Source organism: Pararhizobium sp. DWP1-1-3 (assembly GCF_049896125.1).
GTDB lineage: Bacteria > Pseudomonadota > Alphaproteobacteria > Rhizobiales > Rhizobiaceae > Pararhizobium.
On sequence record NZ_JAFCTR010000001.1, the window covers coordinates 113337 to 168825 of the forward strand.

The following is a 55489-nucleotide window of genomic DNA, read 5'->3' on the forward strand; positions in this document are numbered from 1 at the left end:
GAGAAAAAGCGCTCCTCGTCCGCATAGGTGCAAAGGTCGAGATTTTCGGCCGTGACGCCTGCATCGGTCAGCCGCCTGGTGGTCAGTCCCGGCAGGTCGAACATGGCGTGACCCTCGCGCGGCGAGGGCGTGAAGAAGGCCGCGTAGCCGGGGTCCTTCTCCACAAACCGCTCGACGAATTCGGTGCCGACCTCGTAATTCCGGCGGCTGATCGATGGGCCAAGGCTTGCGGCGATATGTTCGCGGCGGGCACCCAGAGAGATCATCGCCACGATCGTGCTTTCGAGCACACCAGTCAGCGCGCCTTTCCAGCCGGCATGCGCGGCGCCGATCACGCCGGCCTCGGCATCGGCAAACAGGACGGGGCCGCAATCGGCCGACAGCACGCCGATGACGAGGCCGGGCGTCGCGGTCACCAGAGCGTCGGCCTCAGTGCGCCTGCCGTCATAACTGGCATCGACGATGATGGTGTCGGGCGAATGGACCTGATGCACCGTTGCCAATTTTTGTGGCGCAGCACCGAACCAAGCGCTGACCCGGGCGCGGTTTTCTTCGACGTGGGCGCGGTCGTCGCTCGATCCGAGCCCGACATTGAGGCCCTGATAGATGCCGCCCGAGACGCCACCTTCACGGGTGAAATAGCCATGCCTGATGGCATTTCCTGCCCTTGCGGAGAGAAGCGGGCTTTGCACAGGGGAGAGCAAGGCATCATCCTTCATCGGTTGCTTTGCCTTTTCGATATGCTGCAATGCGGTGGGTTTTCCGGGCGTGGCGGCTGCGTCAGCCCAGGTGATTTGGCCGGATGTTGGCCTTAAGGGGCGGCCTCTGTCAATCCACCGAAACGACAGCGGACGTCGCCGGCGCTTCCTGGCAGCGGCTATTTTTGGAAGGGCACCAGCGCCACATTCGGGCTGCTGACAACCAGAACCTTGAACAATTCGCCCATTTTCCCTTCGCCGGCGCCGGCCAGCCGTTCAGCGTCAGCACGGATGTTTTCCTGTGTTTCGGCACTCTTGTCGCGGCCAAGGGCTGCGGCCCGTTCGGCAAGGCCAAGTGCGATCAGAAAATCGCCCTGGTAGCTCAACCCGTTGATCTGCAAACCCTCGGTCACCGCTCTGCGGGCAAGCTGTTCGAAATCGACATGGCTGGTAATGTCGGCCAGCCCCGGATGGGCAAGCGGCGGATCGAACTGATGATCGCGCACCGCCTGCAGCGTGTCGCCGAGACCGGTTGCCAAATGGCCGTAATCGATGATCACGGCCGTTCCGCCATGGGTGCGGATACGCTCGCTAAGCGCTGCCATCACCGCATCGCGGGCAGGGGCGCTTTCGAACACTGTCGCGGAGGGAGCGGCCGGTGCGGATGCGGGAAGCAGGTCCGGATCGATGCCGGCCACGCCCGCCGCAAACGCCAGTTCGCCGTCCGCATCAAGGCCGACGAGCCGCTCTTTGAACCCTTGCGCCGTCTTGACGAACTGCCGGATGGGGATGGCGTCGAACAGTTCGTTGGCCACCAGAAGTAGAAAGCCGTCCGGCAAAGTGTCGAAGCCGTCATGCCAGGAAATCTTGAACTTATGGGCGACCAGCGTCTGCTGCTGAACCTTCTGCAGCCGCTCGCTGGTTTCGACCAGATGGACATTGGCCGCTTCATAGAGACGGGGGGACAGTTTGGCGACGACGCGCAGGATGTCGGCCATCATCGTGCCACGGCCAGGACCGATCTCGACAATATTGACCGGTACAGGTTCACCGTGCCGCTGCCATGCCTGGACGAGGAAGATGCCGAGCATTTCCCCAAACAGCTGGCTGATCTCCGGCGCCGTGATGAAATCGCCGGATTGGCCGAAGGGTTCCCGCGTCCTGTAGTAGCCATGTTCCGGATCGGCCAGGCAAAGCGAAAAATAGTCGGTCACGCTGATCGGGCCGTTGGCAAGAATGATGGCCTTGATCTTTTCCGCAAGCGGCGTGGTCATGTCGGCCCCTTCACGCGGTCGCGGTGGCGCGGCGGGCCCGCAGGATGGCCCACAGACCGATCATCACCATCGGCACCGACAGCAGCATGCCCATTGTCAGCCAGCCGCCCAGAAGATAGCCCAGCTGCGCGTCCGGCTCGCGGAAGAACTCCACGAAGATGCGTGCCAGACCATAGCCGGTCACGAAGATGCCGCAGACCAGCCCCGGGGTTTTCAGTGCGTGGCGGTAATAGATCATCACGGCAAGGACCGTCAGCAGCACGAGGCCTTCGAGCGCAGCCTCGTACAGCTGGCTCGGGTGACGGGCGAAAGGGCCACCTGTCGGAAAGACGACGGCCCAAGGCGCAGACGATAACCGGCCCCACAATTCGGCATTGATGAAATTGGCGACACGGCCGAAGAACAGGCCGATCGGCACGACGGCGGCGACGATATCGAACAGGCTCCAGACGGCGATCCTGTTGCGCTTGGCAAACAGGATCATGGCAATCATCGTGCCGATCAGGCCGCCATGGAAGGACATGCCGCCATTCCAGATTTCCAAGGCCCGGATCGGGTTGGCAATCACGCTTTGCAGGTCGTAGAACAGGATGTAACCGATGCGCCCGCCGCCGACGATACCGGCTGCAACCCAGAGCAGGAAGTCATCGAGCTGCGCTTCGGTGACGGCCGGCGACCCGTTACGCCACAATGCGGTGTTGCGCGCCAGTCTGCGGGCATATTGCCAGCCGATCAGGATGCCTGCCACGTAAGCCAGGCCATACCAGTGGATCTGCAGCGGGCCAATGGAAACGAGCACCGGATCGATTTCCGGAAAGGGCATGATCGAGAAGAGTGTCGCTATTGTTTCCAAGGTCTTGCTTCATTTCCACTGGTTGTTTGCCGGAACATGGCCTTGCGGCAAGGCAGGGTCAAGGCGAGCCGCGTTCACGAAAGGCTGACATCACCGGTATTTTTCCTTGCATCGGTCCGCATGTGCTCCTACCTCCTCTTCAAGCCCGCATGGTGGGCGATGGACGCCAAACACCGGAGACCGAGACGATGAGCACAGGCGCAAACCGCATTCTGGATGATTTTGCCAAGCTGATGACGGACGCTGCGGGTGCGGCCAAGGGCGTGCGCAAGGAAATGGAAACCGTTTTTCGTGCCCAGGGCGAACGGCTGCTGAATTCCATGGATATCGTCAAGCGCGAGGAGTTCGAAGCCGTGCGCGAAATGGTTCTGAAGGCGCGCGACGAAAACGACGCGCTTCTGGCCCGCATCGCAGCCCTTGAGGCGCGGCTCGCCGATACCGGCAAGTAAGCATAATCAACGCGGTGGCCCCCACTGGGCCACCGCGGCCGATCGATATTTGGGGCAGGTGTCCCGGGACGGTACAAGGGGGCTCTTTTTCAGGGGCGCCCGGGCGGCATTTTTCATAAATCTTTCACCCTGTGGACACTGCCGAAAAACGCTTATGGCAGAGTCGTTTAAGAACGGGTGCTGAATCAATTTAAGAGAGCCTATCCACAACCACCGGCGCTATTTTTCACCCGGGGGGCTTTCATGCGGACTCCGGCATTATACACTGATTTTAAATGATGATTCGAAACGGATCACGCAAGCTCCGGGCAGGGTATGTCAGCCAGGATGGTCGTGTTTCCGGTAATCATAAGTGTTTGTTTCTGGTGTTTGAGTTTGCAGCCTTGTGTGTGAACACGATGATGCATGTCTGCACCAGGACTTTTGGGGTGATGCATGAGCCTGATGGAACTGGAACTTGAGCGCCAATCGAACCCGGTCGATATGATCGAGTTCGTCGCGGCCAATAATGATTGGTCCTTCGAGCGCTCCGGCGAGGACGAAATCGCCATGACAGTGGAAGGGAAGTGGACCGATTACCACGTCTCCTTCTCCTGGATGGAAGAGTTCGAGGCGCTGCATCTTGCTTGCGCCTTCGACATCAAGGTTCCCGAAAGCCGCGTCAACGAAGTGATCCGGCTGCTCTCCCATATCAACGGTCAGGTGCTGATGGGTCATTTCGATCTCTGGCGCCAGGAAGACGTGGTGATCTTCCGTCAGTCGCTGCTGCTTGCAGGCGGTGCCGAGCCGACCAACCAGCAGGTCGAAGTTCTGCTGTCCAGCGCGCTTGAAGCGTGCGAATCCTATTTCCAGGCCTTCCAGTTCGTCGTCTGGTCGGGGGTCGATGCACAGACCGCCGTCGAGGCCGTGATGTTCGAAACCGTCGGAGAGGCATGACGATGGCTGTGCGTGCGTCGGGTCCGATCGTTCTCATCGGTGCAGGCAATATGGGCGGCGCGATGCTCGCCGGCTGGCTGAAGAGCGGCATCTCCGGTGCCGATCTGCTGGTGATCGATCCCGGTCCGCCGCCTGCCATGGCCAAGCTGATCTCTGATAACGGTGCACGCCACGCAACTTCCGCGCCTGCGGACCTCAAGGCCGGCGTTCTGTTCCTCGCGGTCAAACCGCAGATGATGGGCACCGTGCTGCCGCCGCTGAAAGGGCTTGTTGGCCCTGAAACGGTAGTGGTTTCCGTTGCCGCCGGTACGACGCTGTCCTTCATGCAATCGCATCTCGGCGATGCCGCCATGGTGCGGGCGATGCCGAATACGCCGGCGATGATCGGCCGTGGTGTTACCGGCGCCTTTGCCAACGGTGCAGTATCAGCGGCTCAGCGGGACCTCGTTCACAACCTGTTGAAAGTGTCGGGCCCGGTCGAATGGGTCGAAACCGAAGCCGATATCGATGCCGTTACCGCCGTCTCGGGCAGCGGCCCGGCCTATGTATTCTATCTCGTCGAGTGCATGGCGGAGGCTGGCCGCAAGGCCGGTCTTCAGGCGGACCTTGCCATGCGGCTCGCACGGGAAACCGTCGCGGGGGCTGGTGAGCTTTTGCATCAGTCCCCCGACGACGCCTCAAAACTTCGCCAGAACGTGACGTCTCCGGGCGGCACCACGGCGGCGGCGCTCAACATTCTCATGGCCGATGACGGCATGCAGCCTCTGTTCGACAGAGCGATTGCCGCAGCCCGCAAGCGGGCGGAAGAACTGGCCGGTTAATTCAGGACTTTTTCCATGACCGAGACCATCGCTTATGCCGATTTCGAGCGTGTCGATATTCGCACCGGCACGATCGTCGAGGCATCGCCTTTTCCGGAAGCGCGCAAGCCGGCCATCAAGATCGTCATCGATTTCGGCCCGGAGATCGGCCTCAAGAAATCGTCGGCGCAGATCACCGCCCACTACACGCCGGAAAGCCTCGTCGGCCGCCAGGTGCTCGGCGTCGTCAATTTTCCGCCGCGCCAGATCGGCCCGTTCCGCTCGGAAGTCCTGACATTGGGTTTCGAGGACGAGGCCGGCGCGATCGTGCTTGCCGCCACCGACAAGCCGGTTCCGAACGGCAAGCGGCTGCTGTAGAGAATTTCTTCCAGGGATATTGCTGATGAACCTCAGTGCCGTTCGAGACTTCGTCCGTGTCACCTGCCTGCGCGATGCGGCCCTGGTCGCGGGCGACTGGTCGGCCTCGCATGTCGTTTCGCTGCTCGATCCGGAACTGGCCGAAGAGCACGTTCCGCGCATTACCAATGCGAAGCATCATGTGGTGCGGCTGCGCGATCAGGAAAACGCGCTGGCGACTGGCCATTTTCCGGATGCGGTCACGGCCTTCTTCGATGCCGTTCTTCCTGCCATCGAACGGGAGGACAGCCGCATCCTGGTGCATTGCCATGCGGGCGTCAGCCGCTCCACTGCATTTGCCTACGGAATCCTTGCTCACCGCTTTGGCGCTGGCCGCGAGGAGGAGGCTTTTGCGGCGCTGCTGTCGATCGTCAACAAGCCATGGCCGAACCGCCGCATCATCGAGATTTTCGACGCGCACTGGCAAAGGGAAGGGCGGCTTCTCGCCCCGCTCGACGTCATGCGGGCAAAGCACCCGAAACGTATTGACGCCTGGCACCGGTTCAACGAACGGCGCGGGATGACCGGAACCTATTCGCGGTGAGGAGATCCGTTAACGGAGCGCTTATTTTCCGTTGCCTTCGAAATGTGCGGAATAGTGTTCTGCACGTCGCAATAGCGGTTTCGGTGCAAGGCTGCGTCCCCTATCCAGTTTATAAAACTGTTCAGCGTGGACAGAGCTTCTTGGTTCAAAATGAGCACGGTAAGCCGATGGCGGGTGCTTTGGTGACCTACATCTCCAACTTCCAACCTCATGGTTCAGAACTTCGCTTTACCCGTCAAACTGACGAACAGGGACGTGCGGGATTCCCGACAGTTCGCGAATGGCAGACCGAGTCGTTTCTGATGATGCACGGCATCAGGGCGTATTCTTGGTCTTGGTGCATCACTGCCTCAGGTTACGAAACGGGGTATTCCTCCGAAAACGGCGGCCAAAAGGGCGAAAAAGGCGAAGAAGTTGTTGTCGACCTTAAGCCTGGCCAGATGACTGCATGCAGATCGCTGGAATAACAACTGCGTCGGCAGATCAACCGTCTAGGTGATCATACGGGAACCCGGACCACGGCTCTCAATCCACCCATCGGGCTATCCGACAGCGTGACATTGCCGCCATGGCTTCTGGCGATGTCCAGCGCAATGGCAAGGCCGAGGCCCGTTCCTGAACTGTCGAGATTGCGGGCCTCGTCGAGCCGGAAGAATGGTTTGAAGACGTCTTCGCGTGATCGTTCGGGGATGCCGGGACCGTCGTCGTCGACGGTGATGGTCAGCCATTTGCTGCTGTGCTTGGCATCGATATGGACGGTGCTGGCGTAGCGGTAGGCGTTGGATGCCAGATTGGCAACCAGCCGGGTGAAGGCGTTGGGACGGACGCGAATATTGTCGTCGCCTTCCACCGAGGTCGTGACCGTCTTTTCATGCAGTTCGCCCTCGAGCGTCAGCCGGTTCATGAGGTCGCTGAGTTTCAATTGCCCGACATCCTCCTCCGCTTCGCCGCGCGCGAAAGCGAGGTAGCCTTCCAGCATGCTCTGCATATCCTCGACATCCTGGTTGAGGTTGTCGAGATCGGCGCTGTCGCCGGCAAGGGCCAGTTGCAGCTTGAAACGGGTGAGAATGGTTCTGAGGTCGTGGCTCACGCCGGTCAGCATTGCCGTGCGCTGCTCGATCTGCCGCTCGATACGCTCGCGCATCTGGATGAAGGCGAGGCCCGCCCGGCGGATTTCTTCGGCGCCGCGCGGAGAAAAGTCGTCGATCTTCTGGCCCTTGCCAAAACTCTCCGCCGCTTTGGCGAGCGCCAGGATCGGCCGGATCTGGCCGCGCAGGAACAGGATGGCAATGGTCAAAAGCACCAGCGAGGCGCCGACCATCCAGACGATGAAGATATGGGTGTTGGACGCATAGGCCTGGCTGCGGCGCGCATAGACACGCAGGATACGCTTGTCGTCGAGCTTGATACGGACTTCGACGAGGTCCGAATTGCCCACCGTATCGATCCAGAACGGCTTGCGGATCTGGTCGGAAATCTCCTCGCTGAGGATCTGATCGAGAATTTCGAAGAAGGGTTTTGGACGCGGCGCCGGCAATTCGCCATCCGGCTCGATCGAGATGCGCAGGTTGAGCCGGTCGCGGGCGATCTGGATGACATCGGCATAGTCGCTGGCCGGCATTTTATCGATCAGGTCGATGACGGCGGCGATATCGCCGGTCACCGCGGCAGACAGCCTTTGGGTCACCAACTGCCAATGCCGCTCCATGAAGACGAAGGCAACGACAGACTGCAGCAGAACCATCGGGATGATGACGATCAGCAGGGAGCGGGCATAGAGCCCTATCGGCAATCGCCGGCGCAGCCAGCGCATGGAGCGCTTCCAGGTGCTATCGCCGGTTTGCGCGCGGGAGCGCCGCAGGATGTCAAAGCTCGCCATGGATACCCAGCCGGATGCTCATAGGATTAGTCCACGCTCAGCCGGTAGCCGATGCCGCGGACCGTCTGCAGCCAGACGGGATTGGACGGGTCATCCTCGATCTTGCGGCGCAGGCGGTTGATCTGCACGTCAATAGTGCGTTCACCGACTTCCGACTCGTCGCTGACCAGCTCATGGCGCGGGATGGTCTCGCCGGCGCGCTGCGAAAACAGCATCATGATCTCCTGCTCGCGATCGGTCAGCCGGATATGGTCGGCGCCGCGCCGCAGTTCCTTGCGCACCACCGAGAAGGTGAAGGGGCCGAAGATGACCTGTTCGACCTTGGGCGCCTTGGCCGGTGCATTGCGCCGCAAAATATTGTTGATGCGCAGCACCAGTTCGCGCGGATCGAACGGTTTGGGCAGATAATCGTCGGCGCCGGCCTCCAGGCCCTCGATGCGCGCATTGGATTCGGCGAGCGCCGTCAGCATGATCACCGGCACGGTCTTGATCTTGCGCAGGCTCTGGGTCAGCGAAATCCCTGTCTCGCCGGGCATCATCACATCGACGATCAACAGGTCGTAGTCGATGCCTTCGAGCTTGCGGCGCGCCTGGTCGGCATCCGCGGCCGTGGTGACGCGAAATCCCTTCTCCATCAGATAGCGGTTGAGAAGATCACGGATCCGGCGGTCGTCATCCACGACCAGCAGATGGGCGGCATCGTCGTCGATCCTGATCGTCTTTGTCATCTGTCGTGGGCCCTGTCATCTGGTATAGGCCGGCTGTTGCTGCCGGGCGTCAATTTTCATCGGCATTTTTCATGCCGGCCAGGAAGCGTTTGACCAGTTCGCGTGCGCCGGGACCGGTTTTTTCCATGGCCTCGGCGATGCGCCGCGATTGTGGCTCGGCCAAGGCTCTTGCGAACGTCTTGCCTTCCTTCGTTGTATAGAGCTTGCGCTGCCTGCGATCCTCCGGCCCGGCGACTTGATGAATATACCCTGAATCGATGAGCTGTTTCAAAACACGGGCGAGGCTCTGCTTGGTGATCCGCAGCGTCTCGAGCAGGTCGGCAACCGTCATGCCAGGTTCGCGATCGACGAAGTGCAGGACACGGTGGTGCGCGCGCCCGAAGCCGCGCTTTTCGAGAATTACGTCGGGGTCGGAGGTGAAATCCCGATAGGCAAAGAAAAACAGCTCGATAATCTCAAAATCGACCGCTTCGATCGTGTCTGTCCCGGATGCGGACGTTTCGGTGTCGGTTTTCTGGTTCGGCTGTCCTGCCACGCAGTCGTTTCCTTTCAATTACAGTGCACTTTACGAAACATTCGGAAAAATACGTCAGTCATATTGACATATTTTTTCGTCATTGTTAAGCCTTTGACCGCAGAAGGGCGAACTCCCGGCGCTTGCTTGTCTGTGAAGATAGGCCGCGCCGCGCCGATCGCCAATCCAAATTCATCATAGCGGATTTCCCTGGCTGGCGTTTGCCGATAAATGGGAACAGGGAAGACAATCAACACAAGAATGGCGCGTGGACGCCAAGGGATGAGACGATGGCATCAGTTCCTTTTGATCAGTTGGACGGGCAAATCTGGTTCAACGGTGAATTCGTCGATTGGAAGGATGCCAAGATCCATGTGCTGACCCATGGGCTTCATTACGCCAGCGCCGTGTTCGAAGGCGAGCGCGCCTATGGTGGCCGCATCTTCAAGCTCACCGAGCACAACAAGCGCCTGCACAAGTCGGCTGAAATTCTCGGGTTCACGATACCCTATTCGGTCGAGGAACTGGATGTGGCGACCGTCGAGCTCCTGAAGCGCCAGGGCTTCTCCGAGGCCTATGCCCGTCCGATCGCCTGGCGTGGGTCGGAAATGATGGGCGTTTCGGCCCAGAGCAACCGCATCAACGTTGCCATCGCCATCTGGCAGTGGGGCAGCTATTTCAATCCGGCCGAAAAGCTGAAGGGCATCCGCCTCGACATCGCCGAATATCGCCGGCCTGATCCGAAGACCGCACCCTGCGCCTCCAAGGCCGCCGGCCTCTACATGATCTGCACGATTTCCAAGCATGCCGCGGAAGCCAAGGGCTACGCCGATGCGATGATGCTCGATTATCGCGGGCAAGTGGCAGAGGCGACCGGCGCCAACATCTTCTTCGTCAAGGACGGCGTCATTCATACGCCGGTTCCGGACTGCTTCCTCAACGGCATCACCCGCCAGACCGTCATCGAGCTTGCAAAGCGCCGTGGCTATCAGGTGGTCGAACGGGTGATCATGCCGGAAGAGCTTGCCGATTTCTCGGAATGCTTCCTCACCGGATCTGCAGCTGAAGTGACGCCGGTCTCCGAGATCGGCCCCTATACGTTCAAGCCGGCGACGATTTCCGAGACGTTGATGAACGACTACATGAAGGAAGTCTATCCGGTCGCTGCCGCTGCAGAATAATCGGCGGCTCCGATGCGCATTAAGAAAAGGCGGCCGATGAGCCGCCTTTTCTTGTTGCTGAGATTTGGTGCGTTGACGCGATCGGGTACGGATCGCAATCCGTGTGTCAGGCTCGGCTTTTGCCCATGACCAAGCCGGCAAGCCCGGTCAGGACACCACCGCCGACAAGTCCGCCGATGGCTTGGGTGATCAGCCCGGCGGCCGCAGCCTCGCCACCCAGCATCTGGACGAGAAACCCGCCGCCAAGGCCGCCGATCGCACCGACGATGGTCCGTACGACAACGCTGAGTGCCTGTTGCTTGAGAACGGCGCCGGCCGCGTTTCCACCCGCTGCGCCGGCAATCAATTGCGTAATGATAGGCAGTAATGCTTCCATTGCTTGCTGCTCCCGTGTCCGCCACCGGCGTCCGGCCCCCCGGACTCACCTGGCACGCCGTCGATCCGGCATGTGCAGGTTGAGGCGAAAATTCGCACGAGTCAATTTCGCAACTGCGAAAAGAGTTTTTTGCCGAGAGTCGCCTTCAGGTGGAGAGCCTGTGCATGCCGTTGTCCTGGGAATAGGATGGTGAGGCGGACGCGTGTTTTGCCCATTCACCGGCGACAGATTTCCCAGTTGCCGAATTTCCCGCGCGATCCGTTTTCAGTGAAGCAGGCGGGGTCTGTCGGACGAGGCTTTGTTCATTCCGCTGTCCCCATTGGAACTGCGCATATCTCCAAATTACAAAATACTGAAATCGTTCCGCTTTACCGGAACTTTTGGGAAATCCCGGTGTTTACACGCCACAAGAGAGGGTACGAACATGCAGCCGACCGTTTCCGAAGACCACTATTCGACCGCGCGCCAGCTGCGCCCGGTCGTCGTCACCGTCATTGCCGCCAAGCTCGCGGTTTTCGCGCTGTTGATGACGACGATCAATTTTCAGGCGCCGCTGCCGGTAGCCATCGAACTGGCGGACATACGCTAAGCGATTTCGCCCGCGTCAGCCGCGCCTGATTTCTCTCGCGATTACTCTGTGCTTGTGCACCTGTCTTTGCCGTTTTCATTGCTGCGCGTCCGTTCTATATGCTGTTCAACGAGTGAGACAGCGAGGCATAGCGGCATGTTACAGGCGGGCATTATCCCGGTTACCCATTTCCAACAGAATTGCACTGTTTTGTTCGATACCGAAACCAAGGAAGGCGTTGTCGTCGATCCGGGCGGCGATGTCGATCTGATCCTGCAGACCATCAAGGAAAACGGCATCACGGTGAAGGCGATCTGGCTGACCCACGGCCATATCGACCATGCCGGCGGTGCCAAGGAACTGAAGGACGCCCTGAACCTCGATATTATCGGCCCGCACAAGGACGATCTGCCCCTGCTCGAAAAGCTGGAGACACAGGCTGAAAAGTTCGGACTGGCGATGAAGGTCGAGAATGTGCTGCCGGACCGGTGGCTGGAGGATGGCGATACCGTGTCCTTCGGCGAGCATGTCTTCGAGGTTCTGCATTGCCCCGGCCATGCGCCTGGGCATGTCGTCTATTTTAACCGCGAACAGGGTTTTGCCCATGTCGGCGACGTGCTGTTTCGCGGCTCGATCGGCCGCACCGATCTGCCGGGCGGCAACCATCAGCAGCTTCTCGATTCCATCCGCGACAAGATCCTGCCGCTTGGCGATAGTGTCGGCTTCATCTGCGGTCACGGCCCCGGCGGTCAGATCGGCGAGGAGCGCCGGACCAATCCTTATCTGCGCGGCCTTTAAAGACCGGCATCGATCCTGTGCCGCAGGCCGGGACAACAAAAAAGGCACGTGCCGGTCAGCGCGTGCCTTTTCAGTGAAGTATTGCTTTTAGCCTCAGCCAGCCTGGCAGAAATAGTCCCGGCCGTCATAACCGCGGAACGTGCCGGACTGCGAATCGAACGAGCGGTAACGCTGCGAGCAATACCGGTACCAGCCGGGTGTCCAAGGCTCCAGTCCGCCGTAATTGCGAACGACCACCGGGCGTGGGCGGCGATAGACCGGACGGGGCTCATAATATTCGGGTTCCGGATCGATATAGACCCGTTCCTGATAGCGCGGCTGGCTGGCAATTGCGCCGCCGATGATCACGCCGGTAGCCAGGCCAAGTGCGCCGAGCGCAACAGCGTCGCCGTTATTGTGGCGGCGATAGTCCCGGTCGTAGCCACCATGACGATAGCCGCGGCGGCCCCAGTCCTCAGCCTGTGCGGACGATACTGTCGGGATGACCGTCGCTGCGGTGGCGAGGGCAAGAACGGCAGCTTTGATAACCTTGTTCATTGATTCGATCCTGTTTTCGGCCGGACACTTCAGTCCTTGATGATGAAGCCAGATTACTATGGCGAAACTGAACGCAGGCTGAATAAAAAAACCCGGCTACGAGGCCGGGCTTCAACGTCGATCTGTTGCACGAAACCCGGCTGTTTAGCCCGAAACCTGCAGGTTGACCGCCTTCGGGCCTTTGCCGCGGCGATCCGGTTCGGTGTCGAAGCTGACCTTCTGGTTCTCCGATAGTCCGTTCAGGCCCGAAGCCTGTACTGCGGAAATATGCACGAAGATGTCTGCCCCACCATTATCCGGCTTGATGAAACCAAAGCCCTTGTCGGTGTTGAAGAATTTAACAATGCCAGTCTCGGCCATACGTCAGGTCCTTTTTCCTCTGCCCGGATGCGGCGGGCAGCATTACAATGTTTTGCCCCGAAGGGCGCGCGGCAGGCAGTTCTCGACTATGAGGAAAGGGTCCTGTTATTGCAGCCAGTCATCGAAAAACTCCGTTTTTGCCCAACTGCCCGGAATATTGTGCGTGTCCGGCGCGCGTGAATATAAAGGTCTTCCCGTGTTCGCAAATTGCCCGAACACAGTAAGCTTGCTGTGTTTATTTTAAATTGGCAAGCAAAAGTTTTTTGAAACAAGTGTGCCGTTTTGGTTTGTTTAAAAAGCAATCAACTGCCGAAAAATGTGGTTCTCCTGATGATATACTGTAAATAACTGAAAATATTAGAATTTTTATGTAGATGCACGTTTTTGAGCCATTTGCGGCCGAGAGTGTCGCAGCCGGCCAAGGTAACGCAGGCTGCTCCATTGCGGATTTTGAATATTAACCGTTTGATAAAACTTGGTACGTGTCGGCATCCTAATGCAATACGCCCGAAGGCGAGAACGCTGTGCCCATACTACTGGCGCAGTATCAGGCGCCGGCGGCGATGCGCTTGGATTTCGTCAATTCGGGCACGATCTCGGCAATCAGCATGGCGGCAAAGATCGTCGCGCACCCGATATAGCCCACCATGGTAATGGTTTCGCCCAGAAGCAGAACGCCGAGCAGGGCTGCAAACAACGCTTCGCTCGACAGGAAGATCGCTGCCTGCGGCGCGGTCGTGTAGCGCTGGCCGACCACCTGGCAGATGAAGCCGATACCGCTGGAAAAGAGGCCGGCATAGAGGATTTCGGGTAGTGCGTTGGTGATCGCGGTCATATCGAGCGGTTCGAACGTCGCCCCGGCCAGGCAGCCGAGAACGGCACAGACGGCAAATTGCACCACGCAGAGCAGCATCGGCCGGCCGGTACTGCCGACGAAAATGCCGACCAGCATCACCTGAAGCGCCCAGAAGGCAGCGCAGATGATCGTCAGAAAATCGCCGTTGTTCAAACCGGAAAGTGTACCGCCGCTGAGAAGGAAAATGCCCAACAGCGCCAATCCGGCCGCCGGCCAGATGACCCAATGCGGCTTGCGGCGCAGGAACACGACCGTCAGGATCGGCACGAACACGACGTAGAGACCTGTCAGGAAGCCGGAATTGGTGACGCTGGTGGTCATGAGACCAAGCTGCTGCGTCATCGCGCCGGCAAACAGCGCAAGCCCTATCCAGAGAAAATTGCGGATGCTGGATTTGGGCATCGGCACTTCTGCCTTGCGATGCTCCCACAAAGCCAAGGGTGCCGCGACCGCTGTTGCAATGGTAAACCGAAGACCGATGAACCACATCGGACCGATCGAATCCATCGCCGTCGATTGGGCGACGAAACCGGCTCCCCAGATGGCGCCGGATAGAAGCAGGAAGAGATTGGCCTGGATGCGGGTCACGGTGCTGGTCCTGATGTCTTGGCACGAGGGCCACGCATCGGAACGATTTCAGGGCAGCAGTGCGGTGGATCCCATGTGCACCTGAGCTAACACTTGCATCGAGTTTCGGCAAGCGGAGACCTGCCGCAAAAAGGGTGGGCCATCAGCTCCGGTTGCCGGGAGCGGAAACCCGCAGCAGCGCCCCGCCGTCTCCATCGGTGAGCATCAGGATCGACCCGTCGGGTGCGACCTTGACGTCGCGGATCCGTCCGAACTCACCTTCAAACAGGCGCTCCTCCGCAACAACCGCGCCGCTTTCATCCCGCTCCAGCCGTGCCAGCAACTCCGATTTCAGCGCCGTGACCAACAGGTTTCCGTTCCATTGTGGAAACATCGCGCCGCGATAGACGTCGATGGCGCCGGGTGCGATCGACGGATCCCAATAGTGGAGGGGCTGCTCGTAGCCGTCAGCGGCCTGTCCGACGCCGATTTTCACGCCGGAGTAATCCTTGCCGAAGGTGATGACGGGCCAGCCATAGTTCTTGCTTGGTGCCGGCATGTTGATCTCGTCGCCGCCGCGCGCGCCGTGTTCGACGGTCAGCAGCTGGCCGTTGGCCGGATCGATGGTGATTCCCTGCGGGTTGCGGTGGCCTTTCGACCAGAGCTCGGCAAGCCCGGCCTTGCCATCCTTGTAGGGGTTATCTACCGGGATGCCGCCATCCGGCTTGATATGCAAAATGGCGCCGGCATGGTCGCGCATGTCCTGCGCCCGGTCGCGTTCGCCGCGATCGCCGATGCCGAAGAACAGGCTGCCATCGGCGGCAACCGCGATCCGCGATCCGAAGTGCTGGCCCTTGCCGGTGAACCTGTTCATCCGGAACAGTTCCTGCACCTGCGTCAGGCTTTTCCCGTCCTTGGAAAGCACCGCGCGAACGATCGCCGTTCCGTAGCCACTGCCGTCTGCGGCGGCCATGGAGAGAAACAGCGTGCGGTTGGTGGAAAATCCGGGATCGAGCGCAACATCCAAAAGCCCGCCCTGTCCCTGCCGGGCCACCTCCGGCACGCCGCTGATCGGCGCGGATGCCTTGCCGCCACTGATGATGCGAAGCGTGCCGCCAAGCTCGGTGACGATGTAAGCGCCGTCCGGCAGCACATCGACGGACCATGGATTGTCGAGACCGGATGAGATCGTGTCGATCTGAACGGCGGCCTTTTCGGTCGTGAACTGCTTTGCATCCCCGGCAAGGGCAGGAGCCGCAGTCAGAGCCGATACCAATCCGGCGGATTTCAACAGGCTTGCAAATGTCATGGTCATCTCATTCTCCCAACGCATCCTCGTTGAAGCTGGGTTTTGAGGCGGGCGTATCAAGGTCGAGAGCGTGCTTTTGCGATCAAAAGGATTTGACCGTGAGTTTACCGGGGCTACCTTGCGCGGCGAGCGTCGATGGGCCTGCATCTTCAACAAGTTCGGCATTGACGATATAGCGAAGGGGGCCTTGCTCTGTGGCATCGAACGGCCAGCAGGTGGCGAGCGCCAGATTGCGGCCGGGCGCATCGGCATTGATGCCGCTCTCGTCCCAGCGGGCGATGCGGCTGGTGCCGGCACGGAAGGTGAGGTTGGTTCCATCCTTGCGGGTAATGACCAGAAGGTCGCCCTGCTTGACGTCTTTCAGCCAGCGGAAATGCGTATCGCGATGGGCGGCGATGACTGATGTGCCAATTTCCCCCGGCGCCGGTGTGTTGGCCAGGCGGGCCGGGCCGAAGGCCAGAGCCTCGCCGCTGGCGCCGGAAAGCACGACCGCGGTTTTGCCGATACGAAGGGCGGTGATTTCCGCCTCGGTGGTAAAATCGGCCCAGGGCCAGGGCTTGGCATTGGTCTCGCCCTGTAGCTGCGCCTCGAAGCTGCGCTTCAGAAGAACCTGGGAAAACTCCGCCTTAGCCTTCATGTAAAAGCCTTTGCCGACCAGCATCAGGCCGGCGAGCGCGATCAGCAGTATACCAGCCAGAACCACCGTCTCCAGCGCGTTGAGGCGCGCCAGAAAACCGGCGCGCCCTTCCTTGTCTTGTCCTTGCTCCAGGATCGCATCGTCGCCAGGCTTATCGGACACGGTCACGCGCCTCCGAAACCAGGCCACGCAGCTGCCAGCGCCAGAGGCTGAAGGTTGTTGCTGCCATCAGGGCAAAAGCAAGCAGCATCAGGCCGATCAGGATATGCCGGTCGGCGAGCGTCGCCGTCTGCGGCAGGTCCACCTGCTTGCCGGCATCGGCAATCATGCTGGCGGCACGCGCCGTCGGGGCTGCTGCCATCCGGTCGGCAACCACCATTGCCTGCTGCTCGCTTTGTTCCAGCGATGCCTTGCGTTGCCCTTCCGGAATGGCCTCCTGTGGCTTTTCGCCAAACACCTTCTCGAAATCCCAGCCCTCGGGCAGGTTGAGCGGCAAGTCGGTGCTGACGACAGGCTCGTTGACAGGACGGGACGGGGTCACATCGACGGCCACCAGACTGGTGACGCGGGAGACGAGGTGGTTGGCCAGCGCCACCGTCTCGATTTGCTTGTCGAGGGCGGCGGCATCGTTCACCGCATAGGCGTTGGCTTCCAGATCGTCGATCTTGCGGCGCGCCCAGAGCTTGGCGATGCCCTTGCCTTCAGACGCCTTGGCAACATCCATTTCGATGCGCCAGGGCTGGTTGCCGGTCTTGCCAATGATCTGCAGCTTGCCGGCAGGTGTTGCGCCATCCAGTTCCGCCGTCAGCACCACCGGCTCGCCGCGATAGAGATCCGGCATCGGGTTCGGGGTGATATCCTGCGCATTGGCACCATCGAAGCTGACGGCGATATCGGTCATGACAGGATTTTCGAGCTTGGCGAACAGCTCACCCATGCGGGCTGCGACCTGGTCTTCCGAGCCGATCAGCGTGAAGGTGCCACGGCCGAGTTCTGCGGCCTTGGTCATGAAATGCGTGTTGGGCGCCGAGCCGATGCCGACGGTAAAGACGCGGGCATCGCCACGGTTCTTCGAAATCTCCTCGAACAGCTGCGCCTCGTTGCCGATCGCGCCATCGGTGAGGAACACCACCTGCCGCAGGGCGCCGGGCTCGACCGGACCCTGGGTGCGAAGCGCCGCTTCCAGCGCCGGCAGCATTTCGGTACCGCCATCGGCGGTCAGGCCGCGAACGAAGGCGATGGCATTCTCGCGCTTGTCCGGCGTTGCCTGGACGAGCGAGGGGAAATGCACCTCCATCGTGTCGTCGAAGCGGACGACGTTGAACTTGTCTTCCGGCCGCAGTTTCGAGATCGCCAGCGCCAGGCTGTCACGCGCCTGCTCGATCGATGGCCCGGCCATCGATCCGGAATTGTCGATGACGAAGACGACTTCACGTTTCGCTGGAGTTTCCGTTGCAGCGGATGCGGTGGGAGGCGTGACGAAACCGAGCAGATAGGTCTTGCCGTTCTGCGTTTCGCGGAACAGGCCCGCATTCGGCGTCTTGCCGGCGATGGCATTCCAGCTCAGTTCGAAATCCTTGTCGGCCGGTACGCTGCCGCCCTTCAGCGAAATCTTGCGGGCCATGTCATCGACCGTCTGCATCTCGGTCTGATGGAAAGGCGAGGTGACGGTGCCGAGCGGGAAGCCGGCATTGAGATTGACCGTCAATGTCACCGGATTGATCCTGGCATTTTCAGCGGGATCAAGCACAGGGGCCGTGATCTTGTCGCGGTCCGGAACGGGATCGTTGACGGCATAGCCGGACTTCGGATCGAGATCGACCGTCTGCACGATCGGATCGGGATTGTAGCGCGGCGCCACCACCATCGGGAACCTCAGCGAGAATTCGCCGCCCGACTGGTGGACGCTGCTCTGGTACTCGATCTGCACGACGATGGTTTCGCCGGGACCGATATTGGCCACCTGGTTGGTAAAGATGTTGGGGCGCTGTTGCTCAAGAAGGGCGGTCTTCTTGCCTTCCGCCTTGGCTTCCTCGTAGACCCTGCGGGCCTCTTCGCGGGCTTTGATCTCACCCTCGATGAAGCGCTCGCCGATCTGCATTTTCAGCGTATCGACGGCGGAATTTTCCGGCAGCGGAAAGACATAGGTGCCCTCGACCCAGCCCTTGCTCGGGTTCTCAAAGCGCTGGGTGACGCGGGTGCGGACGATCGGGCCGTTGACGTCGATGACGACGTCGGTCGCAAGCCTCGGCGCCTCGACAAAGGATCCGGGCTCCTTTGACGGGAAGAGCAGGGCGCCGGTGCCCATGTCGTTGGGGCGGACATAGCCGGCAAAACGCTGCGGCTTGCTTTCGTTCGTCTCGGCCATCGCATGCGAGAAGAAGCCCATGGCAAACAGCAGGGCGAGTGTGACGGCAACCAGCATCGCCACGATCAGATACTCGATTTGCCGCCCGCTGATGCGGCTCGGCGGCTTGGCTGTGTTTTCGGTGTTCAGAAGCATTGCAGGCCCCCTCGGCGCAGATGGATTCGTCTGCCTTCAGAAAAGGCTTCGAAATCGGCTGCACAAGGACGGAATTGCGGCAGGCCAAGGCATTTGTTGTGACCAAATCAAGGCTTTGCGGAAATCCGCCAAAGCGTTTGTTTTTGATGAATAAATCACGGTGGAAAAACGTTCTTGCCCTCATATCCCGGCTGATGGTGGAGGCTGGCATTTCTGTTTAGCCGGGTTCAAAAAGCAGAGTCGTTTCAGTCTTCTGCGCGGCAGAGCCGACAAACTGATTCATCTGAACCGGTGATGTCACCGATGAAACATTGTCATGGTTACGCATTTTGCAGGTTTTCTCGGCTCTTTGCGCTTGAAACCGGGGCGGTCTTTCGACATACACCTAACCGCTATGGAGCCCGGCAGAGCCGCTCCATTGGCCGCATGCTGTTTCAACCTGAACAGGACAAACATATCATGGCCTTTCTTGCCGACGCCCTTTCCCGTGTAAAGCCATCCGCCACCATCGCCGTTTCCCAAAAAGCCCGGGAACTGAAAGCCAAGGGCCGCGATGTGATTGGGCTTGGCGCCGGAGAGCCGGATTTCGATACGCCTGATAATATCAAGAAGGCTGCGATCGACGCCATCAACCGCGGCGAGACGAAGTACACGCCGGTTTCCGGCATCCCCGAACTGCGCGAGGCGATCGCCAAGAAGTTCAAGCGCGAAAACAACCTCGAATATTCGGCTGCCCAGACGATCGTCGGCACCGGCGGAAAGCAGATTCTTTTCAACGCCTTCATGGCGACGATGAATCCGGGCGATGAAGTCGTTATCCCGGCACCTTACTGGGTTTCCTATCCCGAGATGGTGTCGATCTGCGGCGGCACGCCGGTGTTCGTCGAAGCGACCCAGGCCAACAATTTCAAGCTGACCGCCGAAGACCTCGACAAGGCGATCACCGACAAGACCAAGTGGTTCATCTTCAACTCGCCGTCCAACCCGTCGGGCGCTGCCTATAGCCATGCCGAACTGAAGGCCCTGACCGACGTGCTCCTCAAGCACCCGCATGTCTGGGTCCTGACCGACGACATGTACGAGCACCTGACCTATGGCGACTTCAAGTTCGCCACTCCGGTCGAAGTCGAGCCGAAACTTTATGACCGCACGTTGACCATGAACGGCGTCTCCAAGGCCTATGCCATGACCGGCTGGCGCATCGGCTATGCGGCCGGGCCGCTGTCGCTGATCAAGGCGATGGACATGATCCAGGGCCAGCAGACCTCGGGCGCCTGCTCGATCGCCCAGTGGGCGGCCGTCGAGGCGCTGAACGGCACGCAGGATTTCATTCCGGAAAACAAGAAGATCTTCGAAGGCCGCCGCGATCTGGTCGTGTCGATGCTCAACCAGGCCAAGGGCATCGAGTGCCCGTCGCCGGAAGGTGCGTTCTACGTCTATCCGTCCTGCAAGGGCCTGATCGGCAAGACCGCGCCGTCAGGCAAGGTCATCAAGACCGACGAGGACTTCGTCTCCGAACTGCTCGAATCCGAAGGCGTCGCCGTCGTCCACGGATCGGCCTTCGGTCTCGGTCCCAACTTCCGCATCTCCTACGCGACCTCGGAAGAACTGCTTGAGGAAGCCTGCAAGCGCATCCAGCGCTTCTGCGGCGCCTGCAAGTAAGCACCGTCCCTGAACGACAACGAGCCCGCCGGTAACGGCGGGTTTTTTCGTTGGGTTTTCAGCGGTAGTCATGGCCGAACACCAAATTCCCTCATTACCGCCCTTGTTGTAAAGCCCGGTAATGAGGGGAGGATTAGGATGACCGGGTGAAAGGTGGCAGAGGCGGAGAGGCTGTGCGCCTGCGCGCAAGCTGTTACAAACCAAGCAGATATTGCGAAATATACCCACACTCAGGAAGCTTTGCCTCAATCAGGTTTAACCTCCACGACCAATGGCTTTGCCCAAGTAGCGACATCTAGCCACCGGCCGGAAAATCGGGACTTCTAACACACCAAGCGGCTTCCGCTCCCGCCCAAATCCCGGTACACAACGGCCTATCGAGGAGCCCAGCCATGACCATTGCGCCGCATCACAGGATCTATACCTGTTTCTTCCTGTTTGCCGTGTCGCTCGGCGCGCTTCTCGCCCGCATGCCGGATCTGCAGGTGGCGCTTGGGGTCAATAAATCCGAGCTCGGGCTGACGCTGATCGGCATGGCGATCGGGGCGCTGATCTCGCTGACATTCTCCTCGCCGCTGATCGCCCATCTTGGCGCACGGACGACGGCGTTCATCACCATTCTCGGCACGGCCGCCGCGTTTGCGATCGTTCCCTGGGTTGGTGCTGCGCCGCTGGTGTTCTGCGTGCTGTTTGTCGCCGGCCTGCTGGCCGGCGCGCTTGAGATCAATCTCAATGTGGAGATCGACCGGCTCGAAGCGCGGCTCGGGCGTGGCATCATGAACAGGGCGCACGGGTTTTGGAGCCTCGGGTTTTTCGTTACCGCGCTGATTGCGTCTGGCGTGCGCCAGGGGGAAATCTCCATGCAGTTCCATCTCGCCGTGACGTTCGCCGTCGTACTTGTCGTCGGCCTCTTTGCCATTTCGGGTATCCGCAACGCACCGGCGCGCGCCGTTTCGCATGAGGCCAAGGCGCCGCTGTTTGCCGTGCCAACCCTTGGCCTGCTGCCGCTCTGCATCATCGGCATCGCCGCCTTCCTCGTCGAAGGGGCGGGGATCGACTGGTCGGCGATCTATATGCGCGACGTCTTTGCCGTCGAGCCGTTCATCGGCGGTCTCGGGCTGACGTTGTTCACGTTCTTCATGGCGATCGCCCGGCTGTTCATCGATCCGGTCGTCGACCGGTTCGGTGCGCGCAACGTCGCCTCGGTCCTGCTCGTCCTGTCGGCGGTCGGCCTGACAGCCGTCTGGCTTGCGCCGCATGCCTATATCGCGCTGTTCGGTTTTGCCCTGATGGGCGGCGGATGCAGCGCGGTCTATCCGCTGGCGGTCTCGGCCGCCGCCCAGCGCACCGACCGTCCGGCACAGGTCAATGTCGCAGCACTCGGGCAGGTGACGTTCATCGTCTTCTTTCTCGCGCCGCCGCTGCTCGGTTTCATTGCCGAACATGCCGGTATCCGCACGTCCTATCTCGTCTGCCTGCCGCTGATCATCTATGCGCTGTTTTCGGTCAAGGCGCTGGCACCGCGGCGGGGATCGCAAGGGTTGACGCAGGCCCCAGCCGGCGGCGTGCCGTCCGATCATCTGCCGATGTAGGCCAAAAATCCCTCCACCAGCGCATCGAAGGTGGCGCGGCAACGCGGCGTGGTTTTCAGGTTTTCGTGCATGACGACAAAGGTTTCGAGCGGCAGCGTGAACTCTTGTTCGAACAACCTGACGATATCCGGATCACGCCTGGCGAGCTGAACCTGACAGACGCCGATGCCGAAGCCGGCGCGGATGGCCGCCAGCTGGGCCAGATTGCTGTCGGCGCGAAACGAGGGACGCATCAGCTCGATCAGCGGCACGCGCTTGCGGATGGCCCGGACAAACGCGCTTTCGCGATCAAAGCCGATGGTGCGGTGCTCAAGCAGGTCTTCCAGCTTGTCCGGGGTCCCGTGCTTGTCGAGATAGCGCCGGTGGGCGTGCAGTCCCAGCGGAATGCCGCCGATCCGGCGGGTGATCAATGCGTCCTGTTGCGGCTCGACCATGCGCACGGCGATATCGGCTTCCTGGCGCAACAGGTCCTCGACGGCATCCGACAGCGACAGCTCGATGACGAGGTCCGGGTGACGGTCACTCAGCGCCGTCAGCATCGGTGGCAGTACCTCGATGCCGATCACTTCGCTGGCGCTGATCCGCACCGTGCCGCGCACGCCGCCGCCCTGTCCGGTCGCGGCCCTCAGCAGCGCGGCGGCATTCGCGGCCAGCTGCTCGGCATGGGGTTTAAGGTCGATCGCCGCTTCGGTCGGGATCAGCCCCTGCGGAGAGCGGGTGAACAGCTGGAAGCCGATGATGGTTTCCAGCGCATCGATATGGCGGCCGATGGTCGGCTGCGTCAGCCCCAGCTCGCGGGCGGCGGCCGACAAGGATCCTTCCTGCAACACGGTCAGGAAGGTCCGGTAGAAATCCCAGCTTGGCTCGTTTCTGTCCATCTATTTTTGTATATCAGGTAAATGGTTTTCGGCAATTCCGTTTAATTGGAAAGAGTTCAGGATGGTCTGCATCGAACAAGGAGATCAGACATGACTGAGCAGGGAAAACAGATCGCTCTCATCCTCGGCGCCACCGGCGGTATCGGCGGCGCGGTTGCCCGTAACTTGAAAGCCCGTGGCTGGACGATCCGGGCGCTGCATCGCGATCCCGCCAAGGCGGCCGCGAAAAGCGAGCATTTCGATTGGGTCCAAGGCGATGCCATGCGGGCGGACGATGTGCTTGCCGCGGCAGATGGGGCAAGCCTGATCGTCCATGCCGTCAATCCGCCCGGATACCGCAACTGGGGTACGCTGGTCCTGCCGATGATCGACAACACGATCGCGGCGGCCAAGGCAACCGGCGCGACGGTGCTGCTACCCGGCACGATCTATAATTTCGGCCCCGACGCCTTTCCGCTGCTGCATGAAAAATCGCCGCAGAACCCGGTCACCGCCAAGGGAAAAATTCGCGCTGAAATGGAGCGCCGTCTGGAAACGGCGTCGCGGGAAGGCGTTCGCGTCATCATCGTCAGGGCAGGGGATTTCTTCGGCCCGGGCGCTGCCAACAGCTGGTTTTCGCAGGGCATGGTGACGCCGGGCAAGCCGGTAACCGCCGTGATGTATCCCGGCCGCAAGGGCACCGGTCACCAATGGGCCTACCTGCCGGATGTGGCCGAGACGATGGCGCGCCTTGTCGATCGCCGCGAAACCCTGGCACCATTCGCCGTCTTTCATATGCAAGGCTTCTGGGACGATGACGGTACCCGTCTCACCGCTGCGATCCGGCGCGCCAGCGGCAATCCGAACATGAAGGTCAGGTCCTTCCCGTGGTGGATGATGCCGTTCGCAGCACCGTTCGTGCCGTTGCTGAAAGAGCTGCGGGAGATGCGCTACATCTGGCAGCAGCCGTTGCGCATGCCCAATGACCGGCTGGTTGCCGCTATCGGTGCCGAACCCTGGACCCCGATCGACGAGGCGGTACGCGCCTCACTTGCCACCCTTGGCTGCCTGCCGCCGGAACTGGCGATGCCGCAAAGGGCTTTGCCGGCGCCTCGTCAGGGCGAGATGGGAGAGGTGACGGCATGAGCGCTTGCGCTGCACCCCGCCGGTCTTGCCGCGCGGGGGGCCGAGATGAAACGCCCTAGTTCTTGAAGACGATGCAGGCGCCGCCGGTCTTGCGGATTTGCATGCAGACGGCGTCGGCGTCGGCCCGCGTATGGCGGCCGATCCTGGCGGTATAGCGCAGCCGGTTGCCAAAAGCCCGGTTGCGCTCGCGCTGGATCAGCGGCTTCTCCGCATTGAGCGGCGAGGGCATGCGGCTGACGGTGGCCAGAAACAGCCGCTGCGCCACGCTCTTCTGGAAATGCGCTGACAGTTGCGCACCCCAGGGCGCCCAAGTGCCTTCCCCTTCGAACGCCACCTCCTTCAGCCGCCGCTTGTCGGCAAGGGCGGTGCAGGCATCGTAGAAGGATTTGTCCTTGTCGAGCCGCAGGTCGAGTGTCTGAGGCGGATTGTCCTTCCATTCCTCGATCGGATGGGCGGTGATGGCCAGCACATAGGCGCGGGTTTCAGAGGGCAGATCGCCGGTCTCAAGAAAGCTGCTCAGCCCGCCTTCACCGGCATTGTAGGCGGCAGCGGCAAAGCCGAGATTGCCGAAACGGTCACGCAGCACATCGAGATATTCGGCCGATTTTTCCAGAGCCTCCAGCGCGTCGAAACTGTTGGTAAGCCCGCGCAGTTTGGCGGTCGAGGGAATGAATTGCGCGATGCCTTCGGCCCCCTTGGGGCTGACCGCATCCGGACGGAACAGGCTTTCCTTCCAGATCAGCCGCGCGAAGAAATCCGGCGGCAGTGCATTGGTTTCGGCGAAATGACCAAGTGCCGTGCAGATGTCGCGGCTATAACTGCGCGCGCGCACGCAGAGTGTCGCAGTCCTGGTATTGGCTGAGTAAACGCAAGGCGGTGCGCGCCATTCCGGCTGCGCAAGGGCGATCGTGTTGTCCGAAAACGTTCCCAGGAATAAGGCGGGGGCAAACAGCGCTGCCAACCATGCCCCTCGTCCGTGTCGCCGTCTTTTGTGTTTCATACGCTCAGGGGCCATCCGTCTCGACGGTCCTTGATAACACTGTTTCACCGAGATCGGGAGCCGCTTACGGTTTTTCCGGAAGGGTCAGCTGCATGAAGGTCAGGTCCAGCCAGCGGCCGAACTTGGTGCCGACTTCCTTCATCTGGCCGGTGATCTCGAAACCGAGCTTTTCGTGCAGGCGGATGGAGGCTGCATTGTTGGCCTCGATGCCGGCCACCATCACATGCTTGCCGCAGGCCGCAGCCCGCTCGATCAGGGCCTGCATCAGGAGCTTGCCGATACCGCCGCCGCGCTGGTTCTTCTCGACATAGACCGAATGCTCGACCGTATGGCGATAACCGTCGAAGGCGCGCCAGTCGCCGAAGGAGGCATAACCGGCAATCGTGCCGTCATCGGTCACCGCCACCAGCACCGGATAGCCGAGACGCTTGCGCTCTGCGAACCAAGCGGCGCGGTTTTCGAGATCGACCTGCGTGTCGTTCCAGATCGCCGTCGTGTTGAGCACGGCATCGTTGTAGATGTCGCGGATGGCGGGCAGGTCGGTCTCTTCGGCGTTGCGCAGGTGCATCAGGGTCTCCAGCAATTTGCCGAAGCTCTAAGCCGCGAGATCGGTGTTGTACAGCCGGTAAATCAAGGATCGGCGGAAACTGTTCCGGCACCCTTATTCAACTCCGCAGCGGCGATTTCGGCAACATGAAGAGCCGGCGCCGGATCGCCGCCGTCCTCGAGAAACCAGGCGGCGGAAAGGCCTGCATAGGCGATGATCCAGCGCAGCAGCCGATCGGGCGCAAGGCCGGATTCCTTTGCCACGATGGGGAGCTGGCGGCGCAGTCTTGCGGGGTCTTTCGTCGCCGGCAGGTCCGGATTGCAAAACAGGTTGGCATAATCGTAGCCGCGCTCGCCAAACAAGCCCTTCGGGTCGATCGCCAGAAAGCACCGGTCTTCGAAATCGAGAATATTGCCGTGATGGATATCGCCGTGCAGCACGCCGACTTCGCGGGGTTCTGCAAGCAGCGCTTTTGCGGCAGTGTCTGCGGTGTTGAACGAACCGCCATGGGTCGAGGATGCCGCGTCCAGTCCGCGGAACCATATATCGAGGGGCATAAGCTCCGGATAGGGTTTTGCAGGCGGCCTGTGCAGGGTTCGAATGGTCCCGCAGATGATCCTGCTTGCCGGGTCATCTTCGCCGTCCATCGCCATGGACAGCAGCGAGCGCTGGCCTTCAGCCCGCTCAAGCAGGATCGCATCCCCCTCCTGCGCATAAATTTTGGCGGCACCTTCGCCGTCCCACCATTGCATCAGCAGGCCGCCGCGTGTTTCCTCGGCGACTGTCGCAATCTTCAGCATCACGGGCAGACCGCGCCAAAGGACGGGGAGGAGGCGGCTGGAATGCGTGGCGATTGGCGCGCCGTCGGGCACGAGCGCCCATGACTGGATGAAATGGTCGAACATTGCACGCCCCGTCACTCGATGGTTCCCCTGATTAGAGAAGCGGTGGTTCGCGTCCTCTTCTCCCCATCGGGGAGAAGGTGGCCCGCAGGGCCGGATGAGGGGGCGGCTGGCTCCGAAATCGCGGAGGCCCCCTCATCGCCTCGTTTCACTCGGCACTTCTCCCCGCTGGGGAGAAGAGGCAGGAAACGTCACCCGCGGGGCATGCGGTACACCAGTTGGCGACGGAAATCACCCCCCGGCACTCACGTGCCGACCCTCCCCCTCAAGGGGAGGGTGGATGTTCAAGCGACCTGCTGTTCGAGCGCCGGATAGTCCGTGTAGCCCTTGGCACCGCCGCCATAGAACGTCGCCTGGTCCGGTGTGTTGAGCGGCGCGTTGTTCTTCAGGCGCTCGACCAGATCCGGATTGGCGATGAACGGCTTTCCGAAGGCGACGAGGTCGGTCTTGCCGTCCTTGACGGCCTGGATGGCGAGCTCGCGGTCGTAGCCGTTGTTGGTCATCCACGCGGCCTTGCCGCCGGCCTTTTCATAGGCCTGGCGCAACGCCGTATAGTCGAACGGCTTGTCACCCTGCTGGAAGTCGCGCGGACCGCCGGTCGCACCCTCGATGATGTGGATGTAGGACAGCTGGTACTTGGCCAATCCCTCGACGACATAGGTGAACAACGTCTGCGCGTCCGGATCGGACGAGTCGTTGGCCGGCGTCACCGGCGAAATGCGGATGCCGGTGCGGCCTTCGCCGATTTCCTTGGTGATCGCATCGACGACCTCGAACAGGAAGCGAGCGCGATTTTCGATCGGGCCACCGTATTCGTCGGTGCGGACATTCGAGCCCGACCGCAGGAACTGGTCGATCAGATAGCCGTTGGCGGCATGGATCTCGACACCGTCAAATCCCGCATCGATCGCAGCACGGGCGGCCTTGCGGTAGTCTTCGATAATGCCCGGTATTTCGGAGAGTTCGAGCGCGCGTGGCTCGGATGTCTCGGCAAACGTGCCGGTGCCGTCCTCATTGATCAGGTAGGTCTTCGACTTCGCCTGGATGGCGGATGCCGACACAGGCTTGCCGCCGTCCGGCTGCAGCGTGGTATGCGAGATACGGCCGACATGCCACATCTGCACGACGATCTTGCCGCCGGCCTTGTGCACGGCCGCGGTCACCTGTTTCCAGCCATCCAGCGCTTCCTTGGTGTAAAGGCCGGGAACATCAGCATAACCCTGGCCCTGATGGGTGATGGCGGTCGCTTCGGTGATCAGGAGACCGGCTGAGGCGCGCTGTTCGTAATAGGTGACGTTCAGCGTGTTCGGCACGGCGCCCGGCGAGCGGTTGCGGGTCAGGGGCGCCATCACGATGCGGTTGGCAAGCTCGATGTCGCCGATCTTGATCGGGTCGAAGAGGGAAGTCATGGGAAGTCCTTTTCGTTCGTTGCGGGGATGTTGTCTTGGGAGGATAAAACGTTGGGCAACGATGCCGGTCACAACGTGTTGCCGATGTCTTTCAGGAATGCCTCGATCGTGTCTTCGTTCCGCCGGTAGAAAATCCATTGGCCGACACGTTTGGTGGTGACGAGATCGGCACGCTGCAGGATCGACAGATGGCCAGAGACGGTCGATTGCGACAGGCCGCAGCGTTCGAACTGGCTGGCGCAGATACCCATGTCCAGCGGATGATGCTGGCTGGAGAAATGCACGTCCGGTTCCTTCATCCAGCCGAGCATCTCGATACGCTTGGGATGGGCCAGGGCTTTGAGGATTTCGTCTTTGTCCACCGGTCTACTCTGTATCGCTAAATTCCGATATGGCGATACGTATATCGGCCTTTTCCGATATTCAAATCACGTCTTTGTGAAGGGCACGTCGAGGGGAATTTGGACAAAAAAAGAGGGCCACTGGAGGACAGGGCCCTTTTAGATGTGAAGGTTGTAAAACCTCCAGAGGGGAACAGCTGCTGCGGTGGCACTGGGAGGAAAAAGACCACCATGTGCATCAGCTGAATTGGATGTGGGAAGGGTGTTGGAAAAATTCAATGCCGCATGCCAAGAAAATATTGCAACCATAGGGATGTTGTTGAAATCTGGGCAAAAAAAGAGGGCCACAAGAAAAACTTGGGCCCTTTATAGTTATGAAGGTAATTAAACCTCCAGAGGGGAACAGCTGCTGCGGTGGCACTGGGAGGAAAAAAGCCACCAAGATGCATCAGCTGCAGTCGGTATGATGGTTTTTTGGGCTGTTCGCAATCATTTAATATGCATGACAGCCATGTGCCGGACGCAGCCCTGCGCAATTTTCGGGCTATTTCAATATCTTGCGCTGCCTGCAAATATCAGGATGTGGCGAAAAACAAGCTAAAACAACAGTTTGTCTAGGGGGAGGGTAGAGTTCGTTTTTTGTGCAGGTGCGAAGGCCCTATCAGAAGGCCCAGTTACGGGCCTTCGCGACGATGAAGTCACGGAAGACTTTCAGCTTAGCAGCGTTCTTCATCTCGTCCGGATAGCAGAAATAGGTATCGAAGGATGGGATTTCCGCACCGATCGGAAGTTGAATCAAGCCCGGATCGCGGCCGACGATGTAGTCCGGCATCATGGCGATCCCGATGCCGAGCAGGCAGGCGCGCTTGATCGAGGTCTGGCTGTTGATCTGCAGGTGCGAGGGGCGGGGATTGTCCGAATCCCGGCCGGCGATCTCCAGCCAGTTGACGTCGAGCAGATAGTTCGGTGCCGGTTCGCCAAAGGTGATGATCCGGTGGTTGTCGAGATCCTCGACCGACTGCGGCTCGCCAAACTTGTTGATGTAGGAGGGCGCCGCATAGACGTGCATGTGCACGGTGAACAGCTTGCGCTGGATGAGGTCGGACTGCTGCGGCTGGCGCAGCCGGATGGCGCAGTCGGCATGGCGCATGTTCACATCCAGTTCCTCGTTGTCGAGGATCAGCTGGACCTGCATATCGGGATAAAGCGCCAGGAATTCCTGCACCTTGTCGGTCAGCCAGCCCTGGCCGAGGCCGACCGTCGTGGTGATGCGCAGCTTGCCGGACGGCTTGTCGGTATTCTCGGTCAGCTGGACCTTGACGCTTTCCAGCTTCATCAGCACTTCATGGGCGGTGCGATAGAGGATTTCGCCCTGTTCGGTGAGGATCAGGCCGCGCGCGTGGCGGTGAAACAGCTTGATGCCGACATCCTGCTCCAGAGAGCTCACCTGGCGGCTGATGGCCGATTGGGACAGGTGCAGCTTGTCGGCCGCATGGGTGAACGATCCCGCTTCCGCCGCCGCATGGAAAATGCGCAGTTTGTCCCAGTCTAGCGGCATGGTGTCCCCCAAAGGTGCTCGTGGCGGAAAACGGCCTGGTGTTTTCCGCCATAAGGCTGATTGTCTGTTCCCACTCAGGAGCGGCCTTGACCGCTCCCATTCTTCGCGGCTTCTATTCGGCCGCAATTGCGACAGGCATATGGCCCGCCAGATATTTTTCAGCTTCAAGAGCGGCCATGCAGCCCATTCCGGCAGCGGTGATCGCCTGACGGTAGATATCGTCGGTCACATCGCCGGCCGCGTAGACACCAGCCACATCCGTGGCCGTCGAATCCGGCGCCGTCCAGAGATAGCCGTTCGGCTTCAGGCGCAGCTTGTCCTTGAATAGTTCGACCGCCGGCGCGTGGCCGATGGCCACGAACACGCCGTCGATCGGCATGTCGCTCGTTGCACCCGTCCTGGTGTTGCGCAGCTTGACGCCGCTGACCGAGGCAGGCATCGGCGGCTTGGCGGCAGCACCGGTATATTCGGTCACTTCATGATCCCAGATGACCTTGACGTTCGGCTTGGCAAACAGCCGCTCCTGCAGGATCTTTTCGGCGCGGAAATGATCGCGGCGGTGCACCACCGTCACGGTCTTGGCGAGGTTGGACAGGTAGAGCGCTTCCTCGACGGCAGAATTGCCACCGCCGACGACGATGACGTCCTTGTTGCGATAGAAGAAGCCGTCGCAGGTGGCGCAGGCCGAAACCCCAAACCCCTGGAAGACCGGCTCGCTCTCGATGCCCAGCCACTTCGCCTTGGCACCGGTCGCGATGATCAAGACGTCGGCGGTCCAGTCGGTGCCGCTGTCGGTCTTCAGCCGGAACGGGCGCACCGACATGTCGACATCGGTGACGAGGTCGTTGACGATTTCGGCGCCGACATGCTGCGCCTGCTTGAGCATCTGCTCCATCATCCACGGTCCCTGAACCGGATCGGCATAGCCCGGATAGTTCTCGACATCGGTGGTGATCATCAGCTGGCCGCCCTGTTCCATGCCGGCGATCAGAACCGGATTGAGCAGCGCACGCGCCGAATAGATGGCAGCGGTATAGCCGGCCGGGCCGGAGCCGATGATGAGAACTTTGGTGTGTCGGGCAGTCATGGTCCGGGTCCTGTCTTTCCCATGCATTCGCACGGATTATCCGTCGTCGGTGAAGCCTCCATTTATGAACGGAGGCCCTTCATATTCAAGTGCGGGTCCCACTTTACCAACAGTACATGCTGAGCGAGCGTACTTTTTTATCGTGAAAGCGAAATTTTCTTGCGAGTTAGGCCCGATTTCGGGCAGATAAGACCGACTCATTTGAACAAGGGGCGCACGTGTTTCGCACTGAACTGGATGCCATCGACATAAAGATCCTGCGTGAATTGCAGGGTGATGGGCGTATGACCAACGTCGAACTTGCGCAGAAGGTTGGAATCTCCGCGCCCCCGTGCCTGCGGCGCGTTCGCAAGCTGGAGGAGGGAGGCGTCATCAAGGGCTATCACGCCCTGCTCAACGCGCCTTCGCTCGGCTTCGATCTGGTGGCGTTCTGCATGGTCGGTTTGAAGCACCAGTCCGAAGCCGATCTCAAGGCTTTTGCGGCGGCGACGAATGCCTGGCCGCTTGTTCGCCAGGCTTGGATGGTTTCAGGCGAAAGCGATTTCCTGCTGCACTGCGTCTCGGAGAACCTGACCGTCTTTCAGGACTTCGTCATCGAGGTGCTGACCGCCAACGACCGCGTCGATACCGTCCGCACCATGCTGACGATCCGCAAGGTGAAAAGCGTCGGGCTGGTGGCGATTTGAGGAAACCGAAATCAGCGGCGAAATCTCACCCTGTTTTCAGCGAACAAACGCACAGGGCTGGCTTAGCGAAATCCTAGCCCGACCCGCGCGCTGGTTCGCAGGCTTCTCCACATTCTCGCCACCGCTGTTTTGCGGCGAGCAGCCGTCTTCAGCTGCCGAATGTGTGCTGCGTCGAGTTGCCGATGCTGTCGGGGCGCCCAAAGATACTCGATATCCTCGGCACTTGCGGTCCAGCGATGCGGGATACAGTCATAGAAACGATAACGCTCATCATTTTCCGGCAGAAGATCGATATCCGGTCTCTGCTGCGGGTTGAGGATGCCGCAGAGCGGCACATGAATGACCTGCGCCTTTGACAGCCAGGCCGCAACCCAGGAAAATGTGCTGACGGCAACAGCGATCTGGTGGGACCGGCGCAGCACCTCGAAATCGATCAGAGCCCCGCGGCTCTGTTGAAAGATCGAGCCCGCATACCGCTCCCGGAGCTTCCGCGAATAAAAATCATCGCCCAATTGCCCCATGAACACCGGCTTTGCGCCGGTTGTCTCGATAACCTGGTCGATGAACGACAGAGGCACAGGACCGTAGTCACGGTGTTTACGGTCGAGGATTTCAGCTCCGCGAACGTTGAAGACCACGTATTCAGGCCCATACCCGGTGGCATCGACCGTTTCGGCGTTGAACACGGCCGCGTATCTTTCGTGGTGACCGTAATTGCTCATCTGGAAGCCCAGGCCGTGCAGTTCGCAGTCGCGGATCTTTCCGGCACGGATCCAATGGGCCACCTGCGTGGCATCGATGTATTGGTGGCCCCGCAAGATCAAGGGTGAGGATGAAAAATCAGCGGGCACAGGTGCTTTGATGTTCCAGAAGGGAATATCCTGGCCGAAGATTTCCAGTTCTCCGGCCCGATCGCGCACGCTGAGAGCAAACATGTACTGCAGCATCTGGTTGCCCATGTTTCCCAACGGGCGGATATTCATTCGTGCAGTCATTTCGAATTATTCTCGATTTTTGATGTCGGTGTCTGCCTTACAAGAAGGCGGTCGGCAATTCCATGGAAACTCAACGACCCTCCGGCTGCTTACCGTAACTTCGGTTTTTTAAGTGTATGTCCGATATAGACCTCAATGCCATTTCCGCATCAGCACCGCCTGGAGTGCCGTAAAGCGGGTGATCTCGAGCGAAAACTATTTTCCGTTCGACTGCGTGTCAAAAAGCCCGTGATCGCGCAGGCCTCGTCGCCGAAGCACGAACCCGACGAACCCGTCGAAACGGTGCGCAGCCACTTCCTGGCAGAGGCGTTGTCATCCCGCCCTCGGCCGAAATCGCCGCTTCTGGCGCCAGGCAATCAGTTTGTCCTGCATCAGGCGGTATTGTTTGGCCAGGCCGTAATACCATTTTCGCTTGTTGGTCTTTCTGCCGCGTCCAGCACTTGCAAGGATCTGGCTCGCCGCTTCGGTCGTTGTTACCGGCGGCGGCGTAAAGGAATAGCCGTGACCGGTGCGGGTCAGCCAATGGCGGAAATAATTGTCCACCGGCGCGAATATCTTGCGGTGCTGCTCGACGAACAGCCGCGCCCCTTCGCGCGACCAGACGACGGCGCTGGTGGTCATCGGGAAATAATGGGCCGCGACGAGTTCGCATCGATGCCCGCCGACCTCGTAGCCCGACAGCGGCGTGGCGATCTTCAGCTTGCTGTTGCCGACATTGATCAGCAGCCAATCAGGGTCGGTTGCGTCGAGATCGCCCAGCGCCTTTTCAAGCAGTTCTACCGGATTGCAGAGCGGCAGCGCGTCGTCTTCCAGAACCAGCGCATAGTGGGCGTCCGATTGCAGGAAGCGGGTGGCCACTTTCAAATGGCTGTGATAGCAGCCGATTTCGCCGCCGACCAGGCCTCGGCCCATGTAGCGCTCGGCATGCGCCTCGTCGTAATCCGCGACGGTCGAAAGGTCGAGGGGGCGGCCATCGACTGCCGGGATCCGCTCGAAGGCGATGCCGAAAGCGGCCAGGCGGGCGCTGATTGCGTCCAGACGGTCATTGCTGCCGTCCAGATTGATGACATAGGTTTCAAGCGACTGCATTTTACCCTTTCCGGTGGAGAGAGGCCAGGCTGCCGGTGCACGCAACCGTCATCCGTTGATATCTCCCGGCGATGTCTGGACGTAATCCATGGCTTCTCCACTTGCAAGATCGCGGTGTAACAGTTGGTCACAGGGCGGATACCATCTGATCCAGGGTCCCGGCGATGTCATTGCTGCAACATGCGCGCGGAGTTTGACCCGCGGCAGCGCAAGCAAGTTTTCCGGCGCAGCAGAGGCGTTGCACTTGTGTTGGTGCCCCAAGCGTAACATAAAGACGAAATTGCCTGCAGACACGGATTGCGTGTCGCAACGGGCGCGAAACACAATGCGGGATTAACACCAATGCGGGTTCATCAGTATATTTTCGGCAAGGATGGCGGGGCGGAGAAATTCTTTGTCCATCTGGTCGGAGCCTTGGCACGGCGCGGCGTCGAGCAGACCGCCGTCATGCGCTGGAACCGCAGATGGCGCGAGGATGTCGAACCGCATGCGCGGGTGATCCAGAGCAATTTCCGCAATCTTTCGGTCGATCGCCTGCTCTTGCCGATGAAGGTTCTGTCGATGGCGCGGCGCGACAAGGTGGATGCGATCATTTCCTGGTCGACCCGCGGCGCCCGGCTGATGCCCGCCTATAATGGTGCGATCAAACTGTCGCGGCTCGGCGACTATCCGACCCATCTCGGCTATTTCAAGAATACCGACATCCTGGTGTGCAACACGCCCGGCATCGGCGATCACGTGCGCAGGCTCGGCTGGACGCGCGGCGTCGAGGTGATCTCGAACTTCACCGACACGACGCCTGTCGCGCCGATCGACCGCGCCTCCGTCAATACACCCGAAGGCGTACCTGTTGTGATGACCATGGGGCGTTTCGTCCTGCGCAAGCGCTTTCACCTGCTGATCAAGGCCATGGCGGCGGTCCCGGACGCGTTTTTGTGGATCGCAGGCGACGGCGAAGAACGCAGTGCAATCGAGGCGGTCATCCGCGAGCACAAGATGGAAAACCGCGTGCGCCTGCTCGGTTGGCACAAGGACACGCGACCCTTTGTTGCTGCAGCCGATATCTTCGTCATGCCGTCCAGTCATGAGCCGCTGGGCAACGTTATTTTCGAAGCTTGGGCACAGAAAAAGCCGGTCATTTCCTCACGTTCGGAAGGCCCGTCCTGGTTTGTCCGCGACGGTGAAAATGGCCTGCTGGTCGATATCGATGACGTCGCCGGCTACACGCGTGCGATCAACCAGCTGATCGCTCAGCCGCAGCTGGCTGCCAGCATTGCCGAAGCCGGCCGCAGCATGCTGGTCGGCCAGTTCTCCGAAGAGGCCGTGGCCAACGCCTATATCGATCTGTTCAAGCGCAAGCCCTAGTTCGCGGACGACAGAAGTTTTTCGTAGATTTCACCGATTGTTGTTGCTTCGCGTTCGATGCTGAAGCTGGCGATCGCGCGGGAAAGCCCGCGCGCGCCAGCATGCTTTGTCCGTTCCGGATCATCCATGAACAAGGCCGCAGCTTCGGCCATTTCCGTCAGCGACCCGGCAGGGATCAGGATGCCGGTTTCGTCCTTGCCCGTGGCGAGCAGTTCGGAAAATGCCCCGACATCGGTCGCCACGACCGGTACCTGCGTTGCCATCGCCTCTAAGGGGGTAAGGCCAAAGCCTTCCCAGCGCTGGGGTGCGATGAACAGGTCGAGCGCCCGGTACCAGTCGGGAATGTTGGTATGCTCGCCGACAAACAGGATCCGTTCGCCAAGGCCGGCAGCTTTGACCTTTTCCTTCAGTTCCGTCTCGAACGCCTGATGCGCCGGCGTGGCGCGGCCGGCGACGATGGCAATCCAGTCCGGCCGCTGGGGCAGGAGGCCGATCATGCTGTCGACGAAAAGATCGGTGCCCTTTTGATGGCGCACGCGGCCGAAGCAGCCGGCAATTTTCCTGTCTGCGGGAAGGCTGACCGCCGCCTTTGCTGCGGCCTTGTCTCCAGCCGGAAAGAAGCGCTGCGTGTCGATGCCGTGCATGATCGTCGTGCTCGGTACCTCCAGATAGGCGGCGGTGCGATTGCTGGTGGCAATCACGGCATCCATCCGGCTGACGAGGAATTTCGTCCAGCCGGAATGCTTGCGCTGCGAGGCGGAGGTGAAGACGATCTTCAACTTCATCCTCAAGATGTCGCGCATAAAGATCGCCGGCAGCATTTCGATGTTGCGGCGGGCATGCCAGACGCGCAGCGCCCGGTGGTTCGGGCGGCGCCAAAGGCGAAAAAGCGATAAATAGCCGATATGCGGCAGGCTTTCCGGCAGGCCGGGGCCAAGCGTTGCGACCTTCTGGCCAAGCGCCCGCTGCACCGGGATCAGCTGGATGATGGTTGACGTCACGCCGGAAAGGCGGCGCTTGAAATTCGGCGCAATGATCTCGACGTCGCTGATATCTTCCACTTGCCAGCCCTTGTTCGTCATCTAACGGAAAAAGCCCGGAGGCAGCCTTGCGCGCCGTCCGGGCTTTTCAATGCACTTGCCGGGGATCAGCCCCAGTTGATCGCGAGGATTTCGTAGGCTTTCGAGCCGCCAGGCGCAACAACCTCGATCGAATCGCCGACTTCCTTGCCGATCAGCGCGCGGGCGATCGGGGAGGAGATCGAGATGCGGCCCTGCTTCACGTCGGCTTCCTGGTCGCCGACGATCTGGTAGGTCTTGTTCTCTTCGGTGTCCTCGTCGATCAGCTTGACGGTGGCGCCGAACTTGATCTTGGAACCGGACATCTTCGACAGGTCGATGACTTCGGCGCGTGCGACGTAGTCCTCGACTTCGCCGATACGGCCTTCATTGTGGCTCTGGGCTTCCTTGGCCGCATGATATTCGGCGTTTTCCGAAAGGTCGCCATGGGCGCGCGCTTCGGAAATCGCTTCGATGATCCGCGGGCGCTCTTCCTGCTGACGCCAACGCAGCTCTTCCTGCAACTTGGCGAATCCGCTTTGAGTCATCGGTACTTTTTCGACCATTTCACTGTCCTTCATAGTCCATGCGGTGCCCGCTCAGGCAGGCTTCAGCACAAAAGAAAACGGTCACCGGAGCGTTAACTCCGGAACCGTCGGAAACATTTGAACATCGCTTATAGCAGAAAGCGGAGTGCAAAAGCCAGATTAATCGCATGCGGACCTGCGCCGTCAGACGCCGATGCCGCACCGGAAACGGTTCGACGGAACAATTCATGGCAGCGCCCGTTGGTTCCTCAAGACGAGGACGAGACCATGCAGAACCTATCACCCGAACAGCTTGAAGGGCGGCTCAATGCCCATCGAAAGCTCTTGCTCGCCCTGACTGCGTTCCTTGCAGGCGGCGTCGAGGGCAGGGCATTTCTGGAGCGTTTGCGGCGCGATGCCGAAACCGTTTCCGATCACGAGGAAGATCCAGGAGTGGAGCCCAACGGCAATTTTGCAACCCAGCGGATCGCTGACGACGAGATCGAATCGATTGTCGCCGCCGCGCTTTTGCGGGTGCAGGCCGTTGAACGTCAGGAACAGGCGCGCACCGCCACCGCGCCGGAAAGCGAGACTTAATGATGCAGGAAAACCGTCGCCCACAGGACAGACTGAAGCTTTACCGGCTGGTTCCCGTTGCAAAGGCCGGTGACCCCACTTGGGACGGCGCCGAAAATCCGGGTGAGATCATCGTTCGTGCATTCTCGGCGGCCGACGCCCGCGTTGCGGCGGGGGAAGCGGACTGCGATGTTACCCAGATCGATGCATCCCCCACCGACGTCAATGCCAGCCGCGACGCCAGCGCCTTTTGCAACGAGCGGCTCTATGCCGTTGTCGAGATGCTGGACCATCTGGGCATTGCAGCAGCCGGCCCGCGTGGTGTCGTGGAGGGCATCGTTTTGGTTGGCACGGCCAATCCAACGCAGATTTCCTAGAACAATTAAGGAGAGAAACCATGGCCGAACGGCTCGATACAGCCGCCCGCACGGCGGAAAAGCAGCGCGATATCCAAGACGAGGTCGCCAATGCCGATGCCAAGAACAAGGAGAAAAAGCCTTCCAAGCCGAAAGCCATGCAAGCCGGTGCGCGGGTTTATCCGGTGCCGCCGTTTCCCAGACAGCATCAACCCAAGCCGGGTGCCGAACATAAGCTCGACCCCGCACCGCTTTATGAAGCGCCCTATTACAAGGGCTCCGGCAAACTCGAAGGCAAGGTGGCATTGATCACCGGAGGCGACAGCGGCATCGGCCGGGCGGTGGCGGTGCTGTTTGCCCGCGAAGGGGCCGACGTGGCGATCCTTCACCTGGCCGAAGGCAAGGATGCCGACGATACGGTCAAGGCGATCGAGGCCGAAGGGCGCAAGGCCATGACCTTTTCCGGGGACGTAAAAGACCGGGCCTTCTGCCAAAAGGCGGTTGCCGCAGTCGTCGAAGTTTTTGGAAAGCTCGATGTCCTCGTCAACAACGCGGCTTTCCAGGTTCACACCGCTGATCTGCTTGACCTGACGGAAGAGCATTTCGACGAGACGCTGAAGACCAATCTCTACGGCTATTTCTTCATGGCGCAGGCGGCTGTGCCGCACATGAAAGAGGGCAGTGCGATCGTCAATACCGGGTCGGTGACCGGCATTCAGGGCAGCAAGCAGCTGGTCGATTACTCGATGACCAAGGGCGGCATTCATGCCTTTACCAAGGCACTGTCCGGCCAACTCATCGATAAAGGCATCCGCGTCAACGCCGTCGCTCCCGGTCCCGTGTGGACGCCGCTCAATCCTTCCGACAAGGAGGCAGACGATGTCGCCACCTTCGGTGCCGATACGCCGATGAAGCGTCCCGCGCAGCCGGAAGAAATTGCCCCGGCCTACGTTTTCCTGGCATCGCCGCAATGCTCCAGCTACATCACCGGCGAAGTGCTGCCGATCATCGGCGGATATTGAGCGACGCAGGCTATGGTTTGCTGTTGCGGCCAACCATCGACAGAATGGTCTGGTAAAGTTCTCCTTCGGCCTGACCGGCGGTGATGTCGCCGGTCACGGCGGCATAGGACAGGGCTTCGGCGGCCCCGAGCATTCCCCAGAGACCGGCTGACGCGATCGTGCCGGCGCCGGCAAAGGGAGCGAGTGCCGTCCGGCATTTATGTGTGAAGGCCGTCTCATAGTCGCGCTTGATCTTTTCCAGTTCCGGCGAGCCGGCCAAAGCTGCGCTGACGCCGGGAATTTCACGGCCCTGCTGAAGCACGCATTCGATATAGGAGGAGGCAATCACCCCTGCCTTGCCGGCAAGGGTCGGCTCGCTGTCCCCGAGCGCCTTGTCCATCAGCGCCGTCTGGCGCGTGTCGTATTCCCGGTAGAGCACGGCCAGCAATCCCGGCCGCGTATTGAAGTGATCGTAGACGACCGGCTTCGTCACGCCTGCCTGTTCGGCAAGATAACCCAGCGTCAGCGCCTCCGTCCCCTCCGTGCGGACCACCCGCCATGCGACATCCAGCAGTTGCCGAAACCGTTCCTCGCGCGACAGGCGGCGGCGGGTGGACGGGATTTGATCGGTGTTTTCCATGCTTGACATCGCTATATACTAAAAGTAACTTACTAAAAGTAACTTACTAAAAGTATATAGGCTGCGGCTCTCATCCGCAATGGCCAGGCAGGAGTTTTCGACATGCACGCACTCATCGTTGTCGCCCATCCCGATCAGGGTTCACTCACCCATAGCGTCGCGCGGCATCTCGCCGGGGGGATAGCCCAGCCAGGTGAAGCGCATTCCTTCGAAATCGCCGATCTTTCGGCCGAAGGTTTTGATCCCGGTTTCAAGCTAGCCGATCTCGCTACTCACCGCCGGGAGTCGCCCATTCCGTCAGATGTTGCCGCCGAACAGGCACGGATCGATCGGGCCGATGCTCTTGTGCTTGTGTATCCCGTCTACTGGTGGTCGATGCCGGGGCTTCTCAAGGGATGGATCGATCGGGTCTTTTCCAACGGCTGGGCCTATGACGACAGCCAGGGCGGCAAAATCGTCAAGAAGCTGGGTCACCTGAATGTGCATCTCGTGGGTATCGGTGGTGCCGACGCGAGAACCTATGCGCGACGTGGTTACGACGCCGCCATGAAGACCCAGATCGACCACGGTATTTTTGACTATTGTGGCGCACCGGTGGTGGCATCCGAACTCCTGCTCGGATCGGAGGCCGCAGAGGTTTCGGTGCATCTGGAGACCGCGCGCAGTATTGGCCGTGATCTTTTCAGGGCGTCGTCAAGCCAGGTGACAGAGATCGCCTGACGGCGTGAAAAATCGCTGGCGATCGAAAAATAGGGCTTTACCTCAACAGCGCTTGAGGTTGTAACAGTCACGCTTTCTGACTGGAGACGGAAGCATGACGACAGAGAATATCCCTTTCACGGAAGAGCCGTTGAACGGCGCAGCCCCAGGATCGGCAGGGGGCACAGAATTGGCCGGAGGATGGGGCGAGCTGATGCGGCCGCGTTATCTCGTATCGACGATAACGCTCTGCCTCGGCGTCGCCCTGTTCGCCTTCAACGAGTTCTTCATCTCCACGGCCTTGCCGACGGCCGTCGAGGAGCTCGGCGGCGCGTCCCTTCTGTCCTGGGCCTTCACCCTCTATCTGGTGTTTGCGATCATCGGCGGCCTTGTCTCTGCCAATCTCAAGCAGCGGTTCGGCGCCAGGAACACGCTGCTTGCCGCCGCCGTCGTCTTCATCGCCGGCACCATCCTTGCGACCTTCGCCACCGATATGTCCCAAGTCTTGGCCGGACGGCTGCTGCAGGGAGCGGGCGAGGGCGTGGTGGCAGCGCTCTGCTATGCGCTGATCCCCGAGCTTTTCCCCTCGCGTCTTGTGCCGAAAGTGTTTGGCGCCGAAGCGATCGTCTGGGCCATGGCGGCGTTTTCCGGACCGCTGGTTGCGGGTGGATTGACCGAGCATTTCTCCTGGCGCGCCGCCTTCTTCGTCAGCATTCCGGCTGCGGCGATTTTCATCATCCTCGTTCTCGCCATCGTCCCGCGTGGCGTCTCCGGCTCGGAGCAGGCGTCAAGCATTCCTTTCGCGCGCCTGATTGCGGCCGGGGCAGGCATCCTGATGATTTCGCTGTCCGGTATTGCCGGTGGCACCCTGCCGATGGCTGCCCTGCTGACCGGCGCGGCGGTGGTTCTGGTTACCGTCGTTCACCTCGACCGGCGCTCGCCCAATCCAGTCCTGCCAAGGGCGGCCTTTACCGTCCGCAAGGCGCTCGGCACGGGATTGTGGGTGATCCTTTTGATGCCGCTGGCGCAGGCGGCCGGCTCGGTCTTCCTCGTCTACAGCCTGCAGCATCTCTGGCATCTCGGGCCGACCGCAGCCGGTGCGCTCAGCGCCCTCATGGCGATATCCTGGAGCCTGTCTGCCATCGGCGTCGCCAGCCTGCGGTCACTGGCATTGCGCAACCGGATCATGCTGCTTGGCCCGGTGCTGCTGCTGATCGGGCTTGGCGCGGTGGTGATCGCCATCGCTCTAGACATACTGTGGCTGGTGCTGCCGGGACAGGCGATGATCGGCGCCGGCTTCGGCATCTCCTGGGGAACGCTCAGCCAGCTGATGATGGACGTCTCCACCGACGACGAGCGCGACCGCACATCGGCCATGCTGCCAACCCTGCAATCGGGCGGCTACGCGATCGGCGCTGCGGTCTTCGGCCTAGTGGCCAATGTCATGGGGTTTGGCACGGCCGCGTCCGTTGAAACCATGCGCCACGCCATGCTGCTGGTCTTCGGCAGCGGCTGCGTCATCGCCGCCGTGTCGGTCTTCTTCGCGATACGGACGGCCGGGCTGGCGCGTGCCCAGCAAACGGTTTGATTTTGAAGAACGAAAGAGCGGCGCCCTGTCTGGGCGCCGTCAGGCTGCTTCGTTCAACGTCTTTGGTGACAGATGCTGGCGGGCGTCAAGCACTTCCATGCCGACGATATGGCCGTGTGCGTCGTAGTCCAGGACGATGCCGGTGGAAATTTCCTCGCTTTCCAGAATGGTCTCGCTGGAAAAACGGATGTAGGCCGCGTTTGCCGCCGCATCATATTCGATCACGGGTTTCATGCTGGCTTGCTGGCTCCACGGTCGAGAAATGCCGATATTATACGGATTTCAAAGTCGTCTTCAACGCAAGCAACGCGCATAATTCGTCCCTCGCGCTGAGCGACCACGCCGAAACGTCGTTCCACCGCCGGATCTCCCGGATCCGGCGCCGTCCAAAGGGGAGCGAGTGCGACAGTTTCCACCATCCTGCATCAAGCCCACGCTCCCGCATCACTGTCAAAGCATGTGCGGAAAAGTGGATGGGTTTGTGCACCTCGCCTCAGAAATAGCTCTGCAGCGTGCGCACTTCCAGGCTTCCGGCCTTCAAGGCCTTGATCGCCCGGGCGGCCGCTTCGGCACCCGCCATCGTGGTGTAATACGGCACCTTCTGCATCAGCGTCGCGCGGCGCAGCGACTTCGAGTCCGAGATCGCCTTGTTACTGTCCGTCGTGTTGATGACGAGGTGAACCTGCCGGTTGCGGATGGCGTCCTCGATATGCGGACGGCCTTCCTGGACCTTGTTGATCTTGGTGGCGGTGATGCCGTTTTCGCCGAGGAAGCGGGCCGTGCCGCCGGTCGCCAGCACCTTGAAACCGATTTCGGTCAGGTGACGGATGGCGGGCAGGACGCGTTCCTTGTCCTCGTCGCGCACCGACACGAACACCGTGCCTTCGCGCGGCAGATCGACGCCGGCGCCGAGCTGTGCCTTGGCGAAGGCCAGCGCGAAATCTGTGTCGAGGCCGATGACTTCGCCGGTCGAGCGCATTTCCGGGCCCAGCAGGATGTCGACGCCGGGGAAGCGGGCGAACGGGAACACGGCTTCCTTGACGGCGATATGGTTCAGCTTGCGCGGATCCGGCTTCTTGCCATAGGCGGCAATCGCGTCGTCGAGCTTTTCGCCGGCCATGATGCGGGCGGCGATCTTGGCGATCGGCGCGCCGATGGTTTTTGCCACGAACGGCACCGTGCGCGAGGCGCGCGGATTGACTTCGAGCACGTAGATCGTGCCGTCCTTGATGGCGAACTGCACGTTCATCAGGCCGCCGACCTTCAAGGCCTTGGCCATCGCCTTGGTCTGGCGCTCCAGTTCATCGACGATCTCGTCCGACAGCGTGTAGACCGGCAGCGAGCAGGCGCTATCGCCCGAGTGAATGCCGGCTTCCTCGATATGCTCCATGATGCCCGAGACGAAGACCGTCTCGCCATCCGACAGCGCATCGACGTCGACCTCGACCGCATTGGTCAGGTAGCTGTCGAACAGCAGCGGGTTCTTGCCGAGCAGGGTATTGATCTGGCCGGTCTTGTCATTCGGGTAGCGCTGCTTGATGTCTTCCGGCACGAGGCCCGGAACGGTGTCGAGCAGGTAGGTCTGCAGCATCGATTCCGAATGGATGATCTGCATGGCGCGGCCACCCAGAACATAGGACGGGCGCACGACCAGCGGGAAGCCGATTTCGCTTGCCACGAGGCGGGCCTGCTCGACCGAGTAGGCGATGCCGTTGTTCGGCTGGTTGAGGTCGAGCTTCATCAGAAGCTTCTGGAACCGGTCGCGGTCCTCGGCCAGATCGATCATGTCCGGCGCTGTGCCGAGAATCGGGATGCCGTTCTTTTCCAGCGCTTCGGCAAGCTTCAGCGGCGTCTGGCCGCCGAACTGGACGATGACGCCGTGCAGCACGCCGTTTTCCTGTTCGGCCCGCAGGATTTCGATCACGTCTTCGGCCGTCAGCGGCTCGAAATACAGCCGGTCGGAGGTGTCGTAGTCGGTCGATACTGTTTCCGGGTTGCAGTTGATCATGATCGCTTCGTAGCCGGCATCCTTCAGCGCGAAGGCGGCATGGCAGCAGCAATAGTCGAACTCGATGCCCTGGCCGATGCGGTTCGGACCGCCGCCGAGGATGACGACCTTCTTGCGGTCGGAAATCTGCGCTTCTGAGCGCGCTTGCCCATCAAACGGCGTCTCGTAGGTCGAGTACATGTAGGCGGTCGGCGAGGCGAATTCGGCAGCGCAGGTATCGATGCGCTTGTAGACCGGGCGAACGTTCAGCCGGTTGCGCAGCTCGGCAACTTCCTTCGGGCGGCTCTTGGAGAGCGTCGCGAGCCGTGCGTCGGAAAAGCCCATGGCCTTCAGCATGCGCAGGTTTTCGGCGTCATCCGGCAGGCCGTGCTCGCGCACCCGGGCTTCCATGTCGACGATCGCCTTGAACTGGGCGATGAACCACGGATCGATCTTCGAGCCGTCGTGAACATCTGCTTCCGACATGCCCATGCGCAGCGCCTGGGCAACCATGCGCAGCCGGTCCGGCGTCGGCGTGCCGATGGCAGCGCGGATGGCGTTGTGGTTGTCGCCGGTTTCCTCGAGGCCGGGGATTTCGATCTCGTCGAGACCGGTGAGGCCGGTTTCGAGGCCGCGCAGCGCCTTCTGCAGCGATTCGGCAAAGGTGCGGCCGATCGCCATGACTTCGCCGACGGATTTCATCGCCGTCGTCAGCGTCGTGCCGGCGCCGGGGAATTTTTCAAAGGCAAAGCGCGGGATCTTGGTGACGACATAATCGATCGACGGTTCGAACGAGGCAGGCGTCGCACCGCCGGTAATGTCGTTGTCGAGTTCGTCGAGCGTGTAACCGACCGCGAGCTTGGCGGCGATCTTGGCGATCGGGAAGCCGGTGGCCTTCGACGCGAGAGCAGACGAGCGCGACACGCGCGGGTTCATCTCGATGACGACCAAGCGGCCGTCCTTCGGGTTGACGGCGAACTGCACGTTCGAGCCGCCGGTTTCGACGCCGATCTCGCGCAGGACCGCGATCGAGGCGTTGCGCATGATCTGGTATTCTTTGTCAGTCAGCGTCAGGGCAGGGGCAACCGTGATCGAGTCACCGGTGTGCACGCCCATCGGGTCGATGTTTTCGATCGAGCAGATGATGATGCAGTTGTCCGCCGTGTCGCGGACCACTTCCATCTCGTATTCCTTCCAGCCGAGCACCGATTCTTCGATCAGCACTTCGGTGGTCGGCGAGGCGTCGAGGCCGGAACCGATGATCTCGAAGAATTCCGAGCGGTTATAGGCAATGCCGCCGCCGGTGCCGCCCATGGTGAAGGACGGTCGGATGATGGCCGGCAAACCAATGGTGTCGAGCGCCTGGGCGCCGATCGCCATGGCATGGCTCATGTAGCGCTGCTTGCGGTCGGTCTCGCCGAGGTTCCAGGTGTTTTCCAGATCGTCGAGCGCCTTGTCGAGGTCGGCGCCGGAAAGCTGAGCCTTCAGCTTGTCGCGCTCAGTGACATGCAGCTTGCGATCGACATCCTTGATCTCGGTGGCATTGGCCAGCAGCGATTTTGGAGTTTCCAGCCCGATGCGGGACATCGCTTCGCGAAACAGCGCGCGGTCTTCGGCCATGTCGATGGCTTCGGGCTTGGCGCCAATCATCTCGACATTGTAGCGGTCGAGAACGCCCATGCGCTTCAGGGACAATGCCGTGTTCAGCGCGGTCTGGCCGCCCATGGTCGGTAGAAGCGCGTCGGGGCGTTCCTTGGCAATGATCTTGGCGACCACTTCCGGGGTGATCGGCTCGACATAGGTCGCATCCGCCATGTCCGGGTCGGTCATGATGGTGGCCGGATTGGAGTTGACCAGAATGACCCGGTAACCTTCCTCTCGCAGCGCCTTGCAGGCCTGTGTGCCGGAATAGTCGAACTCGCAGGCCTGTCCAATGACGATCGGCCCCGCACCGATGATGAGGATCGATTTGATGTCTTGGCGCTTTGGCATGGTCTCTATCCGCTTTTTCCGGCTGCGCAAAAAACCGGCCAGGGTGGGAGATCACCGGTCGGGGCGCGCAGGCTTGGTCTTTTCAGGCTAGAAGCGGCTTATAGGGAAATGTGGCGCCAAGCGAAACCCCGAAAATGCGGGAATCGACAGGAAAGTTCGCGGTTTTACCTGCCATACCGGGAGTCGAAACGTTCGTTTCGCCGCGAGTTCGCAAGCCGGCAGGCGAATGGCTCACGGAATCGTAAAAATGTCGATCTGGTCGGTAATGCCGCGAAGAGCGACGTTGTGCGATGTCGGTGTCACACCGCGCTGTGTCAGCAGGTGCAAGGCGCGGGAATCCTGAAGGACGGAGCCCGTAGCGAAGATTTCGCGGGACGTGGCGAGATGCTGCGCCCGCGAGGCGATGTTCACGGTCTGGCCGAAATAGTCCTGCCGCTCGTTCAGGCTCACCGCAATGCACGGTCCCTCATGAATGCCGATCTTCAAGAGCAGATCCTCGTTGCCGTGCTCTTCGTTCAGTGTGCGCATAGCATCGCGCATTTGCATCGCAGCGGCCACGGCCCGGTCCGGGGTCGGGAAGGTGGCCATCACGGCATCGCCGATCGTTTTCACGACGGCACCGGCCTCGGCTCCGACGATCTCGTTCAGAATGCTGAAATGGGTCTTCACCAGATCGAATGCTGCCAGATCGCCGACGCGTTCGTAAAGCTCGGTCGAGCCACGCAGATCGGTGAAGAGAAAGGTGAGGCTGGTGATCTTCAGCCGCTGATCGACATCGATCGTGTCGGTGCGGTAGATGTCGCGGAACGTCTGGTTGGTGAGCAGGCGTTTGGCGGTCAGGAACGGGCGGCGGCGCCCGAGCAGATCGTGGAGCGCATCGTTTGCCAGGCATACAGACGGCAACGTGCGAACTCCGGTATGATTTTCCACCATGATCCGCACGGGGCCGGGCCGTAGCTCCAGCGTTTCGCGGTGCTGGAATCCGCGGTCGAAAACCAGCGAAAGGCTGGTTCGCTCCCTGGTCGGCTCGCCCTTCACGTCGAGGAATTGCGCCGCATGTGTCACGGGTTCGAAGACCATCACGAACCCCTCCGGCAACTGCAGCGAGATGACGGCCTTTTCGCCCGGTGGCAATTCGAGCGCTTCGAGAATGAACTCGTCGACCTTTGTCTCGTAATCGTCCTCGGGCAGGTCGATCCCCGAACCCCAGTAGATCTGGCGGAAATATTCCAGCGGCGGCAGTTCGTGGGGATTATGGGCTTCGATATGGCGCACGCGCGGATTGACCGTGAAGGTCACTTCGACCATTTCGTCCAGTGTCGGTTCATAGCCGGCGGCACAGAGCGCACAGATATATTCGTCGCTCTGCACCGTCTTCAGCGAGGTGTTGGCATCCAGCACGCCTCCACATCCGGGACAAAGGACGTTCCACGACATCTCGAACAGTCCAAGCCGCGAGGCATGCAGGAACCCGTTGATCGCCTGTTCCTCGTCAAATCCCTCTCGGGCGGCGAACGCCAGCGCGTTCACCCGGCCGAGCTGGCGGTCCGGCGCGTCATGGACGAGCCGCTCGATGGCATCGACGATATCCGGCTTTGCCGATTGGCGCAGCGCCGCAAACAGGGGCTGGGTTTGGCTCATTCGCGCAGTTTACACCCAAATCCGGCTGGCTGACAGCAGCTCGCTGTTTTTCTCTCGCGCTCCGTCCACATCACGCGCCGGGCGCTGGCAGCTTTGAGCGGGCGCCTTCGTCCGGGTCAGTTCCCGCCGGCGACGGACTGCCGGCCGGTGACGCTGTCGATATGAATGGCAAAGAAAACCGGCGTGGTGTTTCTCGCCTCGGCTGCAGCCGCGCCAGGCTTCCAGGAGCCGGGCTCCCACCAATTGCTGCGCTTTTCCAGCAGCGACCAGGCGTGGAGCCGCTCGTTGTGCCATTGCTCGTCGTCCGGGAATTCCTCATAGCGTCCCTCGACGACGACGCTTCGCCAAGCCTCGTTGTCCTTGATTTCGCCTACCTGAATGCAGACCAGCGGGTTGGCCCGCAGCCAGTCTATTTTCTGCCCCGGCATCGAAAAGCCGTAGAGGCTCGGCGATTCGAATGCGTACTGGATCGGCACCACGTACGGGCGATTGTCCTTGGCGCAGGCAAGATGGGCAATGTGGCCCCGCGAGAGGACGTCAACGCAGTCGTCGCTGGTCATCTCTTTCAAGATCATCGGATAAATTCCTTCCGGACATCGATTGCCCATCGGCAATTGTAGCACGGTTCGCAGCCCGGTTTTTCGAAATCCGGCCCAACAGGGCGAACTGTCGCAGTCAGACGGGCCAATCGTCCCTCAGGCCTTAACCGGCTGTTGCCATCACCAGCACCTTGACCTCTCCAGCGGCCGGTGGATTGCGGATCACCTCCGGTGCTTCCGAAAGCGTGATTGTCCGAGAGATCAGCTTTTCCACATTGATTACGCCGGAGGCGACCAGATCGGCGGCGCGGCGGTGGGTGAAGGGATTGATGAAGGAGCCGAGCACGCGCAGCTCTCGAAAGAGAATGTCGAACGGCTCGATCCGGACGGTCTCTCCCTGCGCCATCACGCCGAGAATGACGACGGTGCCGCCAGCCTTGGCAAGCCGCGTCGATTGCTCGACCGTTTCGGCGACGCCGGCGCATTCGATCACCACATCGGCACCGCCCGGAACGAGTCCGTCCGGTCCGGCGATCTGCGCAAGAATGTCGCCGTTGGATGGATCGACGCTGGCGGTCGCCCCCAGTTCCTCGGCCAGTTTTCGTTTGGATTCCTGCCGGGTGGAGAGAATGACCGTGGTTGCACCGGCCAGCCGTGCCAGTTGCACCGTCAGCAGGCCGATGACGCCGCCACCGAGCACGACGACGGAGGAGCCAGCCTTGATCCGGGCGATGTCGATGCCGTGCAGGCAGCAGGCCAGCGGTTCGCAGAAGGCGCCGTGCGCTGCGGGCATGTCGAGCGGGATCTCGAAGGCCTGCTTCTGCGGCACGATGACATAATCGGCAAAGCCGCCATCGCGGCTGATGCCGATGGCCTTCAGGTTGCGGCAGAGATTGATCCGGCCAGCCTGGCATTGCGGGCAGCGGCCGCAGGAAATATTCGGGTCGCCGGTGATGCGGGCACCCAGTTTGAAGCCTTTCACGTCCGTGCCCACAGCCTCGACGATGCCGCAGAATTCGTGGCCGAGGGTGACGGGCGGCGTCGAGGGAAACTCGCCGTGCAGGAGGTGGCGGTCGGTGCCGCAGATGCCGCAGGCCTCGACGCGTACCAGCAGGTCGTCAGGCCCGGGAACCGGCGTCTCGATCTCGCGCACGAAAAGTTTGCCGATCGATTCCAGACGCATGGCTTTCATAGGCTCGTTCCTCCCAAAACAATGAGGGACATTGTGACACGCCCCGTCGCCGGCTGCCAACGGCCGGGTTGAATTTTTACGCGTGAAAAACTTTGTCGTTTTGGTCTTGTACAAAATCCCGTCTGGCGCGTTATATGGTCTTGAAATGCTTGATAGCCGCAGCGGCTGAGACGAGGAGACCAAATCATGGAATGGAAGGGCCGGCGCCAATCGGGCAATGTCGAGGACGAGCGCGGAGCGGGTCCGGTGCGAGGCGGCATGGGCGGCAATCCGTTCGGCCGGGGTGGCGGTTTCCGTCTTCCCACCGGCGGCGGCGGTCGCGGCGGCGGCATGAGCATCGGCACGATCATCTTCCTCGTCGTAATATATTTCGGCCTCAAGATGGTCGGCATCGATCTCTTGCAGGTGCTCGATGGCGGCCAGTCGACGGGGCCGTCCGGCTATGAGCAGACCCAGTCACCGTCGCAGTCGCCACAGGGCACGGCGCAGGAGGAGGAAACCAAGGCGTTCGTCTCCACCGTGCTGGCCGAGACCGAAGACACCTGGAACGGCATCTTCCAGGCGAGCGGTGAAACCTATGTCGAGCCGAAGCTGGTGCTTTTCCGCGACGGCATCAATTCGGCCTGCGGCTCGGCTTCGTCCGCCAGCGGCCCGTTCTATTGCCCGGGCGACCAGAAGGTCTATCTCGACATGGCCTTCTTCGATGAGCTGGCCCAGAAATTCGGCGCGTCCGGCGATTTCGCCGAGGCCTATGTCATTGCGCACGAGGTTGGCCACCACGTCCAGAACCTGCTCGGCATCCTGCCGAAAGTGAATGCCCAGCGCCAGCGCATGAGCGAAGCCGATTCCAACCAGATGTCGATCCGGGTGGAACTGCAGGCGGATTGCTTTGCCGGCATCTGGGGCAAGTATACCGAGCAGAAAGGCATTCTGGAGAAGGGCGACCTTGAAGAGGCGCTGAACGCCGCCACCCAGATCGGCGACGATACGCTGCAGAAGCGCACCCAGGGCTATGTCGTGCCCGAAAGCTTCAACCACGGCACCTCGGCGCAGCGCGCGACCTGGTTCAAGCGCGGCTTCGACAGCGGCAAGCTGTCTGCCTGCGATACGTTCAACAGCAATATCTGAGCAGACGGCGGCGCGTTCGCTTGCGGACGCGCCGCTGCTTCATGACCGGCGCGAAAAAGTTCGTCCGTCTTGATGTCGCCGTTCGCAAAAGGAATGGGACAACCTATATCTCTCCTATCGGGACGGAAGCTGGCGAAAAGCCGGATCTGCCGGACGACCAGTGAAGGAGAACAAGTATGCGGAAGATCATCCCCCTGACATTTGCGGCAGCAGCGCTCGCCCTATCGGCCGTGCCGCCTGCATCTGCGGCCGAAACGGTCGGCACCATTCTGTTCGGTCATCCCATGGAACCCGGCATAGCCGTCATCATGATCAAGTCCGGCGATCGCGGCGGCGATCGCGCACCGATCATATACCGCGATCCGTCGGCAGAGACGCGGGCGCGGGCGCAGGCGGAAATTGCCGCCAATCCGGTCATCAAGGCCTCTCTGGAGCGCCGCAATATCCGGCCGCACAACGTCCTTGCCATTCAAACGGCGCTGGATGGCAGCAAGATCATTTATGCCAGATGACATCAGCATGTTGCGGCGAAGACGTTGCAACGGTGTTTCCTGAAGGAGAAAGACAGTGAAGAAGATCGTCATGTTTGTTCTCGCCGCAGCCCTGCTGGCTCCGCTTGGCGCCGGGCTGGCGACGGGAACCGCCCATGCGCAGACGGCCCGCCAGGCCGCCAATACCAATCCTCGGGTCACGGTGATCATCATCCGCGATTATATCGGCCCGGACGACTTTCAGCAGGTACCGCGAACTTATCGCTATCCGTCGGCGCAGACCTATGCCAAGGGGCAGGAGGAAATCCGCAACACGCCCAACATCCGCGCCGCCCTGCAGCGGCGGGGCATTCCGGCACGCAATGTCAACGGCGTCCAGACCGCCTTCAACGGCGGCAAGATCGTCTATGTGAAGTGATCGGGAACGGCGTCCGGTTGCATCAAACAGCTTGGCACGGGTGAAACTATCGCATGGTCCCGCCCGTTATTCGTTGCGTCACCGAGATGTAACCGCCTGGCGCTTGCACCAAACGGGCACCGGCCTTTTTGAGGAAGAAACAATGCGCAAACTCATCATGCTCGCGTTTGCCGTCCTGATCGGGACCATGTCGCTTGGCAGCGTCGCCAGCGCCCGGGACGCGCGTTCCGGAACGGTCAGCATCACCGTCATCATCATCAAGGATGAGGTCGATGACGACGACCAGACGCAGCAGGTGCCCCGGGCCTATCGCTACCCCTCGCCACAGACCATCGCGAAAGCCCAGGACGAAATCCGGTCGGATGCCTATTTGCGCGTTTTCCTGCAAAAAAAACGCGTCCAGCTGCGCAACGTCGTCGGCATCCAGACGGCGTTCAATGGTGGCAAGATCGTTTACGTGCGGTAGGCGCCGCGTGTGGAAGAGCTTCCCATGTGACACAGGGCCTTCGTGTTTGTCAGCAAGCGATTAGCCCAGAACGATCAGCCTTTTCCCGCCGGCGGATGCTGAGCACCGCGCTGGTCGGGCAAGTCGTTTGTCTCCTGTCTGAAGAACCGGTCGCGGTGTGAGCCTGCCCATGTCATCAATGTTCCCGAGGCAATCATCACGAACTTTGAAATGTTCACGTATTGTTTCCGTAAAAATTTTCCGATACAGACGATTTGCCCGTCATGTTCGCGTTCTGTATCCGCAGTGCCGCCGGATGCCAGTGAGGTTGTTCGATGATCGATCCGAAGTCAGCGCGGCGCGGCCTGTTCCTGGTTTTCCTCATCCTGTTCCTCGATATCATGGGCATCGCCATCATCGTACCGGTGCTGCCTGCCTATCTGAAGGAACTGACCGGCGATACGATCAGCGAGGCGGCTGTGGATGGCGGCTGGCTGCTGCTGGTCTATTCAGGCATGCAGTTCCTCTTCGCGCCGCTGATCGGCAATCTGTCGGACCGTTTCGGCCGCAGGCCGATCCTGCTCGCCTCTGTGCTGACCTTTGCGCTCGACAACCTGATCTGTGCGCTTGCGGCAACCTATTGGATGCTGTTCGTCGGCCGGGTCCTGGCCGGCATCAGCGGTGCCAGCTTTTCCACCGCCGCCGCCTATATTGCCGATGTCAGCGATGACACCAATCGTGCGAAGAATTTTGGGCTGATCGGCATCGCCTTCGGCACCGGCTTCGCGCTCGGTCCTGTCCTTGGTGGGCTGCTCGGCGAATTCGGCCCGCGCATTCCCTTCTATGGGGCCGCCGCCCTGTCCTTCGTCAATTTTGTGCTGGCCTGGTTTCTGCTGCCCGAAACGCTGGAAAGCCATAACCGCCGCCGTTTCGAATGGAAGCGCGCCAATCCACTCGGAGCGATAAAGCAGATGCGCAATTATCCCGGCATCGGCTGGGTGCTGCTCGTCTTCTTCCTGTTCTGGCAGGCGCATGCGGTCTATCCCGCAGTCTGGTCGTTCGTCGCCTCCTATCGCTACGATTGGAGCGAGGGGCAGATCGGCCTGTCGCTCGGTATCTTCGGGATTTGCGGTGCGCTCGTCATGGGTTTTGTCCTGCCAAAAGCCATTCCGCTTCTGGGCGAATGGAAGGCAGGCGCGGTCGGGCTGATTTTCACCGGGCTCGGCCTTGCCGGTTATGCCTTCGCCTTTCAGGGCTGGATGATCTATGCCGTCATCATCGTTACGTGCCTCGAAGCGCTGGCTGATCCGCCCTTGCGCAGCATCGCCTCGGCCAGGGTGCCGCCGTCGGCGCAGGGCGAGTTGCAGGGGGCCTTGTCGAGCATTTCCAGCTTCACGACGATCCTCGGTCCGCTGATGTTCGCACAGATCTTCAGCATCTTCACCGCGCCATCGGCACCCATCATGTTTGCCGGCGCGCCCTATCTTCTCGGCGCCATTTTTGTCGTGCTGGCGGTGACCATCTACCTTCTGAAGGTTCGCCCGATAGCCCCGGCAGCGGAAACCGACGCCGGCGTGGTGCAGGCGTCCTGAACCGGCCCTTGTTGCCGGCGCCTGGAAAACGATCAAATCTTGTGATGTTTGGATGAAAAAATGAGCACTTTCGCCGTTCTGGCTGGTGCTTTTCAAGCGGTTGTTCTATTTCCCAATCTTCCGTCTTGCGGCCCATACCGTTTGCGACGAAGCCAAAGGCCTATCCTCACCATGCTGACTTCACCCCCAGTCGATACGGGCGTCCGCACCGATAATTCCTGGTCGGCGCATTATCGCGCCACCATCGCGCTTGGCGTGCCCTTTGTCGGCGCCCAGCTGGCGCAGTTCGCCATTCATGCCACCGACGTGCTGATGGTCGGCCGTCTCGGCACGACCGAGCTTGCGGCGATGGTACTGGCAGCCCAGATGTTCTTCACCATCTTCATTTTCGGGTCGGGCTTTGCCAATGCCGTCGTGCCGATCGTGGCGCAGGCCGAAGGCCGGGGCGACCGCGTCGCCGTGCGCCGTGCCGTGCGCATGGGCATGTGGGCGGTGCTTGGCTACGGCGTCGTCATGGCGCCGGTGCTGTGGCAGGCCGAGCACGTGCTGTTGCTGCTGGGGCAGAAGCCGGAAGTCGCAGCCCTTGCCGGAAGCTATCTGCACATCGCGCTCTGGGGCATGTTCCCGGCGCTGCTGTTCATGGTTCTGCGCGGTTTCTTGAGCTCGCTCGAGCGCGCCGGTATCATCCTCTACGTGACGATCATCGTGCTGCTGACCAATGCCGTTCTTTGCTACATCTTCATCTACGGTCATTTTGGCGCGCCGGCCCTTGGCATCGTTGGTGCCGGTATTTCGGCGCTCATCGTCAATACGCTGAGCTTCGTGCTGCTCTACATCTATATCCAGGCGTTGCCGCAGACCCGTTCCTACGAGATTTTCGTGCGTTTCTGGCGGCCCGATTGGCCGGTGCTCAAGGACGTCGTCAAGCTCGGCCTGCCGATCGCCGTCACCATCCTTGCCGAAGTCAGCCTGTTCACCGTCGCCTCGCTGTTGATGGGCATGATCGGCACCGTCGAGCTTGCCGCCCATGGCATTGCGCTGCAGTTCGCTTCCGTCGCCTTCATGGTGCCGCTCGGGCTGGCGCAGGTCGCGACCGTGCGCATCGGTCTTGCCCACGGCCGCCGGGATGCCGAGGGCATCAAGCGGGCGGCGATCGCCGTTTTCGTCGTCGGCTGCGGCTTCGCGCTGATCGGCAGCGTCGTTTTCGCGGTGTTTTCGCATGAACTGGCAGCGATGTATCTGGATATCAACCGGCCGGATGCGGCCCAGGTCCTGGCCTTTGCCGGTCCGCTGATCGTCATTGCCGGTGCGTTCCAGCTGGTCGATGGCGTGCAGGCGCTGGCCGCCGGCATGCTGCGCGGCCTGAAGGATACCACCGTGCCGATGCTTCTGGCGCTGGTCTCCTATTGGGCGATCGGCTTCGTCGCCGCCTATCTGCTCGCCTTCCACTTCGGCTTCGGTGGTGTCGGCGTCTGGTACGGTTTCGTGCTCGGCCTTGCCGCCGCCAGCGTCTCGCTCACCTGGCGCTTCTTCATCTTCCTGAAACGGGAGCGGAAGCTTTTGGCCTTGCCACCCGGAACTGTTTTATGACCCGCTCCATGCCGGAAAACGCTTTGAACTTTCAGCCGGAATTGAGGGGAGAAACGCTTCTTCTGCGCCCCTTGAAGCCCGAGGATTTCGACGGGCTCTATGCGGCCGGCAGCGATCCGGCCGTTTGGGCCGGGCATCCGGCCAGGGAACGCTACAAGCCGGAGGTCTTCCGCCAGTATTTCGATGCCCAGATGGCGAGCAAGAGCACGCTGGTCTTCATCGACCGGGCTACCGGGAAGCTGATCGGCTGCTCGCGCTATTACGTGGCGCCGGACCAGCCGCAGGCCGTCTCGATCGGTTTCACCTTCCTCAACAATGCCTATTGGGGCGGGGCAACCAATTTCGAGATCAAGCGCCTGATGCTCGACCATGCCTTCCTGAGCGTCGACGATGTCTGGTTCCATATCGACCCGACAAACATCCGATCGCAAAAGGCGACTGCCAAACTCGGCGCGGTGCATGCCTATGATGCGGTGCTGGATATTTCCGGTTCTCCGCTCAACTGGATGTGCTTCCGGCTGACCCGCGATGCCTGGGCCGAGGTAAAGTCCGCGCAGGGGCACTGAGGCTTAAGATCCAACCGATCGGCCGATTGCATCTGCGTCACATCATTTTGTTCTTTATTTGTTCTGTTTTTCTGCTTAGTTTACGGCGATCAATGGAGGGTAAAAATGACCGCTTATGCAACTGTTGGAACATTGGATCATGCCGCATCGGTGCGCTTCTACGATGCGGTGCTTGCGACGATCGGCTGGAGCGCGCATGCAAAATATCCGGGCTGGCACGGCTATACTCTGGGCGGGACGGGCGAAGGTTTCCTGCTCTGGGTCTGCGAACCGTTCAACAAGGAACCGGCGACACCCGGCAACGGCACCATGGTCGGCTTCATGGTGAAGTCGCATGATGAGGTCGAGGCCTTCTACCGCGCGGCGCTCTCCAATGGCGGTACTGGCGAAGGCGCTCCGGGCGCCCGTCCGCAATATGGTCCGGACTGGTATTCTGCCTATAT

General features: G+C 60.8%; 57 protein-coding genes and 1 pseudogene (2 of these 58 only partly in view). 27 read left to right on the forward strand and 31 right to left on the reverse strand.

The genetic code is table 11. From position 1 onward, the window contains the following. The 3 genes from pgeF to lgt all read right to left on the reverse strand — a co-directional run. Positions 1 to 719, reverse strand: the 5' portion of a protein-coding gene (pgeF, locus tag ACP7BS_RS00510) for a peptidoglycan editing factor PgeF (RefSeq protein ID WP_426236427.1). It extends 76 nt beyond the left edge of the window; only the first 719 of its 795 coding nucleotides appear in the window; its start codon is at positions 717 to 719; its stop codon lies beyond the left edge, outside the window. Positions 720 to 877: 158 nt separating this feature from the next. Next, positions 878 to 1972 carry a class I SAM-dependent methyltransferase gene (locus tag ACP7BS_RS00515; RefSeq protein WP_426235250.1) on the reverse strand — a complete coding sequence of 365 codons (1095 nt, stop codon included), beginning with the start codon at positions 1970 to 1972 and terminating at the stop codon, positions 878 to 880. A gap of 10 nt (positions 1973 to 1982) precedes the next feature. Then, positions 1983 to 2825: a prolipoprotein diacylglyceryl transferase gene (lgt, locus tag ACP7BS_RS00520; protein WP_426235252.1), complete on the reverse strand. Its 843-nt coding sequence runs from the start codon at positions 2823 to 2825 to the stop codon at positions 1983 to 1985. A gap of 188 nt (positions 2826 to 3013) precedes the next feature. Between lgt and ACP7BS_RS00525 the strand changes: the two genes are divergently transcribed. The 6 genes from ACP7BS_RS00525 (at position 3014) to ACP7BS_RS00550 (ending at position 6438) form a co-directional block, all read left to right on the forward strand. Further along, positions 3014 to 3274, forward strand: a complete 261-nt coding sequence (locus ACP7BS_RS00525; RefSeq protein WP_426235254.1) for an accessory factor UbiK family protein — start codon at positions 3014 to 3016, stop codon at positions 3272 to 3274. Between the two features lie 435 nt (positions 3275 to 3709). Beyond that, on the forward strand, positions 3710 to 4210 hold the full coding sequence (locus ACP7BS_RS00530; RefSeq protein ID WP_426227261.1) for a YbjN domain-containing protein: 501 nt from the start codon (positions 3710 to 3712) through the stop codon (positions 4208 to 4210). A gap of 2 nt (positions 4211 to 4212) precedes the next feature. Continuing rightward, on the forward strand, positions 4213 to 5031 hold the full coding sequence (gene proC / locus ACP7BS_RS00535; protein ID WP_426235256.1) for a pyrroline-5-carboxylate reductase: 819 nt from the start codon (positions 4213 to 4215) through the stop codon (positions 5029 to 5031). 15 nt (positions 5032 to 5046) lie between these two features. Next, positions 5047 to 5388, forward strand: a complete 342-nt coding sequence (locus ACP7BS_RS00540; RefSeq protein WP_426235258.1) for a tRNA-binding protein — start codon at positions 5047 to 5049, stop codon at positions 5386 to 5388. Positions 5389 to 5413: 25 nt separating this feature from the next. Then, entirely contained in the window at positions 5414 to 5971 is a 558-nt protein-coding gene (locus ACP7BS_RS00545) for a protein tyrosine phosphatase (protein WP_426235260.1), read from the forward strand. Positions 5972 to 6111: 140 nt separating this feature from the next. Next, a complete protein-coding gene (locus ACP7BS_RS00550) occupies positions 6112 to 6438 on the forward strand; it encodes a hypothetical protein (protein ID WP_426235262.1) in 327 nt (108 codons plus the stop codon). Between the two features lie 32 nt (positions 6439 to 6470). Here ACP7BS_RS00550 and ACP7BS_RS00555 read toward each other — a convergent pair whose 3' ends face one another. Genes ACP7BS_RS00555 through ACP7BS_RS00565 form a run of 3 tightly spaced genes read right to left on the reverse strand, consistent with a single transcriptional unit; the run spans position 6471 to position 9053 of the window. Further along, a complete protein-coding gene (locus ACP7BS_RS00555; protein WP_426235264.1) occupies positions 6471 to 7850 on the reverse strand; it encodes an ATP-binding protein in 1380 nt (459 codons plus the stop codon). 26 nt (positions 7851 to 7876) lie between these two features. Further along, on the reverse strand, positions 7877 to 8578 hold the full coding sequence (locus tag ACP7BS_RS00560) for a response regulator (RefSeq protein ID WP_426227273.1): 702 nt from the start codon (positions 8576 to 8578) through the stop codon (positions 7877 to 7879). A gap of 49 nt (positions 8579 to 8627) precedes the next feature. Beyond that, complete coding sequence (locus ACP7BS_RS00565; RefSeq protein ID WP_426228492.1) at positions 8628 to 9053, reverse strand: MarR family winged helix-turn-helix transcriptional regulator; 426 nt, start codon at positions 9051 to 9053, stop codon at positions 8628 to 8630. A 329-nt stretch (positions 9054 to 9382) separates the two neighbouring features. Between ACP7BS_RS00565 and ACP7BS_RS00570 the strand changes: the two genes are divergently transcribed. Next, positions 9383 to 10273, forward strand: a complete 891-nt coding sequence (locus tag ACP7BS_RS00570) for a branched-chain amino acid aminotransferase (protein WP_426227274.1) — start codon at positions 9383 to 9385, stop codon at positions 10271 to 10273. A gap of 106 nt (positions 10274 to 10379) precedes the next feature. Here ACP7BS_RS00570 and ACP7BS_RS00575 read toward each other — a convergent pair whose 3' ends face one another. Further along, entirely contained in the window at positions 10380 to 10649 is a 270-nt protein-coding gene (locus tag ACP7BS_RS00575) for a hypothetical protein (RefSeq protein ID WP_426122376.1), read from the reverse strand. 424 nt (positions 10650 to 11073) lie between these two features. Between ACP7BS_RS00575 and ACP7BS_RS00580 the strand changes: the two genes are divergently transcribed. Continuing rightward, the gene (locus ACP7BS_RS00580; RefSeq protein WP_426235266.1) at positions 11074 to 11238 is read left to right on the forward strand and encodes a hypothetical protein; all 165 of its coding nucleotides are present in this window, start codon (positions 11074 to 11076) and stop codon (positions 11236 to 11238) included. 135 nt (positions 11239 to 11373) lie between these two features. Next, positions 11374 to 12015 carry an MBL fold metallo-hydrolase gene (locus tag ACP7BS_RS00585; protein ID WP_426227278.1) on the forward strand — a complete coding sequence of 214 codons (642 nt, stop codon included), beginning with the start codon at positions 11374 to 11376 and terminating at the stop codon, positions 12013 to 12015. 93 nt (positions 12016 to 12108) lie between these two features. On the opposite strand, the gene ACP7BS_RS00590 is transcribed toward ACP7BS_RS00585, so the two are convergent. From ACP7BS_RS00590 to ACP7BS_RS00615, 6 genes are all read right to left on the reverse strand, one after another. Next, complete coding sequence (locus ACP7BS_RS00590; RefSeq protein WP_426227280.1) at positions 12109 to 12552, reverse strand: BA14K family protein; 444 nt, start codon at positions 12550 to 12552, stop codon at positions 12109 to 12111. Positions 12553 to 12696: 144 nt separating this feature from the next. After that, complete coding sequence (locus tag ACP7BS_RS00595; protein WP_037098666.1) at positions 12697 to 12912, reverse strand: cold-shock protein; 216 nt, start codon at positions 12910 to 12912, stop codon at positions 12697 to 12699. 547 nt (positions 12913 to 13459) lie between these two features. Beyond that, positions 13460 to 14356 carry a DMT family transporter gene (locus tag ACP7BS_RS00600; RefSeq protein WP_426235268.1) on the reverse strand — a complete coding sequence of 299 codons (897 nt, stop codon included), beginning with the start codon at positions 14354 to 14356 and terminating at the stop codon, positions 13460 to 13462. A 142-nt stretch (positions 14357 to 14498) separates the two neighbouring features. Continuing rightward, positions 14499 to 15650, reverse strand: coding sequence for a PQQ-dependent sugar dehydrogenase (locus tag ACP7BS_RS00605; RefSeq protein WP_426235270.1), 1152 nt, complete (start codon positions 15648 to 15650; stop codon positions 14499 to 14501). Positions 15651 to 15726: 76 nt separating this feature from the next. Then, on the reverse strand, positions 15727 to 16443 hold the full coding sequence (locus tag ACP7BS_RS00610) for a class GN sortase (protein WP_426235272.1): 717 nt from the start codon (positions 16441 to 16443) through the stop codon (positions 15727 to 15729). Further along, entirely contained in the window at positions 16433 to 18784 is a 2352-nt protein-coding gene (locus ACP7BS_RS00615) for a marine proteobacterial sortase target protein (protein ID WP_426235274.1), read from the reverse strand. Before ACP7BS_RS00615 ends, ACP7BS_RS00610 begins: the two co-directional genes overlap by 11 nt. Before the next feature lie 459 nt (positions 18785 to 19243). Between ACP7BS_RS00615 and ACP7BS_RS00620 the strand changes: the two genes are divergently transcribed. Further along, positions 19244 to 20446 carry a pyridoxal phosphate-dependent aminotransferase gene (locus ACP7BS_RS00620; protein WP_426235276.1) on the forward strand — a complete coding sequence of 401 codons (1203 nt, stop codon included), beginning with the start codon at positions 19244 to 19246 and terminating at the stop codon, positions 20444 to 20446. 392 nt (positions 20447 to 20838) lie between these two features. Beyond that, positions 20839 to 22038: an MFS transporter gene (locus tag ACP7BS_RS00625; protein ID WP_426235278.1), complete on the forward strand. Its 1200-nt coding sequence runs from the start codon at positions 20839 to 20841 to the stop codon at positions 22036 to 22038. Here the strand turns inward: ACP7BS_RS00625 and ACP7BS_RS00630 are convergent. Continuing rightward, a complete protein-coding gene (locus ACP7BS_RS00630) occupies positions 22023 to 22916 on the reverse strand; it encodes a LysR family transcriptional regulator (protein WP_426235279.1) in 894 nt (297 codons plus the stop codon). The two genes, ACP7BS_RS00625 and ACP7BS_RS00630, sit on opposite strands and share 16 nt — an antisense overlap. A gap of 90 nt (positions 22917 to 23006) precedes the next feature. Between ACP7BS_RS00630 and ACP7BS_RS00635 the strand changes: the two genes are divergently transcribed. After that, positions 23007 to 24041, forward strand: a complete 1035-nt coding sequence (locus ACP7BS_RS00635; protein ID WP_426235280.1) for an NAD(P)H-binding protein — start codon at positions 23007 to 23009, stop codon at positions 24039 to 24041. Between the two features lie 55 nt (positions 24042 to 24096). On the opposite strand, the gene ACP7BS_RS00640 is transcribed toward ACP7BS_RS00635, so the two are convergent. The 7 genes from ACP7BS_RS00640 to trxB all read right to left on the reverse strand — a co-directional run bounded on the left by ACP7BS_RS00640 (position 24097) and on the right by trxB (position 30885). Continuing rightward, positions 24097 to 25041, reverse strand: coding sequence for a lytic transglycosylase domain-containing protein (locus tag ACP7BS_RS00640; RefSeq protein ID WP_426235282.1), 945 nt, complete (start codon positions 25039 to 25041; stop codon positions 24097 to 24099). 64 nt (positions 25042 to 25105) lie between these two features. Further along, the gene (locus ACP7BS_RS00645; protein WP_426235284.1) at positions 25106 to 25609 is read right to left on the reverse strand and encodes a GNAT family N-acetyltransferase; all 504 of its coding nucleotides are present in this window, start codon (positions 25607 to 25609) and stop codon (positions 25106 to 25108) included. 62 nt (positions 25610 to 25671) lie between these two features. Beyond that, entirely contained in the window at positions 25672 to 26493 is an 822-nt protein-coding gene (locus ACP7BS_RS00650; RefSeq protein ID WP_426236429.1) for an aminoglycoside phosphotransferase family protein, read from the reverse strand. 281 nt (positions 26494 to 26774) lie between these two features. Further along, the gene (locus ACP7BS_RS00655) at positions 26775 to 27899 is read right to left on the reverse strand and encodes an alkene reductase (protein WP_426235286.1); all 1125 of its coding nucleotides are present in this window, start codon (positions 27897 to 27899) and stop codon (positions 26775 to 26777) included. Between the two features lie 68 nt (positions 27900 to 27967). Beyond that, positions 27968 to 28261, reverse strand: a complete 294-nt coding sequence (locus tag ACP7BS_RS00660) for an ArsR/SmtB family transcription factor (RefSeq protein ID WP_426235288.1) — start codon at positions 28259 to 28261, stop codon at positions 27968 to 27970. Between the two features lie 640 nt (positions 28262 to 28901). Further along, on the reverse strand, positions 28902 to 29798 hold the full coding sequence (locus ACP7BS_RS00665) for a LysR family transcriptional regulator VtlR (RefSeq protein WP_426227303.1): 897 nt from the start codon (positions 29796 to 29798) through the stop codon (positions 28902 to 28904). Between the two features lie 112 nt (positions 29799 to 29910). Next, positions 29911 to 30885, reverse strand: a complete 975-nt coding sequence (gene trxB / locus ACP7BS_RS00670; protein WP_426235290.1) for a thioredoxin-disulfide reductase — start codon at positions 30883 to 30885, stop codon at positions 29911 to 29913. Positions 30886 to 31103: 218 nt separating this feature from the next. On the opposite strand from trxB, the gene ACP7BS_RS00675 reads away from it, so the two are divergent. Then, the gene (locus tag ACP7BS_RS00675) at positions 31104 to 31571 is read left to right on the forward strand and encodes an Lrp/AsnC family transcriptional regulator (protein WP_426235292.1); all 468 of its coding nucleotides are present in this window, start codon (positions 31104 to 31106) and stop codon (positions 31569 to 31571) included. Positions 31572 to 31633: 62 nt separating this feature from the next. Here ACP7BS_RS00675 and ACP7BS_RS00680 read toward each other — a convergent pair whose 3' ends face one another. Together ACP7BS_RS00680 and ACP7BS_RS00685 are read right to left on the reverse strand one after the other, a co-directional pair. Continuing rightward, positions 31634 to 32530, reverse strand: a complete 897-nt coding sequence (locus ACP7BS_RS00680; RefSeq protein WP_426235294.1) for a hypothetical protein — start codon at positions 32528 to 32530, stop codon at positions 31634 to 31636. 348 nt (positions 32531 to 32878) lie between these two features. After that, on the reverse strand, positions 32879 to 33655 hold the full coding sequence (locus ACP7BS_RS00685; RefSeq protein ID WP_426235296.1) for a glycosyltransferase family 25 protein: 777 nt from the start codon (positions 33653 to 33655) through the stop codon (positions 32879 to 32881). A 342-nt stretch (positions 33656 to 33997) separates the two neighbouring features. Here ACP7BS_RS00685 and ACP7BS_RS00690 point away from each other — a divergent pair, with 342 nt between their 5' ends. Then, the gene (locus ACP7BS_RS00690) at positions 33998 to 35020 is read left to right on the forward strand and encodes a glycosyltransferase (RefSeq protein WP_426235298.1); all 1023 of its coding nucleotides are present in this window, start codon (positions 33998 to 34000) and stop codon (positions 35018 to 35020) included. Here ACP7BS_RS00690 and ACP7BS_RS00695 read toward each other — a convergent pair. Continuing rightward, complete coding sequence (locus ACP7BS_RS00695) at positions 35017 to 36081, reverse strand: glycosyltransferase family 4 protein (protein ID WP_426236430.1); 1065 nt, start codon at positions 36079 to 36081, stop codon at positions 35017 to 35019. The two genes, ACP7BS_RS00690 and ACP7BS_RS00695, sit on opposite strands and share 4 nt — an antisense overlap. A gap of 86 nt (positions 36082 to 36167) precedes the next feature. Further along, positions 36168 to 36644: a transcription elongation factor GreA gene (gene greA / locus ACP7BS_RS00700; RefSeq protein ID WP_037098620.1), complete on the reverse strand. Its 477-nt coding sequence runs from the start codon at positions 36642 to 36644 to the stop codon at positions 36168 to 36170. 249 nt (positions 36645 to 36893) lie between these two features. Between greA and ACP7BS_RS00705 the strand changes: the two genes are divergently transcribed. From ACP7BS_RS00705 to ACP7BS_RS00715, 3 genes are read left to right on the forward strand one after another with little or no spacing between them, the layout of a single operon-like run. Beyond that, positions 36894 to 37202, forward strand: a complete 309-nt coding sequence (locus ACP7BS_RS00705; protein WP_426235300.1) for a hypothetical protein — start codon at positions 36894 to 36896, stop codon at positions 37200 to 37202. Beyond that, a complete protein-coding gene (locus ACP7BS_RS00710; RefSeq protein ID WP_426235302.1) occupies positions 37202 to 37558 on the forward strand; it encodes a hypothetical protein in 357 nt (118 codons plus the stop codon). Before ACP7BS_RS00705 ends, ACP7BS_RS00710 begins: the two co-directional genes overlap by 1 nt. A 20-nt stretch (positions 37559 to 37578) precedes the next feature. Continuing rightward, positions 37579 to 38559: an SDR family oxidoreductase gene (locus ACP7BS_RS00715; protein WP_426235304.1), complete on the forward strand. Its 981-nt coding sequence runs from the start codon at positions 37579 to 37581 to the stop codon at positions 38557 to 38559. 10 nt (positions 38560 to 38569) lie between these two features. Here ACP7BS_RS00715 and ACP7BS_RS00720 read toward each other — a convergent pair whose 3' ends face one another. Then, the gene (locus ACP7BS_RS00720) at positions 38570 to 39187 is read right to left on the reverse strand and encodes a TetR/AcrR family transcriptional regulator (RefSeq protein WP_426235306.1); all 618 of its coding nucleotides are present in this window, start codon (positions 39185 to 39187) and stop codon (positions 38570 to 38572) included. A 93-nt stretch (positions 39188 to 39280) separates the two neighbouring features. On the opposite strand from ACP7BS_RS00720, the gene ACP7BS_RS00725 reads away from it, so the two are divergent. Beyond that, the gene (locus ACP7BS_RS00725) at positions 39281 to 39898 is read left to right on the forward strand and encodes an NAD(P)H-dependent oxidoreductase (RefSeq protein WP_426235308.1); all 618 of its coding nucleotides are present in this window, start codon (positions 39281 to 39283) and stop codon (positions 39896 to 39898) included. A gap of 94 nt (positions 39899 to 39992) precedes the next feature. Continuing rightward, complete coding sequence (locus ACP7BS_RS00730) at positions 39993 to 41465, forward strand: MFS transporter (RefSeq protein ID WP_426235310.1); 1473 nt, start codon at positions 39993 to 39995, stop codon at positions 41463 to 41465. Between the two features lie 39 nt (positions 41466 to 41504). Here the strand turns inward: ACP7BS_RS00730 and ACP7BS_RS00735 are convergent, their stop codons facing one another. The 5 genes from ACP7BS_RS00735 to ACP7BS_RS00755 form a co-directional block, all read right to left on the reverse strand. Continuing rightward, positions 41505 to 41699, reverse strand: a complete 195-nt coding sequence (locus ACP7BS_RS00735) for a DUF2283 domain-containing protein (RefSeq protein ID WP_426235311.1) — start codon at positions 41697 to 41699, stop codon at positions 41505 to 41507. Positions 41700 to 41958: 259 nt separating this feature from the next. Then, positions 41959 to 45444 carry a carbamoyl-phosphate synthase large subunit gene (carB, locus tag ACP7BS_RS00740; protein WP_426235313.1) on the reverse strand — a complete coding sequence of 1162 codons (3486 nt, stop codon included), beginning with the start codon at positions 45442 to 45444 and terminating at the stop codon, positions 41959 to 41961. 231 nt (positions 45445 to 45675) lie between these two features. Next, positions 45676 to 47085, reverse strand: a complete 1410-nt coding sequence (locus ACP7BS_RS00745) for an adenylate/guanylate cyclase domain-containing protein (protein ID WP_426235315.1) — start codon at positions 47083 to 47085, stop codon at positions 45676 to 45678. A 116-nt stretch (positions 47086 to 47201) separates the two neighbouring features. After that, entirely contained in the window at positions 47202 to 47660 is a 459-nt protein-coding gene (locus ACP7BS_RS00750) for a pyridoxamine 5'-phosphate oxidase family protein (protein WP_426235317.1), read from the reverse strand. Positions 47661 to 47787: 127 nt separating this feature from the next. After that, entirely contained in the window at positions 47788 to 48816 is a 1029-nt protein-coding gene (locus ACP7BS_RS00755; RefSeq protein WP_426235319.1) for a zinc-dependent alcohol dehydrogenase family protein, read from the reverse strand. A gap of 186 nt (positions 48817 to 49002) precedes the next feature. Between ACP7BS_RS00755 and ypfJ the strand changes: the two genes are divergently transcribed. The 8 genes and pseudogenes from ypfJ to ACP7BS_RS00795 form a co-directional block, all read left to right on the forward strand. Next, positions 49003 to 49944 carry a KPN_02809 family neutral zinc metallopeptidase gene (ypfJ, locus tag ACP7BS_RS00760; RefSeq protein WP_426227329.1) on the forward strand — a complete coding sequence of 314 codons (942 nt, stop codon included), beginning with the start codon at positions 49003 to 49005 and terminating at the stop codon, positions 49942 to 49944. A gap of 176 nt (positions 49945 to 50120) precedes the next feature. Then, positions 50121 to 50456 (forward strand): hypothetical protein, encoded by a 336-nt coding sequence (locus ACP7BS_RS00765; RefSeq protein ID WP_426235321.1) that lies wholly within the window; start codon positions 50121 to 50123, stop codon positions 50454 to 50456. Between the two features lie 55 nt (positions 50457 to 50511). After that, the gene (locus tag ACP7BS_RS00770) at positions 50512 to 50853 is read left to right on the forward strand and encodes a hypothetical protein (RefSeq protein ID WP_426227331.1); all 342 of its coding nucleotides are present in this window, start codon (positions 50512 to 50514) and stop codon (positions 50851 to 50853) included. A 142-nt stretch (positions 50854 to 50995) separates the two neighbouring features. Then, positions 50996 to 51319 (forward strand): hypothetical protein, encoded by a 324-nt coding sequence (locus ACP7BS_RS00775; protein WP_426235323.1) that lies wholly within the window; start codon positions 50996 to 50998, stop codon positions 51317 to 51319. A 314-nt stretch (positions 51320 to 51633) separates the two neighbouring features. Beyond that, positions 51634 to 52890 carry a TCR/Tet family MFS transporter gene (locus ACP7BS_RS00780; RefSeq protein ID WP_426235325.1) on the forward strand — a complete coding sequence of 419 codons (1257 nt, stop codon included), beginning with the start codon at positions 51634 to 51636 and terminating at the stop codon, positions 52888 to 52890. 171 nt (positions 52891 to 53061) lie between these two features. Next, positions 53062 to 54480 carry an MATE family efflux transporter gene (locus ACP7BS_RS00785; protein ID WP_426235327.1) on the forward strand — a complete coding sequence of 473 codons (1419 nt, stop codon included), beginning with the start codon at positions 53062 to 53064 and terminating at the stop codon, positions 54478 to 54480. After that, entirely contained in the window at positions 54477 to 55046 is a 570-nt protein-coding gene (locus ACP7BS_RS00790) for a GNAT family N-acetyltransferase (protein WP_426235329.1), read from the forward strand. The genes ACP7BS_RS00785 and ACP7BS_RS00790 overlap by 4 nt, the downstream gene beginning before the upstream one ends. Before the next feature lie 105 nt (positions 55047 to 55151). Then, positions 55152 to 55489 (forward strand): annotated as a pseudogene (locus tag ACP7BS_RS00795) (VOC family protein); it runs 47 nt beyond the window's last position.

Coding starts and splice junctions, on each gene's coding strand:
- ACP7BS_RS00515 (WP_426235250.1), bottom strand. CDS start 1,972: ATGACCACGCCGCTTGCGGAAAAGATCAAGGCCATCATTCTTGCCAAC.
- ACP7BS_RS00525 (WP_426235254.1), top strand. CDS start 3,014: ATGAGCACAGGCGCAAACCGCATTCTGGATGATTTTGCCAAGCTGATG.
- ACP7BS_RS00530 (WP_426227261.1), top strand. CDS start 3,710: ATGAGCCTGATGGAACTGGAACTTGAGCGCCAATCGAACCCGGTCGAT.
- proC (WP_426235256.1), top strand. CDS start 4,213: ATGGCTGTGCGTGCGTCGGGTCCGATCGTTCTCATCGGTGCAGGCAAT.
- ACP7BS_RS00540 (WP_426235258.1), top strand. CDS start 5,047: ATGACCGAGACCATCGCTTATGCCGATTTCGAGCGTGTCGATATTCGC.
- ACP7BS_RS00545 (WP_426235260.1), top strand. CDS start 5,414: ATGAACCTCAGTGCCGTTCGAGACTTCGTCCGTGTCACCTGCCTGCGC.
- ACP7BS_RS00555 (WP_426235264.1), bottom strand. CDS start 7,850: ATGGCGAGCTTTGACATCCTGCGGCGCTCCCGCGCGCAAACCGGCGAT.
- ACP7BS_RS00560 (WP_426227273.1), bottom strand. CDS start 8,578: ATGACAAAGACGATCAGGATCGACGACGATGCCGCCCATCTGCTGGTC.
- ACP7BS_RS00570 (WP_426227274.1), top strand. CDS start 9,383: ATGGCATCAGTTCCTTTTGATCAGTTGGACGGGCAAATCTGGTTCAAC.
- ACP7BS_RS00575 (WP_426122376.1), bottom strand. CDS start 10,649: ATGGAAGCATTACTGCCTATCATTACGCAATTGATTGCCGGCGCAGCG.
- ACP7BS_RS00580 (WP_426235266.1), top strand. CDS start 11,074: ATGCAGCCGACCGTTTCCGAAGACCACTATTCGACCGCGCGCCAGCTG.
- ACP7BS_RS00585 (WP_426227278.1), top strand. CDS start 11,374: ATGTTACAGGCGGGCATTATCCCGGTTACCCATTTCCAACAGAATTGC.
- ACP7BS_RS00590 (WP_426227280.1), bottom strand. CDS start 12,552: ATGAACAAGGTTATCAAAGCTGCCGTTCTTGCCCTCGCCACCGCAGCG.
- ACP7BS_RS00595 (WP_037098666.1), bottom strand. CDS start 12,912: ATGGCCGAGACTGGCATTGTTAAATTCTTCAACACCGACAAGGGCTTT.
- ACP7BS_RS00605 (WP_426235270.1), bottom strand. CDS start 15,650: ATGACCATGACATTTGCAAGCCTGTTGAAATCCGCCGGATTGGTATCG.
- ACP7BS_RS00615 (WP_426235274.1), bottom strand. CDS start 18,784: ATGCTTCTGAACACCGAAAACACAGCCAAGCCGCCGAGCCGCATCAGC.
- ACP7BS_RS00620 (WP_426235276.1), top strand. CDS start 19,244: ATGGCCTTTCTTGCCGACGCCCTTTCCCGTGTAAAGCCATCCGCCACC.
- ACP7BS_RS00625 (WP_426235278.1), top strand. CDS start 20,839: ATGACCATTGCGCCGCATCACAGGATCTATACCTGTTTCTTCCTGTTT.
- ACP7BS_RS00630 (WP_426235279.1), bottom strand. CDS start 22,916: ATGGACAGAAACGAGCCAAGCTGGGATTTCTACCGGACCTTCCTGACC.
- ACP7BS_RS00635 (WP_426235280.1), top strand. CDS start 23,007: ATGACTGAGCAGGGAAAACAGATCGCTCTCATCCTCGGCGCCACCGGC.
- ACP7BS_RS00640 (WP_426235282.1), bottom strand. CDS start 25,041: ATGAAACACAAAAGACGGCGACACGGACGAGGGGCATGGTTGGCAGCG.
- ACP7BS_RS00645 (WP_426235284.1), bottom strand. CDS start 25,609: ATGCACCTGCGCAACGCCGAAGAGACCGACCTGCCCGCCATCCGCGAC.
- ACP7BS_RS00650 (WP_426236429.1), bottom strand. CDS start 26,493: ATGTTCGACCATTTCATCCAGTCATGGGCGCTCGTGCCCGACGGCGCG.
- ACP7BS_RS00655 (WP_426235286.1), bottom strand. CDS start 27,899: ATGACTTCCCTCTTCGACCCGATCAAGATCGGCGACATCGAGCTTGCC.
- ACP7BS_RS00665 (WP_426227303.1), bottom strand. CDS start 29,798: ATGCCGCTAGACTGGGACAAACTGCGCATTTTCCATGCGGCGGCGGAA.
- trxB (WP_426235290.1), bottom strand. CDS start 30,885: ATGACTGCCCGACACACCAAAGTTCTCATCATCGGCTCCGGCCCGGCC.
- ACP7BS_RS00680 (WP_426235294.1), bottom strand. CDS start 32,530: ATGGGCAACCAGATGCTGCAGTACATGTTTGCTCTCAGCGTGCGCGAT.
- ACP7BS_RS00685 (WP_426235296.1), bottom strand. CDS start 33,655: ATGCAGTCGCTTGAAACCTATGTCATCAATCTGGACGGCAGCAATGAC.
- ACP7BS_RS00690 (WP_426235298.1), top strand. CDS start 33,998: ATGCGGGTTCATCAGTATATTTTCGGCAAGGATGGCGGGGCGGAGAAA.
- greA (WP_037098620.1), bottom strand. CDS start 36,644: ATGGTCGAAAAAGTACCGATGACTCAAAGCGGATTCGCCAAGTTGCAG.
- ACP7BS_RS00705 (WP_426235300.1), top strand. CDS start 36,894: ATGCAGAACCTATCACCCGAACAGCTTGAAGGGCGGCTCAATGCCCAT.
- ACP7BS_RS00710 (WP_426235302.1), top strand. CDS start 37,202: ATGATGCAGGAAAACCGTCGCCCACAGGACAGACTGAAGCTTTACCGG.
- ACP7BS_RS00715 (WP_426235304.1), top strand. CDS start 37,579: ATGGCCGAACGGCTCGATACAGCCGCCCGCACGGCGGAAAAGCAGCGC.
- ACP7BS_RS00720 (WP_426235306.1), bottom strand. CDS start 39,187: ATGTCAAGCATGGAAAACACCGATCAAATCCCGTCCACCCGCCGCCGC.
- ACP7BS_RS00725 (WP_426235308.1), top strand. CDS start 39,281: ATGCACGCACTCATCGTTGTCGCCCATCCCGATCAGGGTTCACTCACC.
- ACP7BS_RS00730 (WP_426235310.1), top strand. CDS start 39,993: ATGACGACAGAGAATATCCCTTTCACGGAAGAGCCGTTGAACGGCGCA.
- ACP7BS_RS00735 (WP_426235311.1), bottom strand. CDS start 41,699: ATGAAACCCGTGATCGAATATGATGCGGCGGCAAACGCGGCCTACATC.
- carB (WP_426235313.1), bottom strand. CDS start 45,444: ATGCCAAAGCGCCAAGACATCAAATCGATCCTCATCATCGGTGCGGGG.
- ACP7BS_RS00745 (WP_426235315.1), bottom strand. CDS start 47,085: ATGAGCCAAACCCAGCCCCTGTTTGCGGCGCTGCGCCAATCGGCAAAG.
- ACP7BS_RS00750 (WP_426235317.1), bottom strand. CDS start 47,660: ATGATCTTGAAAGAGATGACCAGCGACGACTGCGTTGACGTCCTCTCG.
- ACP7BS_RS00755 (WP_426235319.1), bottom strand. CDS start 48,816: ATGAAAGCCATGCGTCTGGAATCGATCGGCAAACTTTTCGTGCGCGAG.
- ypfJ (WP_426227329.1), top strand. CDS start 49,003: ATGGAATGGAAGGGCCGGCGCCAATCGGGCAATGTCGAGGACGAGCGC.
- ACP7BS_RS00765 (WP_426235321.1), top strand. CDS start 50,121: ATGCGGAAGATCATCCCCCTGACATTTGCGGCAGCAGCGCTCGCCCTA.
- ACP7BS_RS00775 (WP_426235323.1), top strand. CDS start 50,996: ATGCGCAAACTCATCATGCTCGCGTTTGCCGTCCTGATCGGGACCATG.
- ACP7BS_RS00780 (WP_426235325.1), top strand. CDS start 51,634: ATGATCGATCCGAAGTCAGCGCGGCGCGGCCTGTTCCTGGTTTTCCTC.
- ACP7BS_RS00785 (WP_426235327.1), top strand. CDS start 53,062: ATGCTGACTTCACCCCCAGTCGATACGGGCGTCCGCACCGATAATTCC.
- ACP7BS_RS00790 (WP_426235329.1), top strand. CDS start 54,477: ATGACCCGCTCCATGCCGGAAAACGCTTTGAACTTTCAGCCGGAATTG.